Annotated in this window: 44 protein-coding genes, 2 tRNA genes and 1 pseudogene; 38 read left to right on the top strand and 9 right to left on the bottom strand. The window is 34.7% G+C overall.

Annotation, left to right across the window (positions count from 1 at the left end):
- Nucleotides 1–222: 222 nt before the first annotated feature.
- On the top strand, nt 223–870 hold the full coding sequence (locus tag RRY75_RS05485) for a helix-turn-helix domain-containing protein (protein WP_332493091.1): 648 nt from the start codon (nt 223–225) through the stop codon (nt 868–870).
- A gap of 62 nt (nt 871–932) precedes the next feature.
- On the opposite strand, the gene pflA is transcribed toward RRY75_RS05485, so the two are convergent.
- Both pflA and pflB read right to left on the bottom strand, forming a co-directional pair.
- Nucleotides 933–1661: a pyruvate formate-lyase-activating protein gene (gene pflA / locus RRY75_RS05480; RefSeq protein WP_332493092.1), complete on the bottom strand. Its 729-nt coding sequence runs from the start codon at nt 1659–1661 to the stop codon at nt 933–935.
- 71 nt (nt 1662–1732) lie between these two features.
- Nucleotides 1733–3961: a formate C-acetyltransferase gene (gene pflB, locus RRY75_RS05475; RefSeq protein WP_332493093.1), complete on the bottom strand. Its 2229-nt coding sequence runs from the start codon at nt 3959–3961 to the stop codon at nt 1733–1735.
- A gap of 361 nt (nt 3962–4322) precedes the next feature.
- Between pflB and RRY75_RS05470 the strand changes: the two genes are divergently transcribed.
- From RRY75_RS05470 to RRY75_RS05460, 3 genes are all read left to right on the top strand, one after another.
- Nucleotides 4323–5132: a DUF368 domain-containing protein gene (locus RRY75_RS05470; protein WP_332493094.1), complete on the top strand. Its 810-nt coding sequence runs from the start codon at nt 4323–4325 to the stop codon at nt 5130–5132.
- A gap of 75 nt (nt 5133–5207) precedes the next feature.
- Nucleotides 5208–6839 carry a putative manganese-dependent inorganic diphosphatase gene (locus tag RRY75_RS05465; RefSeq protein WP_332493095.1) on the top strand — a complete coding sequence of 544 codons (1632 nt, stop codon included), beginning with the start codon at nt 5208–5210 and terminating at the stop codon, nt 6837–6839.
- 90 nt (nt 6840–6929) lie between these two features.
- Nucleotides 6930–7145, top strand: a complete 216-nt coding sequence (locus RRY75_RS05460) for a DUF1858 domain-containing protein (protein WP_332493096.1) — start codon at nt 6930–6932, stop codon at nt 7143–7145.
- A 42-nt stretch (nt 7146–7187) separates the two neighbouring features.
- Here RRY75_RS05460 and RRY75_RS05455 read toward each other — a convergent pair whose 3' ends face one another.
- Nucleotides 7188–7895 (bottom strand): adaptor protein MecA, encoded by a 708-nt coding sequence (locus RRY75_RS05455; RefSeq protein WP_332493097.1) that lies wholly within the window; start codon nt 7893–7895, stop codon nt 7188–7190.
- A gap of 286 nt (nt 7896–8181) precedes the next feature.
- Between RRY75_RS05455 and RRY75_RS05450 the strand changes: the two genes are divergently transcribed.
- From RRY75_RS05450 to RRY75_RS05440, 3 genes are all read left to right on the top strand, one after another.
- Nucleotides 8182–9858, top strand: coding sequence for a glycosyl hydrolase family 18 protein (locus tag RRY75_RS05450; RefSeq protein ID WP_332493098.1), 1677 nt, complete (start codon nt 8182–8184; stop codon nt 9856–9858).
- Nucleotides 9859–9875: 17 nt separating this feature from the next.
- A complete protein-coding gene (locus tag RRY75_RS05445; protein WP_332493099.1) occupies nt 9876–10865 on the top strand; it encodes an aldo/keto reductase in 990 nt (329 codons plus the stop codon).
- A 135-nt stretch (nt 10866–11000) separates the two neighbouring features.
- Entirely contained in the window at nt 11001–11711 is a 711-nt protein-coding gene (locus tag RRY75_RS05440) for an N-acetylmuramoyl-L-alanine amidase (protein ID WP_332493100.1), read from the top strand.
- Between the two features lie 64 nt (nt 11712–11775).
- Here RRY75_RS05440 and RRY75_RS05435 read toward each other — a convergent pair whose 3' ends face one another.
- From RRY75_RS05435 to murC, 4 genes are all read right to left on the bottom strand, one after another.
- Entirely contained in the window at nt 11776–13110 is a 1335-nt protein-coding gene (locus RRY75_RS05435) for an aminotransferase-like domain-containing protein (RefSeq protein ID WP_332493101.1), read from the bottom strand.
- 110 nt (nt 13111–13220) lie between these two features.
- Nucleotides 13221–14273, bottom strand: a complete 1053-nt coding sequence (locus RRY75_RS05430; protein WP_332493102.1) for an ATP-binding protein — start codon at nt 14271–14273, stop codon at nt 13221–13223.
- A 3-nt stretch (nt 14274–14276) separates the two neighbouring features.
- Nucleotides 14277–15347, bottom strand: coding sequence for a DnaD domain protein (locus tag RRY75_RS05425; RefSeq protein WP_332527357.1), 1071 nt, complete (start codon nt 15345–15347; stop codon nt 14277–14279).
- A 182-nt stretch (nt 15348–15529) separates the two neighbouring features.
- On the bottom strand, nt 15530–16912 hold the full coding sequence (gene murC / locus RRY75_RS05420; RefSeq protein WP_332493104.1) for a UDP-N-acetylmuramate--L-alanine ligase: 1383 nt from the start codon (nt 16910–16912) through the stop codon (nt 15530–15532).
- A gap of 189 nt (nt 16913–17101) precedes the next feature.
- On the opposite strand from murC, the gene purR reads away from it, so the two are divergent.
- From purR to RRY75_RS05325, 19 genes are all read left to right on the top strand, one after another.
- On the top strand, nt 17102–17914 hold the full coding sequence (purR, locus tag RRY75_RS05415; RefSeq protein WP_332493105.1) for a pur operon repressor: 813 nt from the start codon (nt 17102–17104) through the stop codon (nt 17912–17914).
- Between the two features lie 215 nt (nt 17915–18129).
- Nucleotides 18130–19392: a glucose-1-phosphate adenylyltransferase gene (locus RRY75_RS05410; protein WP_332493106.1), complete on the top strand. Its 1263-nt coding sequence runs from the start codon at nt 18130–18132 to the stop codon at nt 19390–19392.
- Nucleotides 19393–19402: 10 nt separating this feature from the next.
- Nucleotides 19403–20512, top strand: a complete 1110-nt coding sequence (glgD, locus tag RRY75_RS05405; protein ID WP_332527358.1) for a glucose-1-phosphate adenylyltransferase subunit GlgD — start codon at nt 19403–19405, stop codon at nt 20510–20512.
- 167 nt (nt 20513–20679) lie between these two features.
- Nucleotides 20680–20985: a septation regulator SpoVG gene (spoVG, locus tag RRY75_RS05400; RefSeq protein WP_332493133.1), complete on the top strand. Its 306-nt coding sequence runs from the start codon at nt 20680–20682 to the stop codon at nt 20983–20985.
- A gap of 141 nt (nt 20986–21126) precedes the next feature.
- Nucleotides 21127–22491, top strand: a complete 1365-nt coding sequence (gene glmU / locus RRY75_RS05395) for a bifunctional UDP-N-acetylglucosamine diphosphorylase/glucosamine-1-phosphate N-acetyltransferase GlmU (protein ID WP_332493132.1) — start codon at nt 21127–21129, stop codon at nt 22489–22491.
- A 114-nt stretch (nt 22492–22605) separates the two neighbouring features.
- Nucleotides 22606–23562, top strand: coding sequence for a ribose-phosphate diphosphokinase (locus RRY75_RS05390; RefSeq protein ID WP_332493131.1), 957 nt, complete (start codon nt 22606–22608; stop codon nt 23560–23562).
- Nucleotides 23563–23681: 119 nt separating this feature from the next.
- The gene (gene pth, locus RRY75_RS05385) at nt 23682–24254 is read left to right on the top strand and encodes an aminoacyl-tRNA hydrolase (RefSeq protein ID WP_332527359.1); all 573 of its coding nucleotides are present in this window, start codon (nt 23682–23684) and stop codon (nt 24252–24254) included.
- A complete protein-coding gene (gene mfd, locus RRY75_RS05380) occupies nt 24235–27789 on the top strand; it encodes a transcription-repair coupling factor (protein ID WP_332493129.1) in 3555 nt (1184 codons plus the stop codon). The genes pth and mfd overlap by 20 nt, the downstream gene beginning before the upstream one ends.
- A gap of 71 nt (nt 27790–27860) precedes the next feature.
- A complete protein-coding gene (locus RRY75_RS05375) occupies nt 27861–28922 on the top strand; it encodes a peptidylprolyl isomerase (RefSeq protein ID WP_332493128.1) in 1062 nt (353 codons plus the stop codon).
- 144 nt (nt 28923–29066) lie between these two features.
- On the top strand, nt 29067–29618 hold the full coding sequence (gene spoVT, locus RRY75_RS05370) for a stage V sporulation protein T (protein WP_332493127.1): 552 nt from the start codon (nt 29067–29069) through the stop codon (nt 29616–29618).
- A gap of 78 nt (nt 29619–29696) precedes the next feature.
- Complete coding sequence (gene mazG / locus RRY75_RS05365; RefSeq protein ID WP_332493126.1) at nt 29697–30494, top strand: nucleoside triphosphate pyrophosphohydrolase; 798 nt, start codon at nt 29697–29699, stop codon at nt 30492–30494.
- Between the two features lie 51 nt (nt 30495–30545).
- Nucleotides 30546–30821 (top strand): HU family DNA-binding protein, encoded by a 276-nt coding sequence (locus tag RRY75_RS05360; RefSeq protein WP_332493125.1) that lies wholly within the window; start codon nt 30546–30548, stop codon nt 30819–30821.
- Nucleotides 30822–30885: 64 nt separating this feature from the next.
- A complete protein-coding gene (locus RRY75_RS05355; protein WP_332493124.1) occupies nt 30886–31125 on the top strand; it encodes an RNA-binding S4 domain-containing protein in 240 nt (79 codons plus the stop codon).
- Between the two features lie 66 nt (nt 31126–31191).
- Nucleotides 31192–31470: a sporulation protein YabP gene (gene yabP, locus RRY75_RS05350; RefSeq protein WP_332493123.1), complete on the top strand. Its 279-nt coding sequence runs from the start codon at nt 31192–31194 to the stop codon at nt 31468–31470.
- Nucleotides 31471–31483: 13 nt separating this feature from the next.
- Nucleotides 31484–32002, top strand: coding sequence for a spore cortex biosynthesis protein YabQ (gene yabQ, locus RRY75_RS05345; protein WP_332493122.1), 519 nt, complete (start codon nt 31484–31486; stop codon nt 32000–32002).
- Between the two features lie 60 nt (nt 32003–32062).
- Nucleotides 32063–32338: an FtsB family cell division protein gene (locus RRY75_RS05340; protein WP_332493121.1), complete on the top strand. Its 276-nt coding sequence runs from the start codon at nt 32063–32065 to the stop codon at nt 32336–32338.
- A gap of 154 nt (nt 32339–32492) precedes the next feature.
- A complete protein-coding gene (locus tag RRY75_RS05335; RefSeq protein ID WP_332493120.1) occupies nt 32493–33911 on the top strand; it encodes an MATE family efflux transporter in 1419 nt (472 codons plus the stop codon).
- 163 nt (nt 33912–34074) lie between these two features.
- A tRNA-Met gene (locus RRY75_RS05330) sits at nt 34075–34148 on the top strand.
- Between the two features lie 4 nt (nt 34149–34152).
- A tRNA-Val gene (locus tag RRY75_RS05325) sits at nt 34153–34225 on the top strand.
- A 16-nt stretch (nt 34226–34241) separates the two neighbouring features.
- On the opposite strand, the pseudogene RRY75_RS05320 reads toward RRY75_RS05325, so the two are convergent.
- Nucleotides 34242–34739 (bottom strand): annotated as a pseudogene (locus tag RRY75_RS05320) (hypothetical protein); the annotation flags it as partial.
- Between the two features lie 322 nt (nt 34740–35061).
- Entirely contained in the window at nt 35062–35802 is a 741-nt protein-coding gene (locus RRY75_RS05315; protein ID WP_332493119.1) for a peptidylprolyl isomerase, read from the bottom strand.
- Between the two features lie 101 nt (nt 35803–35903).
- On the opposite strand from RRY75_RS05315, the gene RRY75_RS05310 reads away from it, so the two are divergent.
- The 12 genes from RRY75_RS05310 to lysS all read left to right on the top strand — a co-directional run bounded on the left by RRY75_RS05310 (nt 35904) and on the right by lysS (nt 49671).
- Nucleotides 35904–36938, top strand: coding sequence for an amidase domain-containing protein (locus tag RRY75_RS05310; protein WP_332493118.1), 1035 nt, complete (start codon nt 35904–35906; stop codon nt 36936–36938).
- Between the two features lie 114 nt (nt 36939–37052).
- On the top strand, nt 37053–39395 hold the full coding sequence (locus RRY75_RS05305) for a SpoIIE family protein phosphatase (RefSeq protein WP_332527360.1): 2343 nt from the start codon (nt 37053–37055) through the stop codon (nt 39393–39395).
- Nucleotides 39396–39670: 275 nt separating this feature from the next.
- On the top strand, nt 39671–41041 hold the full coding sequence (gene tilS / locus RRY75_RS05300) for a tRNA lysidine(34) synthetase TilS (protein WP_332527361.1): 1371 nt from the start codon (nt 39671–39673) through the stop codon (nt 41039–41041).
- 19 nt (nt 41042–41060) lie between these two features.
- Nucleotides 41061–41582 carry a hypoxanthine phosphoribosyltransferase gene (gene hpt / locus RRY75_RS05295; protein WP_332493115.1) on the top strand — a complete coding sequence of 174 codons (522 nt, stop codon included), beginning with the start codon at nt 41061–41063 and terminating at the stop codon, nt 41580–41582.
- 34 nt (nt 41583–41616) lie between these two features.
- Nucleotides 41617–43590 (top strand): ATP-dependent zinc metalloprotease FtsH, encoded by a 1974-nt coding sequence (ftsH, locus tag RRY75_RS05290; RefSeq protein ID WP_332493114.1) that lies wholly within the window; start codon nt 41617–41619, stop codon nt 43588–43590.
- 89 nt (nt 43591–43679) lie between these two features.
- A complete protein-coding gene (locus tag RRY75_RS05285) occupies nt 43680–44465 on the top strand; it encodes a biotin--[acetyl-CoA-carboxylase] ligase (protein WP_332493113.1) in 786 nt (261 codons plus the stop codon).
- A gap of 14 nt (nt 44466–44479) precedes the next feature.
- Nucleotides 44480–44917 carry a DUF6145 family protein gene (locus RRY75_RS05280; RefSeq protein WP_332493112.1) on the top strand — a complete coding sequence of 146 codons (438 nt, stop codon included), beginning with the start codon at nt 44480–44482 and terminating at the stop codon, nt 44915–44917.
- Between the two features lie 10 nt (nt 44918–44927).
- Nucleotides 44928–45698 (top strand): type III pantothenate kinase, encoded by a 771-nt coding sequence (locus RRY75_RS05275; RefSeq protein WP_332493111.1) that lies wholly within the window; start codon nt 44928–44930, stop codon nt 45696–45698.
- A 10-nt stretch (nt 45699–45708) separates the two neighbouring features.
- Entirely contained in the window at nt 45709–46680 is a 972-nt protein-coding gene (dusB, locus tag RRY75_RS05270; protein WP_332493110.1) for a tRNA dihydrouridine synthase DusB, read from the top strand.
- A 62-nt stretch (nt 46681–46742) separates the two neighbouring features.
- Nucleotides 46743–47585 carry a hypothetical protein gene (locus RRY75_RS05265; protein ID WP_332527362.1) on the top strand — a complete coding sequence of 281 codons (843 nt, stop codon included), beginning with the start codon at nt 46743–46745 and terminating at the stop codon, nt 47583–47585.
- A 71-nt stretch (nt 47586–47656) separates the two neighbouring features.
- Nucleotides 47657–48139 carry a transcription elongation factor GreA gene (gene greA, locus RRY75_RS05260; RefSeq protein ID WP_332493108.1) on the top strand — a complete coding sequence of 161 codons (483 nt, stop codon included), beginning with the start codon at nt 47657–47659 and terminating at the stop codon, nt 48137–48139.
- A gap of 32 nt (nt 48140–48171) precedes the next feature.
- Complete coding sequence (gene lysS / locus RRY75_RS05255; protein ID WP_334309722.1) at nt 48172–49671, top strand: lysine--tRNA ligase; 1500 nt, start codon at nt 48172–48174, stop codon at nt 49669–49671.
- The last annotated feature ends 343 nt before the right edge of the window (nt 49672–50014 follow it).

Below are 50014 nucleotides of genomic sequence, written 5' to 3'. Positions count from 1 at the left end.
TCACCTCATATAATAAAATTTGGTCTATAATTGATTTGATTTATAAGTAATTTGATTTATAAGTAATTTGAATAACAAGTAATTTGAAATTCAAAGTATATAAGTAGTATAATCATAAATTAAAAAGATGATATGAAGAGGAAAATTAAATAATATTGAAAAAATGGAATAATATGGTATAATTTAATAAAAGAGTCTCGTTACTAATGAAGGGGGATCGGAATGAACGAAAAAATGTACACCATCAAAGAAGTGGCCACAGCTTTAGATATCGAAGCATATGTATTAAGATATTACGAAAAAGAGTTAGATTTACAAATACATAGAAATGCTCAGGGGCATCGTATATATACACAAAAAGATATGGTTATATTACATCAAATCAAAGAGTTGAGAGAACAGGGGTTGGAGTTAAAAGGAATTCGTAATGTCATACATAATTTAGAAGAAGAAGGAATAGAGTCGCTTGCACAAGTGGGTGCTACGTCTATAAAGGGTATACCAACTTTAAATGCAGAAGTAGATATAGATATTACGGACAAAGATGATCAGAAGGTCAAACAGTTTAGTCTTATTATCAAAGAAATGTTAAAGCAAACACTTGTTGAATATGGAGAAGAAAATAAGACTCAACTTAAAGAAGAAATTAGTCAAGAGATGGATATAATGATGAATCAAAAAATTATGGAACTTGAGGCGATTCAGCAACTTAAAGATGAAGAATACTATAAGAAAATTGATGAGACGATGAGAGAGATGCAAGTGATGCGCAAACAAATGGCTGAGCTTGAACAAATTGGGCAAAAAACTTCCTTATGGAAGAAAATATTTAAAAGTAAATCTCAAGAAATAGAAGAAAAGAGTATGTAGGGGCAAACTACATACTCTTTTCTTTTGATTTATTTTAATCGTTTTGATATTAAAAGAAATTACTAGGCAAATACAGGTAAGTTATATTTTGTAAAGATACTTTTAGCTTGTGCTACAGATTCTTTAGTAGGTTGTTCAGTATCAAGTAAAGAATACTCAAAACCAAGTTGTTCCCATTTAAACTCACCCATTTTGTGGAATGGTAGTATATCAATACGTTGTACGTTGGATAATGTAGTTAAAAATTGTGCTAAGTCATCAATATCTTTTTCATTATCTGTAAGATTAGGAACGTATACATAACGGATCCATACAGGAATATTACGTTCGTTAAGATGTTTAGCAAAAGCTAATGTAGGGTCTAAAGGTACCCCAGTTAAATCTTGAAATACAGAAGGATTATATGACTTAATATCAAGTAAAACAAGATCAGTATAATCAAGTACAGGATTAGCTTTTTCGATAGCAACAAATCCAGAGGTATCTAAACAAGTGTGGATACCTTCTTGCTTACACTTCACAAACAGATCTTTTACAAAGTCTGGTTGAAGAAGTGGTTCCCCACCGCTTACTGTAAGACCACCACCAGAAAACTGCATGAAAGACTTGTATTTTACAATGTCTTGAATCAGATTGTTAGTATCTTCTTCCTTTCCGTCATTCATTTTCCAAGTGTCAGGATTGTGACAATATTTACAACGAAGGGGGCAGCCTTGTGTAAATAAAATGTAACGAATCCCAGGCCCATCTACAGTACCGCAGGTTTCTACTGAGTGAATTCTGCCTATCATGTCATATACCTCCCGTAGTGTAAGAAGATAAGAGGATCTCTTATCCTCCTATCTTAAAATTTATTTAGTAATTAGAATCTTTCGTGGAATGTTCTGTTGATAACGTCTAATTGTTGTTCTCTTGTAAGACGAATGAAGTTAACAGCATAACCAGATACACGAATTGTTAATTGTGGATATTTTTCTGGGTGATCCATAGCATCAAGTAATGTTTCACGATCAAATACGTTGATGTTTAAGTGGTGACCATCTTGTACGAAGTAACCATCTAACATACCAACGAGGTTGCTGATACGTTCGTCTGCTACTTTACCAAGAGCACCTGGAACGATTGAGAATGTGTATGAAATACCATCTTCTGCATGTTGATATGGAAGTTTAGCAACTGATGCAAGTGATGCGATAGCACCTTTTGTATCACGACCATGCATTGGGTTAGCACCTGGTGCAAATGGTTCGCCAGCTTTACGTCCATCAGGTGTGTTACCTGTTTTCTTACCATAAACTACGTTTGATGTAATGGTTAAGATAGACATAGTTGGGTAAGAGTTTCTGTATGTTTTGTGTTTTCTAATTTTGTTCATGAATGTTTCTGTTAATTTAACAGCGATATCATCAACTCTATCGTCGTTGTTACCGTATGCTGGGTATTCACCTTCGATATCATAGTCAACAACAAGGCCTTCTTCATTTCTGATTGTTTTTACTTTTGCGTATTTGATAGCTGATAATGAGTCAGCTGCAACTGAAAGACCAGCAATACCTGTAGCAAATGTACGAAGGATTTCTTTATCATGAAGAGCCATTTCTAATTTTTCGTAGCAGTATTTATCATGCATGTAGTGAATGATATTTAATGCATTTACGTATGTTTCAGCTAACCAATCCATTACGTTATCAAATTTAGCCCAAACATCATCGAAGTCAAGGTATTCTGTAGTAACAGGTGCGAATTGTGGAGCAATTTGATCACCATGTTTTTCATCTTTACCACCATTAATAGCGTAAAGTAATGCTTTAGCAAGGTTAGCACGAGCACCGAAGAATTGCATTTGTTTACCAATTCTCATTGCAGATACGCAACATGCGATACCGTAGTCATCACCCCAGTAAGCTCTCATAAGGTCATCATTTTCGTATTGAATTGAACTTGTTTGAATAGAAACTTTAGCACAGAAGTCTTTGAATCCTTGTGGGAAGTGTGTAGACCAAAGTACTGTTAAGTTTGGTTCTGGAGCTGGTCCTAAGTTTACTAATGTGTGAAGTACACGGAAGCTTGTTTTTGTAACAAGTGTACGACCATCAAGACCCATACCACCGATTGATTCTGTTACCCATGTTGGGTCTCCTGAGAATAAATCATTGTATGCTGGAGTACGAAGGAAACGTACCATACGTAATTTCATTACGAAGTGATCCATTAATTCTTGAGCTTCTTCTTCTGTTATGATACCAGCCTTAAGGTCTCTTTCCATGTAGATATCAAGGAATGTAGATGTACGGCCAAGTGACATAGCTGCACCATCTTGTTCTTTGATAGCGCCAAGGTATGCAAAGTATGTCCATTGAACAGCTTCTTTAGCTGTTTGAGCAGGAGCTGAAATATCAAATCCATAACCAGTAGCCATAACTTTAAGTTCTTTTAAAGCACTAATTTGTTCTGTAAGCTCTTCACGAAGTCTGATGATATCTTCAGTAAGACTTGGTACTTCGAGTGTAAGTTTTTGAGCTTCTTTGTCAGCGATTAATCTATCTACACCGTATAATGCAACACGACGGTAGTCACCGATGATACGTCCACGTCCGTATGCATCTGGAAGACCTGTGATGATCCCTGAGTGTCTAGCTTTTTTAATAGCTGTTGTATAAGCAGCAAATACACCATCATTGTGTGTTTTACGATATTTTGAGAAGATATCTTGTGTTTCTTTATCTAATTCATAACCATAAGCTTCAAGAGCATTTTTAACTGTACGCATACCACCATTTGGCATGATATTTCTTTTTAAAGGTGCATCTGATTGGAAACCTACAATTTGTTCTGCATCTTTGTCAAGGTATCCAGGACCGTGAGAAGTGATTGTTGAAGGGATTTTTGTTTCAGCATCTAAAATTCCTTTTTCACGTTCAACTTTCATGAGTTCTGCTACTTCATTCCATAATTTAGTTGTTCTTTCAGTAGGACCTGCTAAGAAAGAATCATCACCTTCATATGGTGTGTAGTTCTTTTGGATGAAGTCACGTACATTTACTTCTTTTTGCCATTCACCAGCTGTAAAACCATTCCATTGTTCAAACATGCTAAGGTCAACTCCTTTAATATTAAATATAAGCTACTATTAGTTTGACCATATTTGCAAATAAATATGGCAACTAATAATAGTTATTAGTTAAATTATTTTGCTCCTTTATTATATAATGTATACTGTATACACGTCAATAGTAATACAAAAAAATATTATTATAAATGTTTAGTATTATATAAAATTTATTTTAATAATAAACAAAATTCTAAAATGAAAATATTGGGTATCAAAATAATTGAAAAATTATCTATAATAAGGAAGATAAAGTATAATAAAGCAGTATATTATTGTAATGACAACATACAAGCATTATAATAGTAAAGCATATATAATACATATTTTAAAGGAGCCTCTCATGATAAAACATATTATGAACATATTGTATGGAATTATTTTAGGTATATCTAATGTTATTCCTGGAATTAGTGCTGGAACAATGGCAGTTGTATTAAACATTTATGATACATTACTAGATGCAGTTAGCTTGAGCAAAAATAAATTAAAGGAAAATTTTCCTTTTTTAATTACAATAGGAATGGGAATGGGAATAGGTATTATACTTTTTAGCAATGCTATTACCTTCTTATTTGAAAAGTATAATATGCAGACTAATTTCTTATTTATGGGGATTATTATAGGAAGTATACCTATGGTTATTAATCATGCCAAAGAAGATGCCAAGATTAGGACAAGGAATTGGATTCCATTTGTAGTAAGTTTAGCAATCATGACAGGAATGGCATTAAGCAAAGATGTAGAAGGCAGCACGCGACTAATAAGAGAAGTAAACTTAGGAATGGGATGTTGGTTTGCAGTAGCTGGTATGATTAGTGCTTTTTCTATGATTATCCCAGGAATAAGTGGATCATTTATTATGTTGACATTAGGGGTATACTCTTCTGTTATTACAGCAGTTTCAGAGTTCAACTTAGGTATTTTAATTCCTGTAGGCATTGGAGTACTTGTTGGGCTAGTAGGCGGTGTGAAAATAGTAAAGATTTTATTATCACGATACAATCAGGCAACTTATATGGCTATACTAGGTTTAGTTGTAGGGTCTGTATTTGTGATTTATCCAGGATTTACATTTAATCAATCAGGCTTTTTTGCTTTAATATGTATGTGTATAGGTATAAGGAGCACTTATTGCTTTGCGGATAAATGATTTGAAAGGAATAAGGATATACTAAATTCAGTACAACAAAAGATGTTATGTACGTGATAAATTAAGGAGTGAATTATGGGAAAAGAGACTTATGTATTCGGACACAGAAATCCCGATACTGATTCTATATGTTCAGCTATAGCTTATGCGCATCTTAAAAGTGCACTAGGTGAAAGCAATGTAAAGGCAGTTAGATTAGGAAAAATAAGTAAAGAGACAAATTATGCGTTAAGTCAATTTAATGTAGAAGCACCTACTTTAATTGAACATATTAAACCACAAGTTAGTGATATGAAGTATTATGCAATTCCACCTATCTACGTTGTGGATTCTGTAAAAAAGGCTTGGGATGTAATGACAGAACATAGAAGACCTATGATCCCGGTTCTTTATCCAGACCATAAATTAGCAGGTGTTGTATCTATTTCTGATATTGCTAAAACCTATATTGGTTTAACAGATGGTTCAGTACTCAGAAATCACCGCACACCATTTGTAAATATTCCTGCTGTGCTTGAAGGTAAGCTCATCTATGGTGATTATCCTCAACCTTATGTAGAAGGAGATGTTTATACAACAGCTTCTATTACAAATGAAGATAAATTAAGAGATGTAGATATTATCATTACAGGGAATAACAAAGCACTTATTCAAATGGCGATTGCATCTGGTGCAGGTTGTGTCATTATCACAGACCAAGATATGGAACAACTTGAATTCACTGAAAAACCAGAGAATGAATGTGCTATTATTTGTACACCTTACTCATTCTTTAAAACAATCAAAATGATTTCTCAAAGTATCTCAGTAAAAAATCTTATTGGAAATCAAGATTTAATTTACTTCCAAACAGAAGATACAATTGATGAAGTTAAAGAAATTATGTTAAATACAACACATAGACATTTCCCAATCGTAGATGAAGCAGGAAAAGTTAAAGGGATCATTTCTAAACGCCATATCCTAGATATTCAGAAAAAGCCTGTTATCTTAGTGGACCATAACGAAAGAGATCAAAGTGCTAAAGGTATTGAACAAGCAGAAATTAAAGAGATCATTGACCACCATCGTATTGCTAATATTGATACAGTAGGTCCAGTGTACTTAAGGGCAGAACCAGTAGGATGTACATCAACTATTGTAGCGAAAATGTATGAAGAGCATAATATTATGCCTCCAAAAGAAATTGCAGGACTTATGCTTAGTGCGATTCTTTCAGATACATTAATCTTCAAATCACCGACTTGTACACCTACAGATGAGAAGATGGCAAAACGCCTAGCTAAAATTGCAGAAGTGAATTTAGAAGAGTATGGAATGGACCTTATTGCTGCAGGCACTTCACTTGAAGGCGTTCCTGCAGGTGAGCTCTTAGAAATGGACCGTAAACCGTTTACATTGGGTAAATACAATACAGCAGTAGCTCAAATTAACACAGGGGACTTCAAAAGTATCTATAAAATGAGAACTGAAATTTTAGGAGAAATGGAAGCTTTAAGAGAGAGAGAAAATCTTGACCTTGTGGTACTTATGGTAACGGATGTTATCGTAGGTGGAACTGAATTATTTGCAGTAGGACCAGAAAAGTGGGTAGTAGAACGTGCCTTTGCATTACCTAAAGGTGATGATAGCATTTTCTTAAAAGACGTGTATTCAAGAAAGAAACAAATTATTCCTCAGCTTACATCAGCAAGTCAAAATAATTAATAGAATTAACGTTGATAAATAAAATCATTATACTTATAATGGAAGAGTAAGACAATAAATTACTTTTTATAATAAAAGGAGAATAGAAAAATGGCTAAACAAGTTACAAAAGATATGGTAATTGGTCAAATCCTTCAAGTAGATAGAGGTATTATTCCAATCCTTATGAGAGCGGGTATGCATTGCTTAGGTTGTCCATCATCTCAAATGGAATCTATTGAAGATGCATGTGCGGTTCATGGAATGGATGTAGATACACTTGTTAAAGAAATCAACGATTATCTTGCAACAGTAGAAGAACAATAAAAATAAAAGAAGTCCTAAAAGTAGTTACTTTTAGGACTTCTTTTATAAATAACGCGTTAGAATATCTAACGCATTAGATGCAATCATAACTTGACCATGTTCTTTTAAGAACATTTCATTAAGGTCACTACGTGTACATTGGTCACCAAATTCATCTAATAAGCTTTTTATGAACTCTATATTACTTGTGCTATTATTGTTTTCTTTAAGAATAACAAAATATTTATCATCGTATTTATAGAGTGAAGTGTCACCAAAATAGAGATTTTTAATATGATGTGCAGCACTGCTTATGTCATCTAAGTTTTTAAAAGCATACATAAGTGTAAGACTAGGAGCCTTAGTGGATATAAGAGACTCTTTAATAGATGGAGAGGCAGAAGTAGATGAAGAAGAAGAAGCCATTAATTCTAATTCAGCTAAATCACTAGAAATAGCATCTTTAAAAGTACGATGTGTAGGACGTTCACCTATGATGTCTAATTTTTGCTCTATTTGTGAAGGGTCTTCCACCTTAGTGACAACAATCATAATGCTATCTGTAGAAAGGGGAACAGCTTCTATCATAAGGGGAACATTTTCCGCTTCAAAACCAAAATCTTCATAGGCTTGGGCCATCATATCTCTAAAAAGAGCTTGTGCCTTGGTCGAACCATAAGCAAGTTCGCCTATTTTGATATCTCTATTTTGCAAATCAGAATGATTTAGAGTGACTCGGATTTGGGTATCGCTAATTTTTTCGATTTTCATACAACTCACATCCTTTCATACAGTCACATTAATTTTAGGATAAACCTTAAGATATAAATAAGTATAAGGTAATGCTAAATAAAAGTAAAGAGGATAAATCTATCAATTCTTTGAATAAAGAGAGTTTAATTTATTATATGATAGAAGGGTACTTTTTATTGCATGGTGACATACTATCATTTTAAAGATAGAACATATTTTATAGATCTAAAGATAAAATTATAAAACAGACTAGGATGATAATTTGTGATTATGATATACTTAACACAGTGAAGGAGGCTAAATCATGCTAAAGAAAATATTATTTGGGATATTTGCTTGTATAATCCTAGGGGTAAGTGCATTAGCTGTATTAACTTCAATGCCAGGAAACGAGCGAGTAGACCCTCTTACATATTTTAATGAGTTTAAAGAAGGTCAACTAAATGTAGTATATGAAGATGCGCGAGTAGACATGGAAAAACCTATTATTCAAAAAGGTGAATGCTTGTATGTATCTTATCCTTTTGCAAGAGAATATATAGATGAAAAAATATATTATGATAAAATTGAACAGATTGTAACTATTACTAACTTACAAGAGTTAAGAAGAATTGTACCAGGTGAACTTAGGATGGTGGTGAATAATGAGGAACAATCACTAATAACCCCATTTTTAGTAGAAGAAGATGAACTTTATATACCAGAGGATTATTTAGAAGAAGAATATGGTATACAGATTGAACTTGGAAAAGATAGAAGGTTAGTTTGTGTATCTGATTTAAAAGTACAAAAGCCTGTTGGGATGATTAAAAAGAAAGAAGGCAAGTTGCGCACCCATCCAGATAACAAAACATTAATTGTAGATGAAATAGAAAAAGGGCATAAAGTTATTGTTTATAAAGAAGAAGATGGGTATATGAGAGTGCGTGATGAAAATGGTATTATAGGATTTATTCCTAGTAAAGATGTGGCAGTAGGAGAAATGACGCAACTGAAACAAGATAAGGCTTATACGCTAGCTAAGATAAATAAGCCAATTGAAGGTAAAGTTAAATTAGTGTGGGACCAAATGACAAGTCGTGCGACAGGAGATTGGTCAACACCTAAGTATAGAAATATTCATAATGCGAATATCATTGCCCCAACATGGTTTGAATTTGAAGATGAATCTGGTAAACTCATGGATAGAGGGTCTGTAGCATATGTGGATGCTGCACATGCAAGAGGGCTTCAAGTATGGGCACTTCTTAGTCATAACTTCACTACGCCAGAGCTTACAAGAACCATACTTACAAGTACAAATAAGAGACAGTATGTTATAGATCAAGTATTAGAAGCAGCTAGAAAGTATGGTTTTGATGGTATTAATATAGATATAGAAAATGTACAAGCAGATTTCGCAACTGAATGGATACAGTTTATGAGAGAGCTATCTGTTCAAGCTAAGAGAAATAGTGTAAGCGTGAGTGTAGATGTCTATATACCTTCGGCATGGTCAGCGTATTATCAACGAGATAAGCTTGCAGAAGTAGTAGACTATTTCTTTGTTATGGCATATGACCAGCATTGGTCAGGTTCAGAACAGGCAGGCCCAGTAGCAGGACTTGGTTGGGTGGAAGAAGGTATTAGGCTTAATTTAGAAGAAGTACCTAAAGAAAAGTTGGTACTAGGCATTCCACTCTATACGCGTATATGGAAGGAAACACCAGAAGGGTTAAGCTCGAGTGCATATGGTATGGCGGCATCGCAAAGTGTTATTAATAGATGGGGTGCTACCGCTATCTATGACGATGCACATGACCAAAGTTATGTACAAAAAATAGAAGGCGACACAATGTATCATGCATGGATAGAAGATGCAACAGTAGTTGAAAAGCGTATTAAATTAATAGATGAATATGATTTAGCAGGTTATGCAGGTTGGAAATTAGGGTTAGAAACATCTGATGTATGGCATGCTCTAGCACAGATGGAAGAGTGATGTAATGGAGGCTAATAATGATTAGTGAGAATAGGTATGAAAAGATGATATATAGAAGATGTGGTCATAGCGGTATTGTATTGCCTGGCATTTCTTTAGGATTGTGGAAGAACTTTGGGGAGGATCAAGATTATCAAAAAAGTAAAGAAATGGTATTAACAGCTTTTAATCATGGGATCAATCACTTTGACTTAGCAAATAATTATGGAACACCACCAGGTTCGGCAGAAAAGGCATTAGGGCGTATATTGAAAGAGGAGCTAGCTGAATATAGAGATGAATTATTAATCTCTACAAAGGCAGGCTATACCATGTGGCCAGGACCTTTCGGGGACTTTGGCTCTAGGAAACATTTGCTTTCTAGCTTAGATCAAAGTTTGAAAAGGCTAGGACTAGATTATGTAGATATATTCTACTCTCATAGAAGAGATACCAGTACACCACTTGAGGAGACAATGGGGGCATTAGCTACAGCAATACATCAAGGAAAAGCTTTATATGTAGGAATTTCCAATTATAATGCATTAGACACTAAGAAAGCGGTAACCATTTTAAAGAACATGGGTGTACCCTGTCTTATTCATCAGCCATCCTATTCTCTACTTAATAGATGGATTGAAGATGGATTAATAGACGTACTTAAAAAAGAGGGCATGGGGTCAATTGCATTTAGTCCTTTAGAACAAGGGCTATTGACCAACAAAAGCCTAGAGGCTGTTAATTTAGAGCAAACAAGAGCTATAAATGCTAAAGTGTTAAGAGGTGAAGAAACTTTGCCTGAAGTGTTGACCAAAGTAGAAAGACTTAACGAAATTGCAAAAAGAAGAGGACAGACCTTAGCACAGATGGCTATAGCATGGACTATTAGAGAAGGTGGCGTAACCTCTGCACTTATTGGGGCAAGTTCAGTTGCGCAGATAGAAGAAAATGTAAGAGCGCTAGACAACTTAAACTTTAGTGATGAAGAACTCCTTGCTATTGAACATGTTGTTAAAAGTCTAATATAGGTTATACAACAAGAAGCTATTCCTTAAAATGGTTAAGGAATAGCTTCTTGTTGTATAAGATAGAGGCATTTTTTTCTTAGTTCTTTAATACAATAAAAGTAGAAATAGTACAAGTAAGAGAAGAGAGGAAAAAATATGGGGCGTATTATTAAGAAAAACAGACTAAATATGTTAGTACTAAGTTTAGCTTGTTTAATTGTGTTTTGCACCTATTTAAAGTTTGCAAACAGTTCGTCTGAAACTTTTAGCTTATCTACAGCATCTAAAACTATTGTTATTGATGCAGGACATGGAGGATTTGATCCGGGAAAGACGGGGATAAGTGGAACCAAAGAAGATGAAATTAATTTAGAAATAGCTTTTAAACTTAAAAGTTATTTAGAGCAGTCAGGGGCAACCGTTATTATGACTAGAACAGATGATGAAAAGTTGCAGGGTGAAAAGGGAAATACACATAAAAGAAGGGATATGAATTATCGTAAAGAAGTGATACAAGCAAGTGATGCAGATATTTTAGTCAGTATTCACCAGAATGCTTTTACACAGTCAGAAGTAAAAGGGGCTCAAGTCTTTTATTATCAAGATTCTGAAAAAGCAAAGTTACTGGCAAACTGTGTGCAGACAGGAATAAAGATTTATGCAGATCCAGAAAATAAGCGTAAGATAAAAAGTAGTAAAGAGTATTACATACTTAAAATTAGCCAGATGCCAGGGGTTATTATAGAATGTGGATTTTTAACTAATTTAGAAGAAGAGGCAAAACTTGCAAGTAGCAGTTACCAAGATAAGATTGCATGGGCCATTTATGCAGGCATTGTGGAATATTTTGAAGCACTCGAACCTTAAAAAGCTTGCTCAAAAGTTTAGATAGTAAACTTTTGAGCAAGCTTTTTGAAGCTTTACTTAAAATTCATGAAGAAAGGGTTGCAAGTCCTTTTAGACCTTCAATAACAAGAGGAAGTGTTGAGTCATTAAGGTGGGCAAGTGAAAGACGTGTATAAAGGCACTTGGATTTCATAGTAAAGAGTTCACCAGGAGCTAATAGAATATGACTTTGAAGTAAAAATTTCTCCATGATACATGTGGAAACAAGACGTGGCTTAATCCAGAAAAACAAACTGCCTTGTTCAGAATATAACTCTATATAAGGTGCCAATTCCTGAAGTATAGGGAGTATAGTATTGAAATGATGATAATGGGTTTCTACAATATCTTGACGAATGGATGAGAAGATAGAGGAGTCTAAATAGTATTGGAGAAACCTTTCGTTAAATGAACAAGTGGTAGGTTCATTAAGCTTCTTACATAGTCCATGGGGTAAAGCAATGAAGCTATATTGCACAGAAGGCAAGTAGAGCTTTGAAAAATGATAAATATAGATAACTTGTCTGGCATCATCAAGTGTATACAGAGGGAGAAGAATATTTTCTGTATAGGCAAAGTCACTTAATGTACCATCTTCAATAATGTAAAACTGATGTTTCCTGGCTAGTTCTAACAAGTTCTTTTTAGTCTCTAAGTTGTAGGAAATGCCAGTTGGATTTTGAACGTATGTAGAAACCCAAACAAAGGATATATGTTCAGTTTGCAGAAGCTGACCTAGGTAGTCTAGGTCTATACCATCTTGAGTGAGTGGAAGCTCTATCACTTTGAAGCCTAAAGAACGTAAGAAGGAGCTATAGCTTAAATCGTGATAGGCTTCTACACAAATGGTAGAGTTAGGATGCGTTTTAAGTAAGTCTACAAGAAAATTTAAAAAATCTTTAGTATAGCGTAGCTGGCTAGAACTTGAGTTGACACCAACAGATTTTAAGAACTCGCAAATATTTTGCTTAAGGGTTGTATGTCCTCTGTAAAGTGGATCAGAAAAAACATTCCACCCTTCAGCATTGATCATCTCCTGAGTGAGTTTAGTAATGAGCGAAGGAGGAAAGTAATTTTTATTAAAGGAGAGACTACTACAAGAAATAGTTTGAGCTGGAGTGGAAGGCGTTGAAGTCTGAGGCGATGAAACATAGGTACCACTTCCAACGTAGGCTGTAACTAAGCCCTGATTTTCAAGTAATTTATAAGCATTTACAACTGTATCTCGATTTATACTAAGTTTCTTAGAGAGTGTTCGAATGGTAGGTAACTTAGTGTGATTGGGCAAATCACCTGTTTTGATGAGGTGTGCCAAGGCATTAGCTAGTTGAATATATAAAGGAGTCGGGTCAGATTTAGATAGGTGAATCGTGCAAAACATAAAGTGCCTCCTTGGAATGTATATTTTATAAAAATCAAGCTTTATAAAGTATATTAACAAGCTTAGTAAAATATCCATTATAAGGATAAAATCAAAAAGCTACAGTCTCATTATTTATGAGCTGTAGCTTTTTGATTCCACTTTTTAAGCAGGCGAATATCTTCACCAAAGAGTCTGAAAACACTATAATCACCGAATATACGAGAGATAATACGATCAGAGTATAGAGTGCGCCAATCATTGAGTGGTAAATTAGTAGAAATAATAGTAGAAGTTTTATTGAGTGCACGTGTATTAATCACGTGGAATAAATCAGGTCCTGTAAAGCTATTTGTAGCTTCTGTACCGAAGTCATCAATAATGAGTAAATCCACAGTTAATAAAACATCTAGGTTATTTTTAGCATTTTCTTCCATGTCTTCGCGATGAAACCTGGATTCTTCAAAAAGTTTGAAGAGTTCTTGGGCGCTTAAATATAAGACACTGTGGCCTTGATTTAAGAGTTCTTTGGCAATACAATTGCACAAAAATGTTTTGCCCAAGCCTGTAGGACCGTGGAAGAGAAGGTTATTTCTTCGGTAGCCAAATTGTTCTACAAAGTCAATGCATTGTTGATAAATCATTTCCATGTTTTTACGCGGAGACTTATTGTACTCTTTATCAAGCTGATCAGAGTAATAATCAAAATTAAAGTTAGAAAAGTTTTGGTCAACACCTATGGATCTAAGGTTAGATTGATCATAAGAGAGATTGATAAGAGATTGCTTAAAACATTTACAAGGTCTGTGATTGGCATATTCATTAGCAATGGTATCTTTATTACTAACATCACTAATAAAACCTGTATCCTTACATAGTCTACAATCATAATGCATGTCCAAATAATCAATAGGATAACCATACTCAGCCAAAAGTTGTTTTTTATGACGACGTAATTCTTCGTTTTTATGGCGATAACCTTGAATAAGTTCGTCAGGAGAAGCACTAAGAGCACTTTTAACAAGGCTTATACCTAATTGATTTAAGGAACGATCGATTCTTTCAATATCAGGAATCTTTTTATAGATTTCTTCTTCACGAGTACGTTTTGCCTCTGCAGCACGGGTACGTTTTTGATCGTATTGTTTCAATAACATTTTGTATTGAACTTCTTTATTAGTCATAACCTAGTTTCCTCCATAAATCTGTTCTTCCAAATACTGACGTTCACGTTTTTCTAGTTCATCCAAATCCCAGTTATGGGAATAAGTCGTCGTGAAGTGTGGATTTTTACTTTTAGTAGCTTTACCATTTTTAGTTTTAGTAGCTTCCTGTTCTTTAGAATGAGTTTGGTCAAGTTTAGTAATATCCTCAAGGGTACGAATGTTTTTCTCTTGCCATTTATCTAGAATTGACCCTAAGTAGTTGAGACTAGGGGAAGAAGAATATGTGACTGTTCTATTACATGCTTCTAGTATGACCGATAAGTCAAAAGCATAATCATTGAGCCACTTATCAAGAAGTTCTTTTTGATGTCTAGTAATGGTTTCACTAGTCATACCTAAAGCTTTTAAAATCGTACGATATTGCTTGGTGATAGAAGCTTGTGCTTTTGCATCCTCTACACATTTAATACCTTGATCTACCCAGCCGAGGGCTACTTTTTCAATATAACGAATGTGAGTATGATTATTAGAAGCACAATATTGAACTAAGTATTCAATAAGGTCTAAAGGTAAGTTAAGCCAGTCATATAAGCCGTATAGCACTTGCTGATCAGTAGAAGAAAGCAGGCGTCCTAAGTGTTTTTCGCATACAGTAAATAAATTGGCAATAGAACTATGTTCTTGACAATATAAAGTTAACTCATCTGACGTGTAATGAGGTCTAGTTTGCTGAACAAATGTACGTTGTGTTTTGGTTTCTACAGAAGCAGTTACTTCAGTATTTATAGAAGCAGCAGGTTGAGTTAAAGAGAATGTCAACTCATATTCATCATCTGATAACAAAATGAAATCAACAACCTTTTGAGTATGCCAGTAGTCTAGTGCTGAGATAAGTTCAGAATAAAGCATATCTAGTACCTTTGCACAATCTTCAAGAGAAATACTGTCTAAAGAGTGATCTTGATAAAGTGCAAATAAATAGAGATAAACTTTCACGTAGCCACCTAATGCTTGTGGCATATACGTTGTAATGAACCAATAAGGAATACTAATTGATGCAGGGGGATTGGGAATAAACTTTACATATGCCAAAGCAAGTGCCTCCTTTAGTTATAATACTATTGTGTTAGTATTATAGCATAAAAAATAAGAAATAGTATTAAGTAAAAAGCAAAACCCCCTTTATAGGAAGGGGATTTTGAGGATAAGCTGTTAATAAGTTTTTAAATTATTCACATGAGTTATAAACAGGTGCCTGTGGATAGTGTGGATAACTAGTGTCCGAGTAAAATATCGGCCACTTGATTAACGTTTCCAGCACCCATTGTGATGATTAAATCACCTGGTAGGCAATGTTCTAACAAATAGTCAGCAATTTCGTCAAAATCAGGCAAATAAATTGCCGTAGTATTTGGGCTGTGGATTTTTTTGATTATATCTTCGGAATGGATATCCCCAGGGTTTTTTTCTCGAGCAGCATAAATGTCTGTTACAATCAAATAATCTGCATCTGAAAGTGTCGTTGCAAAGTCTTCTAAGAAAGCTTTTGTACGTGTATAAGTATGAGGTTGGAAAACTACAAATAGACGCTTATGTGGATAAGCTTTTGCAACTTTTAAGGTAGCAGCAATTTCTGTAGGATGATGTGCATAATCATCTACAATAGTAATATCATGAATGCGCCCTTTTATTTCAAAACGTTGGTCTGGACCAGTAAAAAGGGTTAGACCTAAATTGATTTGATCAATATTAATATTTAAGAAGTGGGCAGTAGCACATACAGAAAGGCAGTTGAGTACATTGTGGATACCTGGAACACGTAGATTAATGCGACCTTGGTATACACCTTTATGGTAAACATCAAAAGCAGGGCAGGCATTAGCATCCATTGTGATATTTTCCGCGTACCAATCAAAATGGTTTTCTAAACCGAAGGTTTCTACTTTACAAATCATATTGTCAATAATGTTTTGTACATGCTCAATATGTCCATTAATAGCTAAGAAGCCATCCCATGGAATAAGGGTACCAAACTTTTTGAAAGATTCACGAATTTGATTAAGATCTTTAAAATAATCCATATGGTCTTCTTCTATATTTAAGATAATTCCTACTTTTGGGAAGAAGTTGAGGAAACTATCACAATATTCACAGGCTTCAGTGATGAAATATTCACCACCACCTAAACGAATATTACCATTTATAGACTTTAATATACCACCTACAGTAATAGTTGGATTGAGACCAGAGCTAATGAGAACTTCTGAAAGCATAGAAGTTGTAGTCGTTTTACCATGAGTACCTGACACACAAATAGGATAATCATAGGTTTTCATAAGGCTACCTAAAAATTCTGCACGAACTAAAGTCGTTACATTGTGTTCGCGTGCAGATTTAAGTTCAGCATTATCTTCATGTATAGCAGCGGTATATACAACTAAATCAGTATCTGGTGTAATGTTTGCAGCACTATGAGTTTGGAACACTTCAATACCTAGAGCTTCTAAATGTTTTGTAGTAGCAGAAGTCTTCATATCTGAGCCAGTCACTTTATGCCCTCTATCATGCATAATTTCAGCAAGGCCGCTCATACTAATGCCACCAATACCTATAAAGTGAATATGATGTTTATTTGAAATTGTATTAAAATCAATCATGTCATTATCCTTCCAATCTTTATTAATTGTTTCTGTAATTGTATTATACTATAAGGACTACTTTGAGTGCATCATTAATTATAAAAGCTTTTCTAAATATTGTTCGAATATTTAGAGGAATATACGTTGAAATATTCGGGTTTTGATGTATAATAAAGTTTATCATAATAAGAAAGGAGATTAAGGGTGATGAAAAAAGTACAAAAAAACGGTAGGATTGGTATTATTTCTAGTATATTAACGGATAATCCGAATCAAATCTTTACGCTAACTCATTTTTGTGACGTATTTGACTGTGCCAAATCAACTATTAGTGAAGATATAGATACTATAAAGGAACTTTTTCAAAATTATGGATTAGGTACCATAGAGACAGTATCGGGAGCAGCAGGAGGTGTGTACTATAACCCTCTTATGAGTGATGAGCAAATTAAAACTTTTACAGAGGAGTTATGTACGATTATTGACCAACCTGATCGTATGATCCCAAGCGGTTATATCTATACTAATGACTTATTATATTCACCTCAAATCTCTAAAAAGATAGGTGCAGCACTTGCTAGCATGTTTAATGGCCAACACATAGACTATGTAGTGACTGTAGAAACAAAAGGTATTCCTATCGCACTCATGACAGCACGTGCTCTGAATAAACCTATGGTAGTTGTTAGAAATCAAAGTAAGCTTACAGATGGAACGGTTATTTACATGAACTATATTACAGGTAGTAACAATCGCATTAAAACAATGTGCTTACCTACACGTGCTATTAAAAAGGATTCAAAAGTACTCTTTATTGATGACTTTATGAAAGCAGGAGGAACAGCTAAAGGTATTTTAGACCTTATGCAAGAGTTTCAGGCTGAGCTTGTAGGCGTAGGTGTATTAATGGCTACTAAAGAACCTGAACGTAAGCTTATTGATGAATTTAAAACATTAGTATGGCTAGATAATGTAGATGCTACAAATAAAAAACTTCATATTTACAGTGCGTTTGAATAAGAGCTAGTAAGTTAGCTCTTATTTTTTATTTATCTTTATAGTATACGAATTACAGGCTTAAAAGATACATAGATAGTGGGATGAACGATAGTCTGAAAAAAATTTTTAGATAAAAATGTTAAAAACTTGAAAAAATTATATATAAATGGTATATTAAATTATGTTCTATTTTATAAAAATAAAAATTTATCAGTCAAGCTGTTGGAGGGGTGCGTATGAATCAGACAGAGATGATGGCCATGTTATTAGCAGGGGGGCAAGGAAGTAGACTTGGAATTTTGACTAAAGAGATCGCAAAGCCTGCAGTAATGTTTGGTGGCAAATATCGTATTATTGATTTCCCGTTAAGTAATTGCATTAACTCGGGTGTCGATACAGTGGGTGTTTTAACACAATATGAACCACTTATACTTACAAAGCATATCGGAATAGGAACACCATGGGATTTAGACAGAACAAATGAAGGTGTTACAATGTTGTCTCCTTTTGTTAAAGGAAATCAGGGGGAATGGTATTCAGGAACAGCAAATGCCATTTATCAAAACATTAGGTTTATTGATAGTTATAATCCAGAATACGTACTTATTTTATCAGGGGATCACGTATATAAGATGGATTATAGCAAAATGCTTGATTTTCATAAGGAGCGCCAAGCAGATGCAACAATTGCAGTAATGGAAGTAAGTTATGAAGATGCAAAGCAATTTGGTATTATGAATACGAATGAAGAAGATCAAATTGTAGAGTTCGAAGAAAAACCACCAGTACCAAAAAGTAATTTAGCATCTATGGGGATTTATATTTTCACATGGAAAGAACTAAGACAAGCTCTTATTAAAGACCATGAAGAACATGAAGACAGTGACTTTGGTAAACATATTATTCCGATGCTCATTGAAGGTGAAAAGAATGTATTTGCTTATCGCTTCAAAGATTATTGGAAAGATATTGGTACAATTGATGCTTATTGGGAAGCAAATATGGAACTTACCAATACATTACCTGAATTTAATTTGTATGATGAATTCTGGAAGATCTATACCAACATAGAGCATCAACCACCACAATTTATAAGTGATACTGCAATCGTAGAGAAGGCACTTTTATCTGAAGGTTGTGAAATAGAAGGTAAAGTCTATAACTCAGTAATAGGGCCTAGAGTTATTATAGAAGAAGGTGCAACAGTAGCTAATTCTATTATTATGCAAGATACTATTGTAAGAAAAGGTGCTTTTATTGAAAGATGTATTGTATCAGAAAGATGTAATATTGGTGAAAATACATATATAGGGCAAGGGGAAAACATTCCACATGAATCAAAGCCACATATTTATCACAGTGGAATCACTGCTATTGGTGCTTATACAACAATTCCTGATAATATAGTAGTAGGAAAAAATTGTGAAATTAGTGGAGAAACAAAAAAAGAAGATTATCAAAACGGGAAACTTGAAAGTGGCCGTTCACTAATTTTATAGGGGGTGTCTTATGAAGGCAGTAGGGATTGTATTAGCAGGTGGAAAGAGAAATGCATTGGGTGCATTAACGATGCAACGAAATGTAGCAGCAATACCAGTGGGAGGGTCTTATAGAGCCATTGATTTTGCATTGAGTAATTTGAGTAATTCGGGGATTAAAAAGGTTGCTGTTATTTCACAGCATAACACAAGGTCATTAACAGACCATATTTCTTCTTCAAAATGGTGGGGATTTGGGCGTAAAAAAACAGGATTATTCCTGTTTACGCCTCATATGATTAGTGCAGAAACCTTTAGCTATAGAGGTACAGCAGATGCAATTTATCAAAACATAGATTTTCTTAAGAAAAGTAATGAGCCCTATGTTGTTATTGTCTCAGGGGAACAAGTAACAAAAATGGATTTTACAAAGTTAATTCAATATCATGTGGATAAAAATGCAGATATTACTATTATGTGTAAAAACATGCAAGGTGAAGATGTAAAAGACTATGGCGTAGTTCAATTAGATCAAGAAAATAGAATGCTTGAATTAGAAGAAAAACCACTAGAGCCAGAAAGTGCCACAGCTTCATTAGGTGTTTATGTATTAGGCAGGGAACTCCTTATTCATCTGTTAGAAGAATTAGAAAGTGAAGCCAGATATAATTTTGTAAGCGATATTCTTGTTCGTTATAGAAGAAAGCTTAAGATCTACGGCTATATGTTTGATGGATATTGGAAAACAATTAAAGATATCCCAGCCTTTTTTGAAGCAAATATGGACTTTTTGAATCCTGAAGTCAGGAGATTGTTATTTAAGACTTCTCCACATATCTATACAAAAGCAAAAGATGAGCCACCAGCTAAATTTAATGACCACTCTAACATTGCTAACAGCATTATTAGTGGAGGAGATATTATTAACGGCACGGTAGAACAATCTGTATTGTTTAGAAAAGTTTTTGTAGGAGAAAATGCTGTTATTAAAAACAGTATTATTATGGAAGGCTGTACCATAGGTAGAGGGGCTGTACTTGAAAATGTTATTCTAGATAAGCAAATTTACATATCTGAAGGACAAAGATTAATTGGAACACCAGAAGAAATTTTAGTCTATCCTAAACGAAGTATTATTTAAGAGAGCAAAAGTAACAAAAGTATTAAATTTTTACAAAATTTTATCGATAATGTTTAAAAAAATATTGATTATTGTTTAAAAATCATATATAATTTAAAATATAATACACAGGTTAGCTTAAGGATGGGGACACCTTGGCTCGACTTTAAAAACAGGAGGGTTTGCTAATGGAGATTACAGATATCAGAGTAAGAAAGATCAATAAGGAAGGGAAAATGAAAGCGGTGGTATCAGTTACTTTTGATAATGAATTTGTAGTTCATGACATCAAAGTAATTGAAGGAGATAAAGGAAGCTTTATCGCAATGCCAAGTCGCAAAACTCTAGATGGAGAATTTAGAGACATTGCTCATCCAATTAACTCTGAAACTCGTGATCGCATCCAAAAGACAGTACTTGAAAAATACGAAATGGTACTCCTTTCAGATGATGATACAGTAAGTGACGAAGTGGCGGTTTCAGAAGAATACTAAAAACAAAAAAAGAATAAAACAAAGAAGACCTCTTAAAAGCACATACTTTTAGGAGGTCTTTTTTTAGTGCAATAGGTGGCTTGCATAAAGAACTAATAAATGAGAAAATAGAATCAGTATAATGGAGAGGATGTGCAATGAGTGAAAACTAAATCTATCATATTAGCGGCTGGTCAAGGAACAAGGATGAAATCTAATACTTCAAAAGTACTTCATGAGATTTTTCATAGACCTTTAGTTCATTACCCAATAGAAGCGGCTAGATATGCAGGGGCAAAAGACGTTTGCTTAGTAGTAGGCCATAAAGCAGAAGAGGTCATGACTACATTTGGAGATACTGTACAATATGCACTTCAGACAGAGCAGCTTGGAACAGGTCATGCTGTTATGCAAGCTATAGATTTTATAGAGGATGAGGGTGAGGTACTTGTTTTATATGGTGATACACCACTCATTACTGTAGGAACCATAGAGAAAATGTTAGCGTTCCATAGAAAAAAAAAGAATGCGGTAACGGTGCTGTCAGCACTTGTAGAAGACCCAACAGGATATGGTCGTATAGTAAGAGATGAGAGTAAACATTTTGTTAAAATAGTTGAGCAAAAAGATGCTACAGATGAAGAGAAACGTATTTGTGAAATTAATGGAGGGATGTACGTATTTGAAGCCAAGCTTCTCAAATTTGCTCTTTCTAAAATTACAAACAATAATGTTCAGAAGGAATACTATTTAACAGATACCATTGAGATTTTACTGGATGAAGGACATAATGTAGATGCGATTGCCATTATGAATCCAGATGATATTTTAGGCGTTAATTCTAGAGCGCAATTAGCAGATGCAACAGCTATTATGAAACAGCGTATTAATACAAAACATATGGATAATGGGGTAACCCTTATTGACCCACAAAATACTTACATTGATCCAACTGTGAGCATAGGGAAAGACACAATTATAGAGCCAGGTTGTATTCTTGAGGGAGAAACTACAGTCGGGGAAAATTGTACGATAGGTTTTAATACGAAAATTAAAAATTGTTCAGTTGCAGATGAGGTATGTATTGAATCAAGTGTATTAACAGATAGTAAGATAGGAAAAGGGGCTCATATTGGTCCGTTCGCATATATTAGGCCCAATAGCTCTATTGGAGAAAATGTTAAAATTGGAGACTTCGTAGAAATTAAAAATGCTACTATTGGTGAGGGCACAAAAGTATCTCATTTAACTTATATTGGTGATGCAGATGTAGGCGCTCATGTAAACTTTGGATGTGGAACAGTAGTTGTTAACTATGATGGACAGAAAAAACATCGTACAACAATCAAGGATAATGCTTTCATTGGATGCAACACAAACTTAGTTTCACCAGTTATTGTTGAAGAAGGTGCCTATACAGCAGCAGGCTCTACAATTACCAATAATGTGCCTCAAAATAGTTTAGGCATAGCTAGAGCGCGTCAAGAAAATAAGGCAGAATGGGTAACGAAAAATCGTCAAAACTAGATGAAATATTTACTAAATATGTATAAAAACGTTCATATAAGTTGCATTTTATCCTCAATATGGTATAATGTTGTCGATTTAGTGGACGTAGATTCTTAAGGAGGACTTAATCAAATGATTAGAAATTATGCTGATATCAAAGTGTTTACCTGCAACGCCCATCCAGCATTAGCGGAAGAAATTGCTAAGTGTCTTGGTGTAACATTAGGTAAATCTGAAGTTTTAAGATTTAGTGATGGAGAAGTTTCCGTAAAAATTGATGAGAAGGTACGTGGTACTGATGTATTTATTATTCAACCTACATCATCACCAGCCAATGAACATCTTATGGAATTACTTATTATGATCGATGCAATGAAACGTGCATCAGCTGGCCGTATTACAGCAGTTATTCCATATTATGGATATGCAAGACAAGATAGAAAAACAAGAGCGAGAGATCCAATTAGTTCAAAGCTTGTTGCAGACATTCTTCAAACAGCAGGAGCAGATAGAGTACTTACAATGGATCTTCACTGCTCACAAATTCAAGGTTTCTTCAACATTCCTTTAGATCACTTAGTAGGTATGCCTTTACTTACTAAATACTACACAGATAAGTTAGAAGGTGACACAGCGGATGTAGTTGCTGTTTCACCAGACTTAGGCAGTGTAGGTCGTGTAAGAGGATTCGCTACGAAGTTAGATATTCCTATCGCAATTATTGATAAAAGAAGACCAAAAGCTAATGTTTCAGAAATTATGAATATCATTGGTGAAGTAAATGGTAAACGTGTTATCTTAGTTGATGATATGATTGATACAGCAGGTACAATTTGTAATGCAGCAAATGCATTAAAAGAAAGAGGTGCAACAGCAGTTTACGCTTGTTGTACACATGGTGTATTATCTGGTCCAGCACTAGAAAGAATTGAAGCATCAGCAATTGAGGAACTTGTTGTATTAAATACAATCGTTGTTCCGGAAGAGAAAAAAATCTCTAAAATCAAAGAGATTTCAGTAGCAGAAATCTTTGCAGATGCGATTAGACGTATACACGAAGACTTATCAGTTTCTAAATTATTTGATTAATAAGACGTTAAAAGGGTTTAGATTTTTATCTAAACCCTTTTTGTTATATATATAAAAAGGTATAATATAAAGTACAAATAAGCAATGCTATACATAAGAAGCAATATTGGAGGAAAAAGATGAAATTAATTATAGGATTAGGCAATCCAGGTATGCAGTATGCTGCAACTAGACATAATATAGGATTTGAAGCAATAGATAAGTTAGCAGATATACACCATATCAGTGTGAATAGAAGTAAATTTAAAGCACTTGTTGGAGAAGGTACTATAGGTGGAGAAAAGGTGGTTTTGATGAAGCCACAAACTTATATGAACTTAAGTGGAGAAGCGGTTACAGCATGTAAAAGTTGGTATAAAATAAGCGATGAAGATCTTATTATCATGTATGACGATGTATCATTAGGAGTAGGAGATATTCGTATTCGTAAAAATGGCAGTAGTGGTGGGCATAACGGTATTAAGAGTATTATCGCTCAACTTGGAACAGACGTATTCCCAAGAGTTAAAATAGGGGTAGGTGAAAAACCAAAAGACTGGGATTTAGCAGACTATGTACTTGGGAAATTCACAGATGAAGATAACAAAATTTTGGGTGAGAGACTAAAGGCAGTATGTGAAGCAGTGGAAACAATGGTTAAAAAAAATGTTGAGACAGCGATGAATAATTATAATGGCAAAACGAGACGGTGATCCTATGAATTATATGAAGCAAACACTTATTAGGCCGATTGAACAGATAGAAGGATTTGACGGATTTTTGTATAACCTTAAGCGTGAACATACTGGTAAAGTAGTGGGGACAGTGGATGCTTGTAAAGCTCATCTTGTCTATAGTTTGTCGAGCTGTATAACACAAATCCCTACTATTATTACCTCTGACGAGGTGAGTGCGAAAAAATTATATGAGGATCTACAGTATTTATACGAAGGTTATAAAGTGTATCTCTATCCTGCTCGAGATATACTCTTTTATAATGCAGACGTACACAGTACAGATATTACAGCGGAACGTATGAAAATCATAGAAAGTTTATTGCAGGGAGAAGAAGCCGTTGTCATTATACCAGCAGAGGCACTGCTCAATCCTCTATCCCCTAAAGAGACCTGGTTATCTTATCAGAGAGTATTAAAAGAGGGACAAGTTATTAACTTAAAAGAATTTAATGGGTATTTGATGGAGATAGGTTATGAACGTGTCGCAAAGGTAGAAGCTATTGGTCAGTTTGCTATAAGAGGCGGTATTGTTGATGTGTACCCTCCAAATAGTAGTATGCCCTACCGTGTTGAACTATGGGATGATGAAGTGGATTCTATTCGTACCTTTAATGCCTCTACACAGCGTTCAGTAGAAAAGGTAGAAGAGGTGTTGGTTATTCCTAACCAAGAAATTATTTTTCCACTTCATCTACTTCAAAAGGCTATACCACATATTAAAGAGGATTTAGATAAAGTTGTAGCAGCCTTAACAAGTGAAGGAAGAAAAGAAAGTGCCAGAACAATAGAAGCTCAGGTTAAAGAGCATATTGAACAAATAGAAGAAGGTATAAGTGTGGAAGGATTAGAAACATATATTCCCTATACCAACTTGCAAACAGTAAGTATTTTAGACTATCTACCTCCTTCTACCATGCTGTATATAGATGAACCTACCAAGGTGAGAGATAAGTGTAACCGCCTCTATGAAGAATATGAGGCAAGTATGTTAGATCGTTTGAATTATGGACATCTTTTAGCTAAACAATTAGACTTTATCTTCAAGTATGAGGATGCTTTATACAGCATGAGTCAAAGGCCCTTTACAACATTTCATAATTTTAACAGTGAGGATGAAGACTTCCCTACAGATAATGAACTTTCTATAGGGGTGTATGAAAATATTACCTTTTACAATAGCTTAGATTTACTGGAAAAGGATATAAAGGATTGGAAGCTAGAAGGCAAAAAAGTTTTGATTTTAGCTGGGTTAAAGGCTAAAGCTATGCGTCTAATGGAAGAACTAGAGGCAAGAAAAATCCTTACAACTTATTCAGAAACATTGAGTGACCCTATTCAAAAGGGGCAGGTCATGGTAACAAAAGGTTCCTTGAATAGAGGGTTTATGTATGAAGGGATTGACTTGCATATTGTGGCGGATAAGGACTTGTTTGGAAAAGAGAAGAAAAAGCCTAAGGCTAAAAAGAAACATACAGGTAGCAAAATAGATAGTTTCTTAGATTTAGTGCCAGGAGATTATGTTGTGCATGAAAATCATGGGATAGGTGTATTTAAAGGAATAGAGCAAATTGTAATTGATGGCATTGCACGGGATAACTTGAAAATAGAATATGACAATGACTCTACTCTATATGTGAATATTAATCAGATGGATATGGTTCAAAAGTATGTAGGAGCAGAAGGCAAAGGTCCTAAACTAAGTAAGCTAGGCACAACAGACTGGAAAAAGTCTAAAGCCAAAGTTAAAAGTGCTGTACAGGATATTGCTAAAGACTTGATTAAGCTTTATAGCAAGAGACAACATGCAAGAGGATTTATGTATGAGGCAGATTCTATATGGCAAAGAGAATTTGAAGAAATGTTCCCTTATGAGGAAACAGGTGACCAGATTACCGCAATAGAAGAAGTAAAAGAAGACATGGAAAGTGACAAGATCATGGACCGACTCGTTTGTGGAGATGTAGGATATGGTAAGACAGAGGTAGCCATAAGAGCAGCATTTAAGGCAATTCAAAATAATAAGCAAGTGGCTTATTTAGTGCCTACTACCATTCTTGCACAACAACATTTTCAACGTTTTGAAGAGCGTATGGCCAACTACCCTGTAACTGTAGGTGTACTTTCTAGATTCCGTACACCTAAACAGATTAAGGCAACACTTGAAGGGATTCAAAAGGGAACGATAGATGTAGTCATTGGTACACATAGACTTTTATCAAAGGATGTACAATTTAGAGATTTGGGGCTCTTAATCATAGATGAGGAGCAACGTTTTGGGGTGACGCATAAAGAGAAGTTAAAACAGATGAGAACAGAGATAGATGTACTTACTTTAACAGCGACACCTATTCCTAGAACACTTCATATGAGTTTAATAGGTGTCAGAGACATGAGTGTCTTAGAAGAGGCACCGCTTGAAAGACGCCCTGTACAAACCTATGTACTAGAATACAGTGAAGATTTTATTAAAGATGCGATACATCGTGAATTAGCACGTGATGGGCAGGTGTATTTCTTATATAACCAAGTAAGAGATATAGAAGAAAAGGCTATACAGATACAACGCATGGTACCAGAAGCAAAAGTAGGTTTTGCACATGGACAAATGAGTGAGAGAGAACTAGAAAGTATTATGCTAGCTTTTATTGAAAAAGAGATTAATGTACTTGTGTGTACAACAATTGTAGAGACGGGCCTTGACATTGCTAATGCGAACACTATTATTATTAATAATGCAGATCATATGGGGCTTAGTCAGCTTTATCAGTTAAGAGGGCGTGTAGGAAGGTCTAATAAACCAGCCTATGCTTATTTAATGTATCAAAAAGATAAGGTGCTTAAAGAAATAGCAGAAAAAAGATTACAGGCTATTAAGCAATTCACACAATTAGGTGCAGGATTTAAAATTGCTATGCGAGATTTAGAGATAAGAGGCGCTGGAAATCTGCTAGGTTCACAACAGCATGGACATATGGAAGCGATAGGGTATGACCTATACTGCAAAATGCTTCAGCAAGCAGTTGCTTTAGAACAAGGAGAATCTATTAAAGAAAACTTTGAAACGACTATTGAAATGAAAATCAATGCTTATATACCTACAGAATTTATTATAGATGAAGTGCAGAAACTAGATATTTATAAGAAAATAGCATCTATACAGGGTGAAAAAGATTACTACGATATTCAGGAAGAAATAGAAGACAGATATGGAACGTTACCAATGTCTGTCCAAAATCTAATTGATATTGCACTTATTAAATGGGAAGCTAATCAATTAGATATTACACTGGTCTCAGAAAGCTCCAATAATGTTTTATTTAAGTTTAAAGAGGATGCTGCCCTTAATCCGGAATACTTGCCAGAAATTTTAAAAGCATATCCTAGAAAAGTCAATGTACTCACAGGAAAAGAGCTAAGCCTTAAATTTGATAGCGGGGATATAGCTAAGAAGGATAGGATAGATTATATTAAGAATGTATTACATTCCCTGAAAAAATTGAAGCAGTCTTAAATTTATTTTATAATGATATTAATATAATAAAAATTAATAAGATAAATTTGACAGGCTAAGGAGAGATGGCAGTGAAAAAACTTAAAAAACTATTGGCATTAGTGCTTGCAAGTACTCTGGTGATGGCTAGTATGTCTGGATGCACATTTGGAAGGGGTACTACAAGTAATGTAGTAGTTGCGACTATTGAAGGTGAGAAGATTCCTGAATCTTTATATAGAATTTATTTGTGGTATACACAACAATACTTTGAACAAATTTCAGGTCCTACTATTTGGAATATGAAAATAGAAGGACAAAATACAAGTGAATTGGCTAAGCAAAGAGCTTTAGAATCTATGATTTTATCAGTAGTAGCGGCTAAAAAAGCAGAGGAATTAGATGTAAAAGTAACAAAGGAACAAGAAAAAGCAGCTAAAGAAAATGCTGATTTATTTGTTAAAAATAATCCGGAGATTATTGAAACCTATCAGTTTGGTGAAAAAGATATCGAAAAGTTCTTGCTAGCAACGGATGTAGTGAGTTTGGTTGAAGAAAAACTTGGACAAAATTATATGCCTCAAGAAGCAGAGATTTTAAAATACATCGAAGATTATCAAGCGAGTTATGAACAAGTGACAGCAACACATGTGTTGATTGAAACAAGAGATGAGGCCTCTAATGTGCTACCGGAAGAAGAGCAAGCTAAAAAGTTAGCTTTAGCCAAGGAAGTCCTTCAAAAAGCACTAGACGGAGAAGATATGTCAATACTTGCCGCAACTTATTCTGATGATGCAGCTTCATTAAATCAACAAGATGGTACACCAGACGGACAGTATACCTTTAAACGCGGTATGATGGTAAAAGAATTTGAAGAAGCAGCATTTAAGGGAAAAGATGGCACCGTATGGCCAGAACTTGTAAAAACAGCTTATGGATACCATATTATTAGAACAGATGCTCATATTGCAACAGATGAAGAACAGATGCGCAAAGACTTTATTGCAGCTTCAAAACGTGAATTTACTAATAATGAATTTAATACGCTTATAAGCAATGCAACAGTAGAAAAAACAGATGTATATGAAACAATTAGCATTATTAACCCTAATAATCAAGGGGCTACTGAAAGTGAAGTCGCACCACAAGAGTAAAGTCACCTTTAAAAGGTGGCTTTTTTTTTCTATTAATGTGAAAGTCTTACTGAAAATGTATATTATAGAAAAAATAGTAGCATAATATACCTAAAGATAGAAGAACATTTATTCCCACATCAGACAATTAAGGAGGTTGTTTACTTGAAAGCAACAGGCATCGTTAGAAGAATAGATGATTTAGGACGTGTGGTTATCCCCAAAGAAATTCGCAGAACCCTTCGTATTAGGGAAGGTGATCCACTTGAAATATTCACAGATCATGATGGACAAGTTATCCTTAAGAAATATTCCCCAGTAGGGGAATTAAGTGCCTTTGCAAAAGAATATGCAGAAGCGCTTGCTCAAGCTACGGGACATATTACTTGTATTTCTGATAAGGATCAAATTATTGCCATTTCAGGTGGATCTAAGAAGGAATTTTTGGATAAAAGCATAAGTAGTAACTTAGAACGAGCTATTGAAGCACGTAGTCTTTTACATGCAGATAAAGAAGATTCCAAGTTTGTACCTATTTTATCAGAAGGTAGTACTGAAAGTTATTATTCTGAAATTATATCTCCTATTATTTGTGAAGGAGATGCTATTGGAGCGGTTATTTTCTTATCTACAATCAAAGGAACACATATGGGCGAAGTTGAAGAAAAACTGGCACAATCAGCTTCAGGTTTTTTAGGCCGCCAGATGGAACAATAGAGAGCTGCCAGTAACTAATTGGCTCTAGTTACTGGCATTTTATGTGTTACAATAGAACTATTAAAAGAGGTGATTAAGATGGGAAATGAAAAATACACTTATCAAGATTTAATAGGCATTATTGAAACACTTAGAGGAGAAAATGGTTGTGCATGGGACAAAGAACAAACTCATGAAACGCTAACACCCTGTATCATTGAAGAGGCCTATGAACTAGTAGAAGCAGTTCAAAATAAGGATATGGTAAACTTGAAGGAAGAACTAGGAGATGTATTGCTACAAGTATTGATGCATGCTCAAATTGCTAGTGAAAATAATGCTTTTACAATGGAAGATGTAGTAGATGGTATTGCAACAAAACTTGTGTATAGACATCCCCATGTATTCAATGCGGATGAACAAACAATAAGTACTGAAAAAATACTAGAAAATTGGGAAATACTCAAGAAAAAAGAAAAGCAACAAAAGACTGAAACGCAAGCGATGGACGAGGTGGCAAGAGCATTGCCTGCCCTTATGCGAGCTTATAAAGTACAAAAAAAAGCAGCAAAAGTTGGCTTTACATGGGATACGTATGAACCTATTATAAACAAGATTTTTGAGGAAATAGATGAATTAAAGGTAGAGATTAAAAAGGGACAATTAGACAAAATAAATGAAGAAATGGGAGATGTTCTGTTCTCAGTCGTTAATTTATCATATTTTTTAGAAATAAATCCTGAATTTGCCTTGACAAACACTACGGAAAAGTTTATAAATAGATTTAGATATATTGAAAATTCGGCGTTTGCTAAGGGAAAACAACTGTCGCAAATGGCATTGGAAGAGATGGATCAGCTATGGAATGAATGTAAAAAAGTTGAATCAAACATCTAATTTTCAATACATAATATCCATGTATATGCATGAATAGAGGAGGAACTCATTATGAACAAATCTGAATTAGTAGCAGCTATGGCTGTAAAAGCAGAAATTAGCAAAAAAGACGCTGAAAAAGCATTAAAAGCTTTTGAAGATGCGGTTATGGAAGAACTTACAAACGACGGTAAAGTTCAATTAGTAGGATTTGGTACATTCGAAGTTACAGAAAGAAAACCACGCGTTGGTAGAAATCCAAAAACAAACGAAGAAATCCAAATTCCTGGTGGAAAAGCTCCTAAATTTAAAGCTGGTAAAGCTTTAAAAGATGCTGTAAACCAATAATAACATGATAGGAGAATCTACACTTTTGTGTAGGTTCTTTTTATCTTTGCGGGAGGTAATGAAGATGAGAATTGATAAGTATTTAAAACTTACACGTATTATTAAAAGACGTACAATTGCTCAAGAAGCTTGTGACCAAGGTCGTGTAAGTATCAACGAGAAAGTGGCAAAAGCATCTACTAATGTAAGCGTAGGAGACATCATTCAAATTCAATTTGGTGAAAAACTTCTTAAATATGAAGTGCTAGATATTAAAGAGCATGTGAAAAAAGAAGATACGGAATCCTTATACCGCATGTTGTAATAAAAATGAGTCCACCTCAATATAAATAAGTAGTAAGAACTTATTTGTAAAGGGGTGGATTTTTTTATGGAGGAAAAACTGGCTAAAAAGCATACTTTAACTCTGTTAGACCAAGCCAGGCTGAATATGACGGGTGTAACAGATGTATTTGCATTTGATGAGAAAGTTATAGAGCTTGAAACATCACAAGGGTATTTGGATATAGAAGGTGACGACTTACATATTGTTAAGATGAATTTAGATAGTGGAGAACTTATTGTAGAAGGTCATGTATCAGCATTAATTTATCAAGAACAAAATAGTTCTAGCAAAAAAGGTTCATTGCTAGCTAAGTTGTTCAAGTAGTAGGTAGATGCATATGAATCAAGTAGTAAATACACAGAGTGGTTTGTTTTTAACCTGTATCATTATAGGTATTATTATGGGAATGCTTTATGACCTTGTAAGAATCTTTAGAAAGATTATTCCTCATTCTGACTGGAGCGTACAAGTAGAAGACACCGCATATTGGATCTGTTGTGCCTTAATAGGGTTTGCCATTTTGTACATGCATAACTATGGTCAAATTAGATTCTTTGTCTTTATAGGTATTATTCTAGGTGGCATATTCTACTTTTGTACTTTCAGTATTGTTTTTATGAAATTTGCCACCTGGATGATAGAGTTTATTAAACATATAATAAGAACCTTAATACATATTTTGAGTATCCCTATTCTTTGGATTATTAATATTGTTAAAATTCCTCTTAGAATGTTTAGGGGGCTTATGAGACAAATGAATAAACGCCGTAAATTGAAGATGAAAAAAGTACAGCGCCAAATTTATTTTAAAAAGGCTGATATTAAGAGTGGAGTAAAATATAAGCATACAAAATGATTTACAACACCTGCTAAAAATATTAAGATAGAATGAAAGAATAAAGTAGGTGGGATACACATGAAGAATAAGAAAATAATATGGCGTATAACATTTGTGACTTGCGTAAGCTTATTACTTTATTTAGGCGTACGAACAGTAGAACTTAATAAAGTAATAGGCAAATTGGATGGACAACTTATTGAAGCAAATAAAAAGCTCGAACAAGAAAAAAATGTATTAGATGCACTCAATCAAGAAAAGGAGAATATGAATTCTTTAGAGTATATTGAGCGTATTGCTAGAGATAAACTGGGTATGGTAAAAAAAGATGATATTGTTTTTAAGGAAAAGTAAAAAAGACTGTTATAGGTCAATTGGACTATAACGGTCTTTTTGCTGTTTTAATCATAGAAGTAGGGGTTAGAGGTTTATATTTTTCTCATAATGTTGTATTATAATAGATTGAGATACAACGAAGTAAAAACGAGATTTGAAAGGAGTGTATAAAGTGAAACAAAAAACAACAGATTTAGGTAAAGATAATGTTGGAGGACTACTCTTTAAACTTGCATTGCCTGCGATTATTGCACAACTTGTCAATGTACTCTATAACATTGTAGATAGAATGTATATTGGTAGACTTCCAGATAGTAATGCTATGGCAGGGGTAGGGATAGCATTCCCAGTTATTATTATTGTATCTGCATTTAGCGCCCTTGTAGGTATGGGGGGAGCACCACTTGTAGCTATTAAGCTAGGTGAAAAAAATAAAGATGGTGCAGAACAAATTATGACCACAAGCTTTTCTATGCTGATTATAGTAGGTGCTTTATTGATGGCTGTATTACTTATGTTTCAAGAGCCTATTTTATGGGCATTTGGAGCGAGTGAAGCGACTATTGGTTATGCAACACAGTATTTAACTATTTACTTAATAGGAACAATTGCAGTACAGCTAGCGCTTGGTATGAACTCTTTTATTAACACACAAGGTTTCGCGAAAATTGGTATGTGTACGGTTCTGCTAGGAGCTGTTATCAATATTGTTTTAGACCCTATTTTCATCTTTGGATTTGGAATGGGTGTACAGGGAGCTGCATTAGCCACTATTTTAGCACAATGTGTGTCAGCTTTATGGGTCATCTACTTCTTTTTTGGGAAAGAAAAACAATTTAAAAATACCTTATTAAATGAATTAGTAGGAAAAAAAAGTACAATTAAGATAAGAAAAGAATACTTAGTACCTAATATGTCTGTAGGACTTAAAATTATGTCTTTAGGTATTTCACCTTTTATTATGCAATCTACAGAAAGCTTAGTGCTTATTAGCTTAAATAATCAGTTACTTACATATGGAAATCTATTAGGTGATGGTGTAGGTAACTTGGCTATTGGTTCTATGACTATTATGGGAAGTATTATGCAAATTGTAAGTCTTCCAATGTTTGGGTTAACACAAGGTGCTCAACCTATTATTAGTTATAACTATGGTGCAAAGCAGTTTGATAGGGTAAAGAAAACCTTCAAGTTAACGCTTGCAAGCTGTTTAGCTTTTACAGGATTGATGTGGCTTCTTATTATGTTTGTGCCAGAGATTCTAGTAAAACTTTTCAACAGCACACCAGAGGTTATGGATATGACTACTTGGAGTATGAGAATCTTCTTTGCTGGACTATTTATGATGGGTGCACAGACAGCTTGCCAACAAACGTTCTTAGCATTGGGGCAAGCTAAAATTTCATTGTTCTTAGCACTCCTTAGAAAAATTATTTTATTAATCCCTCTTGTATTTATATTACCACTCTTGATGGAAAATCAATTAGCAGGTGTATTTATGGCAGAGCCAGTAGCAGATATTCTAGCGGGCTTAACAACCCTTATTTGTTTTGGGATTTTCTATAAGAAAACGTTTAAAAACCTAGAATAAAAGTAAAACAGACCTACATACTCTCTCGTAGAAGTGTGTAGGTCTGTTTTATAAAGTAAAAACTGTAAAAATCTAAAAAAAGTTGAGAAACTACTTGCATTATGACAAGTAATAGGATATACTATAGAAGTACTTGAGGACAAGCCTCAAAACAATAGAATATGGCGGAATAGCTCAGTTGGCTAGAGCACATGGTTCATACCCATGGTGTCGGCGGTTCAAATCCGTCTTCCGCTACTTTGGTCGCTTAGCTCAGCTGGGAGAGCACCTGCCTTACAAGCAGGGGGTCATAGGTTCGAGCCCTATAGCGACCATTTTATTTTTAAAAGGTCAGGTTATGATTTCATAACCTGACCTTTTTCGTGTGCAATGAAGAAGAATTAAATAGGGAGGTAACGCTTTAATGTTGTTAAGGCGTACTTGAACATGAGGCATAGCATAGAGCAGATTAAGGATAGCGGATAACTTATCTAGAGGTAAGTGGCCACCAGTGGGTTGGTAGTAAACGCTGTAGTGACCAGGTTCTTTTTCACTGAAAAGGCGGAGGTGAGTAAATGTAGATGTCCAGTGGTGAGTAGATTGTATAGAAATAGGTGGAAAAAGTTCTAGTTCAGGATTTTGCTTTAGTGTATTGGAATAATGGGTATAAGCAGTCATAAAACCTTCTTCGCCTAATTGATCAATCATATAACGAACACGAGCCTTTGAATGATTTTCATAGTTACCTTCTGTTTGAAAGAGTTGGAGTAAGGCCTCTATAGCATAGATTACATGAGACGCGGGTATGAGGTGAGGATAGAGTAGTCCGCATTTTGGATTCTTGCCTAATCCACCGCCTAGGGGACTAAGTTAAAGGGCTCCTCGGGACATAAGCCAGATAGAGGGGACATAGCTACATTTCTTGGATAGTTACCACCTGAACCACGGGTGTAAAGCCCATGGTCTAACCCTTCTCTTATAATGCGTGAGACACTTTCAATAGGTAAATGGTGTAGCTGTATTCATTGTTATTTTGCCTCAATTATTCCATTGATTTTTTTTAGTGTTACCATCTGGAATAGTAGGTATACTCGTTCAAAAGAATAAGTAAAGCTGATTTGGACAATAAAAAAGGAACAGACCTAAGCGCTGTTCCTTTTGATTGTTGTTATTATTTCATTTCTACTGTGTATTTTGCTTTAAGTTCAGCTTGTTTTGCAGTATAGATGTCATTGTGTTTTGCTGACATTAAGAATTGTTTTACTTGATCTTTAGTTGCTTCAAATTCAGGTTCAGCACCGCTGTTGATTGAAACAAGCTTGATGATGTGGTAACCGAATTGAGTTTGAACGGGTGCACTTACTTCATCTACTTCCATGCTAAAAACAGCATTTTCGAATTCAGGAACCATTTGACCTCTACCAAACTCGCCAAGATCTCCGCCACGTTCGCTAGAAGGACAGCTTGAGTATTGTTTAGCAGCATCTTCAAAAGTAAGACCAGCATTGATTTCAGCTAAGATTTCTTCAGCTTTTTCTTTAGAATCTACTAAAATGTGTTGTGCACGAGCAGTTGCTGCAGCGCGGAAAGTATCTTTGTGGTTGTTGAAGTATTCTAAAGCTTCTTCATCTGAAACAGATACTGTACCTAATAATTTGCTAAGCGCATATTGTTTTAAAAGGTTGCTGTACATATTTTCAGCTGCAGTGATAAATTCTTCATCTTTATTTAAACCATTTTCCATAGCATCTGAGTAAAAGAGCTCTTGAGTAACAAGTTCTTCAATAAGTTTTTGACGCCCATCTTCTGATGCAAATCTTGCTGCGTTTTGTCCTAAACTGTGTACAAGACTCACAAGATGACTTTCATTAATTTCACGACCATCAACAATAGCAATAACTTTGTTTTCCATAATAATCTCCTTTAAATAAGTAGTATGTTTGTATTGTACCATAAAACAAAGGAGGTCATAAAGTATATTTCACTTGTATAAGATATTAAGGGGGTGGAAAAATGAAAGAAGAAGTAGAACAAGTTAAAGAGACCATTACAAAGTATATGGAAATACACTATAAAATGTTAGGCAATCAACAGTATAATCCATATCTATATAAAGATTATTTTGCTTATAACTTAAAGGGGAATTACAGTTTTATTCAAGAAGAAGTAGCTTTAAAAAATGAAATAGCGTGTTATGCGCAAGTAGGCAGCCATTTGATGTTTGATGACCCAGAAGTGGATGTTAAATGGAGGATGATCCATAATATAGGTAAGCAATGTCAGGTGCATGTAGGTGTAGATTTGAAAATAAAATACAAAGGAATAGATACACTTACTATAATGAAAAACTTGGAGCACTTTTTTGTGCTAGTAAAAGAAGGTAGTGTATGGCGAATAGAAGAAGATCGGTATCTTAGTGAATTTAAAGCACCAATAAATAGTGAAAAAGATAAGGTAAAAGGCGTTAAGCGTAAAACTAAGAGGAGAAAGAGATGGATTTTAGCTAGTAGAGAAGAAAAGGTGCAACCTAAAGGTCAATATATGAGGGAGAAAGCTGTTGCCTATGCAAAGAAATATGCATTAACACCTAATACACAGGAATGGAAAAACTATGAGGAATATGGCGGAGATTGTACGAATTTTATTTCACAGTGCTTATTCGCAGGTGAAATACCTTTTGACCATCAAGGTAAGTATGTAAGTGAAAAGTGGTATTGGTACTCAGATTATTATCGGACACCTAGTTTTACAAGTGCGAGCGCACTTAAAGATTATATGATAAGCAATACAGGGTTTGGATTAGTAGCGAAGCTTGGCACACTTGAAAGTTTGCAAATAGGAGATATTGTACAACTCGGTGATTTGGAAAAGACTACGCATAGTATGATTGTTATACAAATTATTAAAGATGAAAATGATAGTAGTCTGACAAAAGAGGTATTGGTAGCCCAACATTCGGTAGAGGGTGGGATAAGAGGTTACAACATTCCTCTTAGCTCAAAACCTAAAACAAGATTATACTATAATATTTTAGGATATAACTCCTAAATGTGTTAGATGGTTAGCTGAATTTGTCTAAAACTTTTTTGTACTCTATACTAGTTATTTACAAATATTTCAAATATGCTCTTCTATAATGGACATTGTGTAGGGGGGAGATAAATGAGTAGTGTAAATACAAAGGAAAAGAATGTAGCTGCTTTAAAGGTGAAAATACCAGAAATTTTATTGGTTTTAATGTCTTTTGCTTTTGCCCGCGTCGGATTTTATGAATGTTTTTATACAGTAGGCATTGCCTATATAGGAAGTTTGTATGAAAAACAAGAAATACGAAAATGGACAGTACCCTTTGCAATAGTAGGGATTTTTTCGTTGATGCAATTTAACGTAGGAACACTTAAGTATGTGTTGATGATTGTCTTAATAAGTCTTGGGCGTAAATGGTTAGAGTTTAATGGCAAGGAGTGTACGTTGAAAAACCAACTTATAAGTACTACAGTGAGTATTTTAGCTGTAGATTTGTTGAGTGCATTCATACAAGGCATAAACCCATATACTTTTGCGATTTGTATTGTAGAAGCATTGGTGGGAGGCGCTTTAATGTATATTTTTGCTTGTGGAACCGATGTGGTCTTGCAATATAGGCAGACCCCGTTGACTGGTAAAGAAAGCATTAGCATTATTCTGATGTTTGCATTAGCAGTGGCGGGAACGGTTGACTTTTATATGACAGTTCCTTTGTGTAAGGAGATTTATTTTAGAGATATACTTACCTATATTGTACTCATAGGCGTGACTTATTTGGGCGGTATTAATATAGGGGTTACTATGGGGATTGTAATAAGTAGTTTGCTTGTAGTAATTGGATATGTTTCACCTAATTTTGTAGGTATCTATGCATTAAGTGGATTAGTAGGTGGAATTTTTTTGCCAACGGGTAGATGGGGTGTCATACTAGGTGGATTGATTGGACAACTAGTAGGCTTTTCCATGTTTAATGGCGGAAACATGGAGTGGAGTTTAATAGGCGCTTATGTTATTAGTGGATTGATTAGTTTTATTATTCCTAAGTCTTACTTTGGTATTTCAGGATGGTTCTTAGAAAAGAGCAAAGAGTATGACGAGCAATTACATTTACAGCGTATACAACGTATTATGACTAATAGGCTTAAACATATTATAAGAGGATTCGAACAATTGGGTAATAGTTTTCAAAAGATACATACTAAAAAGATGGAGTTTGCACCTAAGGACATTAAAAATATTATAGAAGATACTGGTGAGAAACTTTGTATAGATTGTTCTATGAAACATTTTTGTTGGGTACAAGATTTGAAGACGACCTATATGCATGCGTATGAAATGATAGATGCTTTTAAAGAAAAAGGGTTTATTACAGAAGCAAGTATTCCACCACTTTTTAAGGAACATTGCCCTAATGCAGCTAATTTTGCTTATGTTATGAGTTTTAAGATGGACATGCTTAGGCAAAACATGATGTGGCAAAATAAATTTATAGAAAATAGAGCACTCCTAGCCGAGCAACTTAAAGCGGTTTCAACCACATTAGATGGTTTGGTACAAGAAATAGAAAAAGAAATCTACTTTAATAAAGAAGAAGAGAGTCTTTTAAAGGAAGCCCTACTTGCGAAAGGTATTCAACTAAGAGATGTGATGGTGCTTGAGAATAAAGGGAAAATACATTCTATAGAAATTTATACAAGTGAACAGGATATACAGTATGCAGATGTTATGGCAGAAATAATAGATGAACTATTAGGCTATAAAGTGTCTCTAGAAAGCATGGTAAGTGGCAAAGAAACTTATGAGTATAAATGGAAAATAAAAAATACATATAGGGTAACGGCTGGCTATGCAATCTGCGCAAAAGAAGAAATAAGTGGAGATGTCTATACCTTTATGGAAGTGGGAGATGACCAATACTTACTTGCTTTAGCAGACGGTATGGGAAGTGGAAGAGTCGCTTATGATGAAAGTGCTGCAACAATAGAAATGCTAGAAGATTTCATGGAGTCAGGTTTTAGAAGAGATTTGGCGGTGAGAATGATTAATTCAGCACTTATTTTGAATGATGACGATGAAGTCTTTTCTACTATTGATATTACACTTGTTGATAGAAAGACAGGTGTTGCAGAGTTTCTCAAGGCAGGTGCTGCAACAAGTTTTATTTTGCATAATGGTGAAGTTGTACCTATTAGAATGAACAGTCTGCCGATAGGAATTGTTAAAGAGGTGGATTTAGAGGTCAAGCAAGTGCAGCTACATGAAGGGGATATGATCATTATGATTAGTGATGGTATGTTAGAAGCGTCAGGCGATATAGTGGGCAATGAAAAAACATTTAAACACTTTATTTTGGAATGTAAGGGACAAGCACCTCAATATATGGCAGATTATCTAATGAGTAAAAGCAAATCCTTATTAGGTGTTAAATCAGGAGATGATATGACGATTGTAGTGGCACGCGTTTGGAAAGAACACTAAAATGTGAGTGAATATGAATATTTCCCTAGTATTATGGCATACTTTAAACACAAGTGTTTAGTAGGAGGGAATATGAGTAGAAAAATTGTATAAAATGGATAGATAGCTTTTTCTTTGGAAGTATAGAGCTACTCATTTTGGTGAGCACTATAGGAATTGTATTGAAATTTTAAGGTGTATGCTAAATATGCCTTTTTTTATTGTATTTTGATTTCACATATGGTGTAATACACATAAAAAGTAAAATCAAAGGCGAAATCAAAAGAGGAAGAAATATGGTTAATAAAATAGAAGAAAAGGTTAAACGCTACATTGAAGAAAAAAAGCTCTTGAGTCCAGGTGATACAGTGGTTGTTGGTGTATCCGGTGGTGCAGACTCTATGATGCTTTTGTACTTTTTAAATCGTTATAAAGCGTATTATCATATTAACTTAAAGGTAGCACATATACATCATGGAATAAGGCAAGAAGCAGATGAAGATAGAGACTATGTTGAAAGGATAGCGAGAGCGTGGGACATACCTTGTTATATTCATCATTGTGATGTAAAAGTGTTAGCAAAAGAAAAGAAAATGAGTGAGGAAGAAGTTGGAAGGTTAGAAAGATACAATTTCTTTATATCTTTAACAAATCAAAATGATAAAATTGCTACAGCACACAATACTAATGATCAAGCAGAAACGCTTATTATGCGGTTTCTAAGAGGTACGGACATTAAAGGGCTTGGTGGTATTATGCCTAAGAGAAGCAATATCATTCGACCCATTTTATGCTTAACAAGACAAGAAATTGAGCAATACTGCAAAATAAATAGCATAGAGTATAAAAATGACTATACTAATTATGAGACGATTTATACGCGTAACAAAGTAAGACTAGAATGTATCCCGTACATTCAACACAAGATTAATCCTAATATTGTGGAAAATTTATTTGAACATAGTCAGATTTATCAAGAGCAGGAAGAATTTTTAGCGAGTTATGTAGAGAGCATTTTTAATCAAATAATCCAACTAGGCATCCAACAAGTAGAGGTAGACATTCAACGCCTTTTAAAAGAAAAAATTTACATTCAAAAGAGAATTCTTTTTAAGTGTGTATCTATTTTAATGGGGCATAGTAAAGATATAAGTTTAAAACATGTTGAGCAATTGATTGCTTTACTGCATATGCAAAATGGAAAAAAAATAACTTTGCCTAATCAATTAGTAGCATATAAGAATTATGAAAAGGCTATTATTGCTTATCAAATTAAGGGAGGAATTTCTAATTATGAGTATCCCCTACAAATGGGTATAAATAAGATAGAGGATTTAGATAGTATCATTCATCTAGAACTTGTAGGGCGGAAAACATTTGAACAAACCCAACAAAATATGTATACTAAATATATTGATTATGATAAAATAAAAGACAGACTATGCTTGCGTACAAGGCAAGTAAACGACTACATCGTTTTAAAAAATGGGTCTAAAAAACTGAAGAAATTTTACATTGATGAAAAAATTCCACAGTATCTAAGAGACTCGTATCCTATTATAGCGGATAGACAAGAGGTCGTATGGGTTATAGATTCTAGACTAAATACTCAGTATTTTGTCACGGATCTGACTAAAAATATACTAGAAATCAAAGTTATTAAATAGCAAAAGCTCAGGAGGGATTATGTTGAAATTAGAAACGCTCATAGCAGAACAGGATCTTCAAAGAAGAATAGAGGAATTAGGAGCGCAAATATCAAAAGATTATGAAGGGAAAGAAATCATAATGCTTTGTGTGCTTAAAGGCGGCGTTATGTTTATGACTGACCTTGCAAAGCGTGTTACTGTACCGATGAAGATGGAATTCATGGCAGTATCTAGTTATGGGGATGAGTATAAAAGCTCAGGCATTGTAAAGATTATCAAGGATTTAGATGAGCCAATTGATGGCAAAGATGTATTAATTGTAGAAGATATTATTGATTCAGGTCGTACACTTAGTTATTTGAAAAATGTCTTAGAGGGTAGAAACCCAAGTAGTATTAAAATCTGTACTTTATTAGATAAACCTGATCAACGTGTAGTAGATGTAGAGGTAGACTATGTTGGGTTTACCATACCAGATAGCTTTGTTATAGGTTACGGTCTTGATTATCATCAACTTTATAGAAACCTTCCTTACATTGCAATCAACAAAGGAGAATAAGCGCCGGGTTTAACCCAGGAAGGAGGAGTGAAAAATGAAAGGTAAAATGAAAGGTGGTATGCTATACCTTATTGTTGTAGGCATACTTCTCGTTGCGATATTATTTGGAGCAAACCAAAATTTTGCGCCTAAAGAGCAATTATCACTAGGTCAATTAATGACTAACTTATCAACTGGTAATGTAGATAAATTAGATATTAGACTATCAGGTGATGATATAGCTTATGTAAGCTTCACACTTAAAGGTTCAGAAGAGGAGTCCACTCTTCCAGTAGTCCAAAGTGAATTTGCGCAGTACTTAAGAACATTGCCAACTGAAGTTATTAGTAATATGAAAATTGATAGCTATGTACAACAACAAAGTATGTTCTGGCCAATCTTCCAAATTGTGATTACAGTTGGTATGTTTATCTTCATTATGGTATTCTTTATGCAACAAATGCAAGGTGGCGGTGGCGGCGGTGGCCGTGGCGTGATGTCATTTGGTAAGAGCAAAGCAAAGATGACTGTAGATGATAAAGGGTCCACTACATTTAAAGATGTTGCTGGATTAGATGAAGAAAAAGAAGAGGTTTCTGAACTTGTTGACTTCCTTAAAAATCCTAGAAAGTATACTGAAATTGGTGCTAAAATACCAAAAGGTATATTACTTGTAGGACCTCCAGGAACAGGTAAAACACTTCTTGCTAAAGCAGTAGCCGGTGAAGCACAAGTACCATTCTTTAGCATTTCAGGTTCTGACTTCGTAGAAATGTTTGTTGGGGTTGGAGCATCACGTGTACGTGACTTATTTGAGCAAGCTAAAAAGAATGCACCAGCTATTGTATTCATCGATGAAATTGATGCAGTAGGTAGAAAACGTGGCGCAGGTCTTGGTGGCGGACATGATGAAAGAGAACAAACATTAAACCAATTACTTGTTGAGATGGATGGATTTGGTGTGAATGAAGGGGTTATTATTATTGCTGCAACTAACCGTGCAGACATTCTTGACCCAGCACTTCTTCGTCCAGGTCGTTTTGATAGACAAGTGGTAGTGGGTAGACCAGACGTTAAAGGACGTGAAGCAATTCTTAAAGTTCACGCGAAAGGTAAACCACTCAATGAGGATATTGATCTTAAAGTTGTAGCACGTACAACACCAGGGTTTACGGGTGCGGATCTTGCTAACTTAATGAATGAAGCAGCATTACTTACAGCACGTCATAATAAACGTGCTATCGATATGGAAGAAGTACAAAAGGCATTTATCAAAATTGCAGTTGGTACAGAAAAGAAAAGTCATGTTGTTACAGAAAAAGAAAAACGCATTACTGCATTCCATGAGGTTGGGCATGCACTGATCCATGAGTTATTAGAAGATATTGATCCAGTACACAGTGTATCTATTATTCCAACTGGTTTTGCAGGTGGCTATACAATGCCACTTCCTAGAGAAGATAGACTCTATAGAACAAAAGCTTCTATGTTAGATGAAATCGTATCTCTATTAGGAGGTCGTGCAGCAGAGGCTATTACTTTTGGTGATATTACAACAGGTGCATCTAACGATATTGAGCGTGCTACACAAATTGCACGTGATATGGTAACGAAATACGGTATGAGTGAGCTTGGTCCAATTAAATTTGGAGATGAGCAAGAAGAAGTGTTCTTAGGACGTGACTTCTCACATCAACGTAACTATAGTGAAGATGTAGCAACAGCTATTGACCACCATATTCGTACAATCGTAGAAGATGCTTATGAAAAAGCTAAACAATTGCTTACTGAGCATATTGATATCTTAAATAGAGCTGCTGAAATTCTTATGATTAAAGAAAAAATCACAGGTCATGAATTTAGAAAAATTATGCGTGGTGAAGAAATCAACATGGAAAAAGCTGATGAACAAAGTATCTTTAACTTTGAAGAAGCAGAAAAAGAGACAAAAGCTTTCTTTGATGAAGAAACTAAGCTAGATGAAGCAAGTTATACAGAGATAGAAGAGTCAGATCAGGAAGAGATTTAATAAAAAGCTTAGGACTTAGTCCTAAGCTTTTTTTATAAACAAAACTTATGTTATAATAGAGCTTAGAAAAAATGTGTGGGAGACAAAAGATGGAGATTAAGAGAATCAAAGCATGCGATACAGTATGGCTAGGAAAAGAAATAGCTTACTATGAAGAGACAGATTCTACGAATACAAGATTAAAAGTATGGGCAAAAGAAGGGGCAAAAGAGGGTAGTGTAGTCATTGCAGACCAACAGACAAAAGGTAAGGGAAGACAGGGAAAAGTGTGGGAATCGCCTAAAGAAGATGGAATATGGATGAGCATTCTTGTTAAGCCAGCCATTTCAATGGATAAAATACCTCAGATTACACTTTTGGCGGGTCTGGCTATATGCGAAGTGCTTAGGGATGTAACAGGACTTGACACTATGATTAAGTGGCCAAATGACCTTGTTGTAAATGGCAAGAAAGTATGTGGTATTTTATGTGAGCTTGTAAAAGTGGGAGATGAAACAGCCGTTATTATAGGCGTAGGGATTAATGTTAATAGTAAAAAATTTCCTGATGACTTACCTTATGCAACTTCATTATATTTAGAAGGTAAAGAAACTTACGTGAGAGAAACTATTATCAAGTGTTTACTTGAACATTTAGAAGGTTATTATATACTGTATAAGGAAGTCTTATCTTTAGAACCTATTCTTAAGACCTATAAGACAAGATGTATGAATATGAATCAAGAGGTGCAAATACTAGGCAGTACCTACAGTTTTACAGGTGTTGTTAAAGATATTGATGTAGAAGGTAGACTGGTAGTTGAAAACTCAGATGGAGTATATGAATACATTTTAGCTGGAGAGGTTTCAGTAAGAGGCCTGTATGGCTATATATAAAAAGGAGCTTGAAAATGGAAAAACAAATTATACTTAGTGTATCACCTTATAATCATAAATATTATTTTGAACCAAACTTTAATGACATTCCAAGTGAAATCAAAGAAGAATTAACAGAAGCTATTGCAGCCATTGCAGAGAAGGTGAATGCCATTATCTCTGTAGGATTTAACGAAGAAGGTCAAATCTTTATTGAACAAACAGCAGATGCAGACATATTTATAGACGAAATAGGTGCAGCATTAGAAATCAAAAAGTTACAACAAGAAAAAGCAGAATTACTCAAGTCTCTACAACTATGGTATATGATTTACCGCAGCGAAAAGGGACAAATCGTAAAAGAGATTGTTCTTCTCCAAACTCAAGGTAAATCAGGTGAAGAATTACTAGAAATAATTGAGAAAAAATATGGTTTAGAAGGAAAAGTCTTTGCACAAGCGTTATTAGACTAGGAGGAAATCTATGCTTTTAGTGATGGATGTGGGGAATACTAATATTGTACTTGGTATCATGGAAGGTGATAAGTTGCTTACAAGCTTTAGGCTTACAACGCAAGTACCTAGAACATCAGATGAATATGGTGTAACCATTACAGGGATGTTGCAACAAAAGGGTATTCAAGTGAAAGATGTCAAAGATGTAATTCTTGCATCTGTTGTGCCAGATATCATGTACTCTTTAACCAATAGTATTAAACGTTATTTCAATTTAAAACCGATGATTGTAGGGCCAGGCCTTAAAACAGGGTTGGCTATTCGAACAGATAATCCAAGAGAAATGGGTGCAGATAGAATTGCAAACTGTGTTGCTGCCTATGAAAAAATAGGTGGACCATGTATTGCCATTGATTTTGGTACAGCTACCACTTATGATGTGGTTAATGATAAAGGAGAGCTGATAGCTGCTATTACATCTCCGGGAATACGCATTTGTGCAGATGCTATGTGGCATAGGGCGGCACAACTTCCTCATATAGAAATCAAAAAAACAAAAAATATATTGGACGCAAAAAATACGATTACCAGTATGCAAACAGGGCTTGTATATGGATATATTGGACAAGTAGAATATATTGTGAAGCAAGTGAAAAAAGAATTACAAGCACCTGATATGAAGGTTATTGCAACGGGTGGCTATGCAAAGATTATTCAAGATGGTACAGATGCTATTGACTATTATGATGGCTTATTGACATTAAAAGGACTTAATATAATTTACAAAAAGAATAGATAGGATGATTTAATTGAAATTTAAAAATGTAGTAACACCAAATGATGTGTTTCTAGCACCGATGGCAGGCATTACAGATTTACCGTTTAGGCTCATTTGTAAAGAGTTTGGTGCAGGAATGGTTTATACAGAAATGGTAAGTGCAAAAGGTTTGTTCTATGATAGTGAGAGGTCAAAACTCCTTCTAAGTGTAGAGGAGCAAGAACATCCAGTAGGTGCACAACTCTTTGGAAGTGATCCAAAGATATTAAGTGATATGGCTAAGATAGTCTGCGAAAGTGATGTGGACTTCATAGATATTAATATGGGGTGTCCAGCACCTAAAATTACTAAAAATGGAGAAGGCTCTGCCCTACTCAAAAATCCAGAACTCGTTGGTGAGATTGTCTATGCAGTAGCACATGCTATTGATAAGCCACTCACTATTAAGATTAGAAAAGGGTTCGATGATGACTCTATTAATGCTATAGAAGTAGCCAAGATTATTGAACAAGCAGGTGCGAGTCTGTTGACTATTCATGGGCGCACAAGAGAGCAATTTTATAGTGGAGAAGCAGATTGGGATATTATTAAAAGGGTTAAAGAATCTATTCAAATCCCTGTAGTCGGGAATGGAGATATTCGTACACCAGAAGATGCTAAGCGTATGATGGAGCAAACAGGTTGCGATGCTGTCTTGATTGGACGTGCAGCACAAGGTAACCCTTGGATATTCAAACGTATCGTGCATTACTTACAAACAGGCGAAGTGCTACCAGAGCCAACACTAGAAGAACGTATTCCAATTATTCTAAGACATGCTGAGATGTTAAGCGCACACAAAGGTGACTTTATTGGGATTAGAGAGATGAGAAGCCATCTAACAGCTTATGTAAAAGGGCTTCATGGTGCGACAGAATTTAGAAGACACTTAACAAAAGTAGAGACTTTAGATGATATAAAATATTTATTAGATGAGCTAAGTGAAGAACTAAAAAATCGTTAAAAATGGTCTAATAAATGTCCTTAGAGAATACATATGAGTAAAAGTTTCTAGGGGGACAAGAGATGCGTAAATTTGCATGTATATATTTTAATGAGAATAATATAATAGTATCTAAAGATAGGCTGTTTAAAGGATTATATCCCAAAATAACCATTGACTCCATATGGTATGGAGCAGTAGAAAGCTTTAAAGTTATAGTAGAATGTTCCTACCAACAATTCACACCCAAAAACTGGAATCACTTAGAAAACCAACTTTTAGAAAGAGATGTGGAATATGCCTATATCCAGGGAATAGATAAGGCAAGTCATCCATTTGAAGAAATTTGTACAATGGGTGGACAAGAACTTTTACCTTTAACTTCCTATTATATACTAAAATATATAGCAAAGTATAAACTCATCCCTGAAAATATGCTGAATGCTAAGATAGGTATTATTGCCGGTGACATGGGAGAGACACTTGACGTAATAAGAAGTGTAATGGATGATATAACAGACCTAACTTTGTTTGCAGAACAACCTTTAACTTATAAAGAGGTTGTGCTTGCTTTACATCAAAAGAAAAGATTAAAGGTAAGGGTGGTTAAGCCAAATGAAGCCTTATTAAATAAGATGAATATTATATTTGACTTGAAATTAAAAGGTGTATATGCAAAGTGGTGCAGTCCAAAGGCCATTTATATTGATTATAAAAATAAGGTTGAAAGACACATGGATCAACTAAGAGGTACACTCCCTAGCATATGGTATGATTTTGATATAGTATGGGAAGGTCAATTGACGGAACTTGCAATTTTACACATGATATTGAAGGTACAAGGCTTCGCAGATCGTACTTTAAAACGTGAATTTAAAAATCTAAACATAGGCATAATAGGTGTGCACACTAGGCGCATAAGTTGACATCTAGCTTAGAGTGGGTTATAATTTTAAAATTAATAGTTGAATGCGCTTTAGAAAGGGAGTATTTTAAAATGGCAGAGAAACAAATATTACTCACATATGAGGGGATTAAAGCTTTAGAAAAAGAACTTGAAAATCTCAAAACAGTTGAACGTAATAACGTAGCTATTGAATTAAAAGAAGCTAGAGCACAAGGTGATCTATCTGAAAATGCGGAATACGATGCAGCAAAAGATAGACAAGCAGAGATTGAATCTCGTATTGTTGAAATCGAAAAAATGCTCAAAAACGTTGTTGTAATTGATGCAGATGATGAAGGAACGGCTGATAAAGTTAAGCCAGGACATAAAGTGAAGTTACATGACCATACATTTAAAGAAGATGTAGAGTATCTTATTGTAGGATCTACAGAAGCAGATCCAGTGAATGGTAAAATCTCAAATGAGTCACCAGTTGGTGCAGCACTTATTAGTCGCCAAGTAGGAGACGAAATCGTTGTTGAAACAGAGTTTGGAACAGATCGTTATACAATTTTAGCTATATCAACTAACTAAAGATTAAGTTGAAGCACGGAGGAGGAAAGATTTTGTCAGAAATAGAACAAAATTCAGTAGAGCAAAATATTAATGTAAACGAACTTATTAAAGTGCGTCACGATAAATTAAAAGATTTACAAGAAAAAGGTAAAGATCCATTCCATATTACAAAGTTTGATGTAGATGCACATAGCCAAGATGTTATTGCAAACTTTGATGAAATGGAAGGCAAGGACGTAACAATCGCTGGTCGTATTATGGCTAAGAGAGATATGGGTAAAGCATCATTCATCCATATCCAAGATCAACAAGGTCGTATCCAATCTTATGTAAGAAAAGATGAACTTGGTGAAGAAGATTACGCAGAGTTTAAAAAATATGATATGGGTGATCTTGTAGGGATTACAGGTCTTGTATTTAGAACACAAAAGGGTGAGATTTCTGTGCGTGCACACAAAGTGACCCTTTTAGCGAAGAGTCTTCAAATTCTTCCAGAAAAGTATCATGGATTAAAAGATACCGAAGTGCGTTATAGACAACGTTACCTTGATCTTATTGTAAACCCAGAAGTAAAAGATGCATTTATTAAACGTTCTATGATTATCCGTGAAATCCGTAGCTTCCTTGATCAAAAAAGCTTCTTAGAAGTTGAAACACCAGTACTTCATTCTATTGCAGGTGGTGCTGCGGCTCGTCCATTCATTACACACCACAATGCCTTAGATATTGATATGTACATGCGTATTGCACTTGAACTTCACCTTAAACGTTTAATCGTAGGTGGATTTGATAGAGTTTATGAAATTGGTCGTGTATTCCGTAACGAAGGTATGTCTGTAAGACATAACCCAGAGTTTACACTTCTTGAACTTTACCAAGCATATGCTGACTACGAAGATATTATGAATCTTACAGAAGAATTAATCAGACACGTAGCAGTAGCTGTTAAAGGCACTGCTGTTGTAGAATACAATGGCGTAACAATTGACCTTGAAAAACCATTTGCACGTCTATCAATGGTAGATGCAGTTAAACAATATGCAAATGTTGATTTTAGAGCAATTAAAGATGTTGAAGAAGCACGTGCAGTTGCTAAAGAACATCACATTGCATTTGAAGAACGTCATGGCAAAGGTGAGATTCTTAACTTATTCTTCGAACATTATGTAGAAGAACATCTTATCCAACCAACGTTCATTACAGAACATCCTGTAGAAATTTCACCACTTTCAAAACGTAAACCTACAGATCCTGAGTACACAGAGCGATTTGAGTTATTCATCGTAGGCCGTGAGCATGCAAATGCATTCTCGGAACTTAATGATCCAATTGATCAAAGAGGACGTTTTATGCACCAAGAAGAACTTCGTGCAGCTGGTGATGATGAAGCAACTGAGATGGATGAAGATTTCCTTACAGCGCTTGAATATGGTATGCCTCCAACAGGTGGTTTAGGTATTGGTATTGACCGTTTAGTAATGCTTCTTACTGATTCTTATTCAATCCGTGACGTACTATTATTCCCAACAATGAAACCAATTAATGAATAAAATATAAGAAAAAGATGGGGGTGTCGCAAAACTAGGTAACTAGTTTTGTGGCACCTCTTTTTTGCATATATTTTTAGACTTATCTTTATGTATTTAAGTTTTATAGGAATTTCTAGGTTTTTTGATGCACTTTAATAAGCCTAAGCTTCTTATTATGAAATTTTAGGCTGTTTTTAATGGATGCAAATGTTTTTACCACGTCTTAAAAATCTATTGAAATCGTGATCCCTTTTCGCTTTTTATATTTTTGTAGGACACAGCCCTCTTGGAGATAAACTGTTTGGACACCTTAATCTCATCTAATGAAGCTAGTTTCAAAATGAGCTGATAGAAAAGATCTTCA

Origin of the sequence: Niameybacter sp. (assembly GCF_036655075.1) — a bacterium.
In the GTDB taxonomy this organism is placed as follows: domain Bacteria; phylum Bacillota; class Clostridia; order Lachnospirales; family Cellulosilyticaceae; genus Holtiella.
The sequence above is the reverse complement of the archived record's forward strand: the minus strand, read 5'-3'. Positions and strand labels throughout refer to the sequence as shown.

Excerpts from the sequence above, each read along its gene's own strand:
- RRY75_RS05485 (WP_332493091.1), top strand. The coding sequence starts at position 223 with ATGAACGAAAAAATGTACACCATCAAAGAAGTGGCCACAGCTTTAGAT.
- pflA (WP_332493092.1), bottom strand. The coding sequence starts at position 1,661 with ATGATAGGCAGAATTCACTCAGTAGAAACCTGCGGTACTGTAGATGGG.
- pflB (WP_332493093.1), bottom strand. The coding sequence starts at position 3,961 with ATGTTTGAACAATGGAATGGTTTTACAGCTGGTGAATGGCAAAAAGAA.
- RRY75_RS05470 (WP_332493094.1), top strand. The coding sequence starts at position 4,323 with ATGATAAAACATATTATGAACATATTGTATGGAATTATTTTAGGTATA.
- RRY75_RS05465 (WP_332493095.1), top strand. The coding sequence starts at position 5,208 with ATGGGAAAAGAGACTTATGTATTCGGACACAGAAATCCCGATACTGAT.
- RRY75_RS05460 (WP_332493096.1), top strand. The coding sequence starts at position 6,930 with ATGGCTAAACAAGTTACAAAAGATATGGTAATTGGTCAAATCCTTCAA.
- RRY75_RS05455 (WP_332493097.1), bottom strand. The coding sequence starts at position 7,895 with ATGAAAATCGAAAAAATTAGCGATACCCAAATCCGAGTCACTCTAAAT.
- RRY75_RS05450 (WP_332493098.1), top strand. The coding sequence starts at position 8,182 with ATGCTAAAGAAAATATTATTTGGGATATTTGCTTGTATAATCCTAGGG.
- RRY75_RS05445 (WP_332493099.1), top strand. The coding sequence starts at position 9,876 with ATGATTAGTGAGAATAGGTATGAAAAGATGATATATAGAAGATGTGGT.
- RRY75_RS05440 (WP_332493100.1), top strand. The coding sequence starts at position 11,001 with ATGGGGCGTATTATTAAGAAAAACAGACTAAATATGTTAGTACTAAGT.
- RRY75_RS05435 (WP_332493101.1), bottom strand. The coding sequence starts at position 13,110 with ATGTTTTGCACGATTCACCTATCTAAATCTGACCCGACTCCTTTATAT.
- RRY75_RS05430 (WP_332493102.1), bottom strand. The coding sequence starts at position 14,273 with ATGACTAATAAAGAAGTTCAATACAAAATGTTATTGAAACAATACGAT.
- murC (WP_332493104.1), bottom strand. The coding sequence starts at position 16,912 with ATGATTGATTTTAATACAATTTCAAATAAACATCATATTCACTTTATA.
- purR (WP_332493105.1), top strand. The coding sequence starts at position 17,102 with ATGAAAAAAGTACAAAAAAACGGTAGGATTGGTATTATTTCTAGTATA.
- RRY75_RS05410 (WP_332493106.1), top strand. The coding sequence starts at position 18,130 with ATGAATCAGACAGAGATGATGGCCATGTTATTAGCAGGGGGGCAAGGA.
- glgD (WP_332527358.1), top strand. The coding sequence starts at position 19,403 with ATGAAGGCAGTAGGGATTGTATTAGCAGGTGGAAAGAGAAATGCATTG.
- spoVG (WP_332493133.1), top strand. The coding sequence starts at position 20,680 with ATGGAGATTACAGATATCAGAGTAAGAAAGATCAATAAGGAAGGGAAA.
- RRY75_RS05390 (WP_332493131.1), top strand. The coding sequence starts at position 22,606 with ATGATTAGAAATTATGCTGATATCAAAGTGTTTACCTGCAACGCCCAT.
- pth (WP_332527359.1), top strand. The coding sequence starts at position 23,682 with ATGAAATTAATTATAGGATTAGGCAATCCAGGTATGCAGTATGCTGCA.
- mfd (WP_332493129.1), top strand. The coding sequence starts at position 24,235 with ATGGCAAAACGAGACGGTGATCCTATGAATTATATGAAGCAAACACTT.
- mazG (WP_332493126.1), top strand. The coding sequence starts at position 29,697 with ATGGGAAATGAAAAATACACTTATCAAGATTTAATAGGCATTATTGAA.
- RRY75_RS05360 (WP_332493125.1), top strand. The coding sequence starts at position 30,546 with ATGAACAAATCTGAATTAGTAGCAGCTATGGCTGTAAAAGCAGAAATT.
- RRY75_RS05355 (WP_332493124.1), top strand. The coding sequence starts at position 30,886 with ATGAGAATTGATAAGTATTTAAAACTTACACGTATTATTAAAAGACGT.
- yabP (WP_332493123.1), top strand. The coding sequence starts at position 31,192 with ATGGAGGAAAAACTGGCTAAAAAGCATACTTTAACTCTGTTAGACCAA.
- yabQ (WP_332493122.1), top strand. The coding sequence starts at position 31,484 with ATGAATCAAGTAGTAAATACACAGAGTGGTTTGTTTTTAACCTGTATC.
- RRY75_RS05340 (WP_332493121.1), top strand. The coding sequence starts at position 32,063 with ATGAAGAATAAGAAAATAATATGGCGTATAACATTTGTGACTTGCGTA.
- RRY75_RS05315 (WP_332493119.1), bottom strand. The coding sequence starts at position 35,802 with ATGGAAAACAAAGTTATTGCTATTGTTGATGGTCGTGAAATTAATGAA.
- RRY75_RS05310 (WP_332493118.1), top strand. The coding sequence starts at position 35,904 with ATGAAAGAAGAAGTAGAACAAGTTAAAGAGACCATTACAAAGTATATG.
- RRY75_RS05305 (WP_332527360.1), top strand. The coding sequence starts at position 37,053 with ATGAGTAGTGTAAATACAAAGGAAAAGAATGTAGCTGCTTTAAAGGTG.
- tilS (WP_332527361.1), top strand. The coding sequence starts at position 39,671 with ATGGTTAATAAAATAGAAGAAAAGGTTAAACGCTACATTGAAGAAAAA.
- hpt (WP_332493115.1), top strand. The coding sequence starts at position 41,061 with ATGTTGAAATTAGAAACGCTCATAGCAGAACAGGATCTTCAAAGAAGA.
- ftsH (WP_332493114.1), top strand. The coding sequence starts at position 41,617 with ATGAAAGGTAAAATGAAAGGTGGTATGCTATACCTTATTGTTGTAGGC.
- RRY75_RS05285 (WP_332493113.1), top strand. The coding sequence starts at position 43,680 with ATGGAGATTAAGAGAATCAAAGCATGCGATACAGTATGGCTAGGAAAA.
- RRY75_RS05280 (WP_332493112.1), top strand. The coding sequence starts at position 44,480 with ATGGAAAAACAAATTATACTTAGTGTATCACCTTATAATCATAAATAT.
- RRY75_RS05275 (WP_332493111.1), top strand. The coding sequence starts at position 44,928 with ATGCTTTTAGTGATGGATGTGGGGAATACTAATATTGTACTTGGTATC.
- RRY75_RS05265 (WP_332527362.1), top strand. The coding sequence starts at position 46,743 with ATGCGTAAATTTGCATGTATATATTTTAATGAGAATAATATAATAGTA.
- greA (WP_332493108.1), top strand. The coding sequence starts at position 47,657 with ATGGCAGAGAAACAAATATTACTCACATATGAGGGGATTAAAGCTTTA.